This is a genomic window from Janthinobacterium sp. PC23-8 (genome assembly GCF_002250505.1).
In the GTDB taxonomy this organism is placed as follows: Bacteria; Pseudomonadota; Gammaproteobacteria; order Burkholderiales; family Burkholderiaceae_D; genus Janthinobacterium.
Map to the genome: position 1 here is coordinate 586,634 of NZ_NJGY01000002.1, position 57,192 is coordinate 643,825.

General features: G+C 62.6%; 50 protein-coding genes, 1 tRNA gene and 1 pseudogene (1 of these 52 running past the window's edge). 27 read left to right on the forward strand and 25 right to left on the reverse strand.

The window, feature by feature from the left end; all coding sequences use genetic code 11:
* Together CD932_RS28915 and CD932_RS28920 are read left to right on the forward strand one after the other, a co-directional pair.
* Nucleotides 1-6,352, forward strand: a 6,352-nt coding sequence (locus CD932_RS28915) for an S-layer family protein (RefSeq protein ID WP_176461033.1), incomplete at its 5' end; no start/stop codon positions are given.
* A gap of 14 nt (nt 6,353-6,366) precedes the next feature.
* Nucleotides 6,367-6,651 (forward strand): hypothetical protein, encoded by a 285-nt coding sequence (locus tag CD932_RS28920; RefSeq protein WP_176461034.1) that lies wholly within the window; start codon nt 6,367-6,369, stop codon nt 6,649-6,651.
* 91 nt (nt 6,652-6,742) lie between these two features.
* Here the strand turns inward: CD932_RS28920 and CD932_RS17805 are convergent, their stop codons facing one another.
* Nucleotides 6,743-8,752 carry a glycoside hydrolase family 3 N-terminal domain-containing protein gene (locus tag CD932_RS17805; RefSeq protein WP_094444117.1) on the reverse strand — a complete coding sequence of 670 codons (2,010 nt, stop codon included), beginning with the start codon at nt 8,750-8,752 and terminating at the stop codon, nt 6,743-6,745.
* A 226-nt stretch (nt 8,753-8,978) separates the two neighbouring features.
* Here CD932_RS17805 and CD932_RS17810 point away from each other — a divergent pair, with 226 nt between their 5' ends.
* The 4 genes from CD932_RS17810 to CD932_RS17825 all read left to right on the forward strand — a co-directional run bounded on the left by CD932_RS17810 (nt 8,979) and on the right by CD932_RS17825 (nt 11,980).
* The gene (locus CD932_RS17810) at nt 8,979-10,016 is read left to right on the forward strand and encodes an AraC family transcriptional regulator (protein WP_094444118.1); all 1,038 of its coding nucleotides are present in this window, start codon (nt 8,979-8,981) and stop codon (nt 10,014-10,016) included.
* A 204-nt stretch (nt 10,017-10,220) separates the two neighbouring features.
* Nucleotides 10,221-10,508: a putative quinol monooxygenase gene (locus CD932_RS17815; protein WP_094444119.1), complete on the forward strand. Its 288-nt coding sequence runs from the start codon at nt 10,221-10,223 to the stop codon at nt 10,506-10,508.
* Nucleotides 10,509-10,596: 88 nt separating this feature from the next.
* Nucleotides 10,597-11,163 (forward strand): hypothetical protein, encoded by a 567-nt coding sequence (locus tag CD932_RS17820; protein ID WP_176461035.1) that lies wholly within the window; start codon nt 10,597-10,599, stop codon nt 11,161-11,163.
* Between the two features lie 181 nt (nt 11,164-11,344).
* Nucleotides 11,345-11,980 (forward strand): M17 family peptidase N-terminal domain-containing protein, encoded by a 636-nt coding sequence (locus CD932_RS17825; RefSeq protein ID WP_176461036.1) that lies wholly within the window; start codon nt 11,345-11,347, stop codon nt 11,978-11,980.
* A 238-nt stretch (nt 11,981-12,218) separates the two neighbouring features.
* On the opposite strand, the gene CD932_RS28315 is transcribed toward CD932_RS17825, so the two are convergent.
* A complete protein-coding gene (locus CD932_RS28315) occupies nt 12,219-12,497 on the reverse strand; it encodes a hypothetical protein (protein ID WP_141213286.1) in 279 nt (92 codons plus the stop codon).
* A gap of 569 nt (nt 12,498-13,066) precedes the next feature.
* Between CD932_RS28315 and CD932_RS17835 the strand changes: the two genes are divergently transcribed.
* Nucleotides 13,067-13,306 (forward strand): hypothetical protein, encoded by a 240-nt coding sequence (locus CD932_RS17835; RefSeq protein WP_094444122.1) that lies wholly within the window; start codon nt 13,067-13,069, stop codon nt 13,304-13,306.
* A gap of 241 nt (nt 13,307-13,547) precedes the next feature.
* Here the strand turns inward: CD932_RS17835 and CD932_RS17840 are convergent, their stop codons facing one another.
* The 3 genes from CD932_RS17840 to alkB all read right to left on the reverse strand — a co-directional run bounded on the left by CD932_RS17840 (nt 13,548) and on the right by alkB (nt 17,055).
* The gene (locus CD932_RS17840; protein ID WP_094444123.1) at nt 13,548-16,007 is read right to left on the reverse strand and encodes a penicillin-binding protein 1A; all 2,460 of its coding nucleotides are present in this window, start codon (nt 16,005-16,007) and stop codon (nt 13,548-13,550) included.
* A gap of 121 nt (nt 16,008-16,128) precedes the next feature.
* The gene (locus CD932_RS28925; protein ID WP_176461037.1) at nt 16,129-16,302 is read right to left on the reverse strand and encodes a hypothetical protein; all 174 of its coding nucleotides are present in this window, start codon (nt 16,300-16,302) and stop codon (nt 16,129-16,131) included.
* Nucleotides 16,303-16,392: 90 nt separating this feature from the next.
* On the reverse strand, nt 16,393-17,055 hold the full coding sequence (gene alkB / locus CD932_RS17845) for a DNA oxidative demethylase AlkB (protein ID WP_094444124.1): 663 nt from the start codon (nt 17,053-17,055) through the stop codon (nt 16,393-16,395).
* Between the two features lie 90 nt (nt 17,056-17,145).
* Here alkB and CD932_RS17850 point away from each other — a divergent pair, with 90 nt between their 5' ends.
* From CD932_RS17850 to CD932_RS17865, 4 genes are all read left to right on the forward strand, one after another.
* Complete coding sequence (locus tag CD932_RS17850; RefSeq protein ID WP_094444125.1) at nt 17,146-17,619, forward strand: heme-degrading domain-containing protein; 474 nt, start codon at nt 17,146-17,148, stop codon at nt 17,617-17,619.
* A 63-nt stretch (nt 17,620-17,682) separates the two neighbouring features.
* Nucleotides 17,683-17,940 (forward strand): hypothetical protein, encoded by a 258-nt coding sequence (locus tag CD932_RS17855; protein WP_094444126.1) that lies wholly within the window; start codon nt 17,683-17,685, stop codon nt 17,938-17,940.
* A gap of 189 nt (nt 17,941-18,129) precedes the next feature.
* A complete protein-coding gene (locus CD932_RS28320; RefSeq protein ID WP_141213287.1) occupies nt 18,130-19,140 on the forward strand; it encodes a helix-turn-helix transcriptional regulator in 1,011 nt (336 codons plus the stop codon).
* Nucleotides 19,141-19,527: 387 nt separating this feature from the next.
* A complete protein-coding gene (locus CD932_RS17865) occupies nt 19,528-20,394 on the forward strand; it encodes a hypothetical protein (protein WP_094444128.1) in 867 nt (288 codons plus the stop codon).
* 76 nt (nt 20,395-20,470) lie between these two features.
* On the opposite strand, the gene CD932_RS17870 is transcribed toward CD932_RS17865, so the two are convergent.
* The 3 genes from CD932_RS17870 to CD932_RS17880 form a co-directional block, all read right to left on the reverse strand.
* Nucleotides 20,471-20,944: a hypothetical protein gene (locus tag CD932_RS17870; RefSeq protein WP_094444129.1), complete on the reverse strand. Its 474-nt coding sequence runs from the start codon at nt 20,942-20,944 to the stop codon at nt 20,471-20,473.
* A 244-nt stretch (nt 20,945-21,188) separates the two neighbouring features.
* Nucleotides 21,189-21,944 carry an SDR family NAD(P)-dependent oxidoreductase gene (locus CD932_RS17875; protein ID WP_094444130.1) on the reverse strand — a complete coding sequence of 252 codons (756 nt, stop codon included), beginning with the start codon at nt 21,942-21,944 and terminating at the stop codon, nt 21,189-21,191.
* Nucleotides 21,937-22,644, reverse strand: a complete 708-nt coding sequence (locus CD932_RS17880; RefSeq protein ID WP_094444131.1) for a GntR family transcriptional regulator — start codon at nt 22,642-22,644, stop codon at nt 21,937-21,939. Before CD932_RS17880 ends, CD932_RS17875 begins: the two co-directional genes overlap by 8 nt.
* 118 nt (nt 22,645-22,762) lie before the next feature.
* Between CD932_RS17880 and CD932_RS17885 the strand changes: the two genes are divergently transcribed.
* A complete protein-coding gene (locus tag CD932_RS17885) occupies nt 22,763-24,127 on the forward strand; it encodes an amino acid permease (RefSeq protein ID WP_094444132.1) in 1,365 nt (454 codons plus the stop codon).
* 4 nt (nt 24,128-24,131) lie between these two features.
* Here the strand turns inward: CD932_RS17885 and CD932_RS17890 are convergent, their stop codons facing one another.
* Complete coding sequence (locus CD932_RS17890; RefSeq protein ID WP_141213288.1) at nt 24,132-25,718, reverse strand: hypothetical protein; 1,587 nt, start codon at nt 25,716-25,718, stop codon at nt 24,132-24,134.
* A gap of 388 nt (nt 25,719-26,106) precedes the next feature.
* On the opposite strand from CD932_RS17890, the gene CD932_RS17895 reads away from it, so the two are divergent.
* On the forward strand, nt 26,107-26,802 hold the full coding sequence (locus CD932_RS17895) for a phage tail protein (protein WP_094444134.1): 696 nt from the start codon (nt 26,107-26,109) through the stop codon (nt 26,800-26,802).
* Nucleotides 26,803-26,906: 104 nt separating this feature from the next.
* A complete protein-coding gene (locus CD932_RS17900; protein ID WP_094444135.1) occupies nt 26,907-27,602 on the forward strand; it encodes a phage tail protein in 696 nt (231 codons plus the stop codon).
* 94 nt (nt 27,603-27,696) lie between these two features.
* Here CD932_RS17900 and CD932_RS17905 read toward each other — a convergent pair whose 3' ends face one another.
* Together CD932_RS17905 and CD932_RS17910 are read right to left on the reverse strand one after the other, a co-directional pair.
* Nucleotides 27,697-28,686 carry a hypothetical protein gene (locus CD932_RS17905; protein WP_094444136.1) on the reverse strand — a complete coding sequence of 330 codons (990 nt, stop codon included), beginning with the start codon at nt 28,684-28,686 and terminating at the stop codon, nt 27,697-27,699.
* Nucleotides 28,683-28,994: a hypothetical protein gene (locus tag CD932_RS17910; protein ID WP_141213289.1), complete on the reverse strand. Its 312-nt coding sequence runs from the start codon at nt 28,992-28,994 to the stop codon at nt 28,683-28,685. Before CD932_RS17910 ends, CD932_RS17905 begins: the two co-directional genes overlap by 4 nt.
* Nucleotides 28,995-29,088: 94 nt before the next feature.
* Between CD932_RS17910 and CD932_RS17915 the strand changes: the two genes are divergently transcribed.
* The 4 genes from CD932_RS17915 to CD932_RS17930 all read left to right on the forward strand — a co-directional run bounded on the left by CD932_RS17915 (nt 29,089) and on the right by CD932_RS17930 (nt 32,728).
* Nucleotides 29,089-29,580, forward strand: coding sequence for a GNAT family N-acetyltransferase (locus tag CD932_RS17915; RefSeq protein ID WP_141213290.1), 492 nt, complete (start codon nt 29,089-29,091; stop codon nt 29,578-29,580).
* Entirely contained in the window at nt 29,577-30,290 is a 714-nt protein-coding gene (locus tag CD932_RS17920; RefSeq protein WP_094444139.1) for an aspartyl/asparaginyl beta-hydroxylase domain-containing protein, read from the forward strand. The genes CD932_RS17915 and CD932_RS17920 overlap by 4 nt, the downstream gene beginning before the upstream one ends.
* Complete coding sequence (locus CD932_RS17925; protein WP_094444140.1) at nt 30,287-31,342, forward strand: hypothetical protein; 1,056 nt, start codon at nt 30,287-30,289, stop codon at nt 31,340-31,342. Before CD932_RS17920 ends, CD932_RS17925 begins: the two co-directional genes overlap by 4 nt.
* A 63-nt stretch (nt 31,343-31,405) precedes the next feature.
* A complete protein-coding gene (locus tag CD932_RS17930) occupies nt 31,406-32,728 on the forward strand; it encodes a GGDEF domain-containing protein (protein ID WP_254926655.1) in 1,323 nt (440 codons plus the stop codon).
* A 77-nt stretch (nt 32,729-32,805) separates the two neighbouring features.
* On the opposite strand, the gene CD932_RS17935 is transcribed toward CD932_RS17930, so the two are convergent.
* From CD932_RS17935 to CD932_RS17950, 4 genes are all read right to left on the reverse strand, one after another.
* On the reverse strand, nt 32,806-35,037 hold the full coding sequence (locus CD932_RS17935) for an NADP-dependent isocitrate dehydrogenase (protein ID WP_094444467.1): 2,232 nt from the start codon (nt 35,035-35,037) through the stop codon (nt 32,806-32,808).
* A gap of 285 nt (nt 35,038-35,322) precedes the next feature.
* Nucleotides 35,323-35,781, reverse strand: a complete 459-nt coding sequence (locus tag CD932_RS17940; protein ID WP_176461038.1) for an amidase family protein — start codon at nt 35,779-35,781, stop codon at nt 35,323-35,325.
* A gap of 45 nt (nt 35,782-35,826) precedes the next feature.
* Entirely contained in the window at nt 35,827-36,435 is a 609-nt protein-coding gene (locus tag CD932_RS17945) for a glutathione S-transferase family protein (RefSeq protein ID WP_094444143.1), read from the reverse strand.
* 44 nt (nt 36,436-36,479) lie between these two features.
* Nucleotides 36,480-37,385, reverse strand: a complete 906-nt coding sequence (locus CD932_RS17950; RefSeq protein ID WP_094444144.1) for a LysR family transcriptional regulator — start codon at nt 37,383-37,385, stop codon at nt 36,480-36,482.
* Between the two features lie 122 nt (nt 37,386-37,507).
* Between CD932_RS17950 and hmgA the strand changes: the two genes are divergently transcribed.
* The 4 genes from hmgA to CD932_RS17970 all read left to right on the forward strand — a co-directional run bounded on the left by hmgA (nt 37,508) and on the right by CD932_RS17970 (nt 42,375).
* Nucleotides 37,508-38,803 carry a homogentisate 1,2-dioxygenase gene (gene hmgA, locus CD932_RS17955; protein WP_094444145.1) on the forward strand — a complete coding sequence of 432 codons (1,296 nt, stop codon included), beginning with the start codon at nt 37,508-37,510 and terminating at the stop codon, nt 38,801-38,803.
* 90 nt (nt 38,804-38,893) lie between these two features.
* Entirely contained in the window at nt 38,894-39,973 is a 1,080-nt protein-coding gene (locus tag CD932_RS17960; RefSeq protein ID WP_176461039.1) for a DUF1176 domain-containing protein, read from the forward strand.
* Nucleotides 39,974-40,295: 322 nt separating this feature from the next.
* Nucleotides 40,296-40,763 (forward strand): cache domain-containing protein, encoded by a 468-nt coding sequence (locus CD932_RS17965; RefSeq protein WP_094444147.1) that lies wholly within the window; start codon nt 40,296-40,298, stop codon nt 40,761-40,763.
* 79 nt (nt 40,764-40,842) lie between these two features.
* The gene (locus CD932_RS17970; protein ID WP_094444148.1) at nt 40,843-42,375 is read left to right on the forward strand and encodes a methyl-accepting chemotaxis protein; all 1,533 of its coding nucleotides are present in this window, start codon (nt 40,843-40,845) and stop codon (nt 42,373-42,375) included.
* A gap of 539 nt (nt 42,376-42,914) precedes the next feature.
* Here the strand turns inward: CD932_RS17970 and CD932_RS17975 are convergent.
* Nucleotides 42,915-43,580, reverse strand: a pseudogene (locus CD932_RS17975) (methyl-accepting chemotaxis protein); the annotation flags it as partial.
* A 147-nt stretch (nt 43,581-43,727) separates the two neighbouring features.
* Here CD932_RS17975 and CD932_RS17980 point away from each other — a divergent pair.
* Nucleotides 43,728-43,997: a hypothetical protein gene (locus CD932_RS17980; protein ID WP_094444149.1), complete on the forward strand. Its 270-nt coding sequence runs from the start codon at nt 43,728-43,730 to the stop codon at nt 43,995-43,997.
* A gap of 574 nt (nt 43,998-44,571) precedes the next feature.
* Here the strand turns inward: CD932_RS17980 and CD932_RS17985 are convergent.
* From CD932_RS17985 to CD932_RS18000, 4 genes are all read right to left on the reverse strand, one after another.
* A tRNA-Val gene (locus CD932_RS17985) sits at nt 44,572-44,646 on the reverse strand.
* Between the two features lie 84 nt (nt 44,647-44,730).
* Nucleotides 44,731-45,444: a DNA polymerase III subunit epsilon gene (gene dnaQ, locus CD932_RS17990; RefSeq protein ID WP_094444150.1), complete on the reverse strand. Its 714-nt coding sequence runs from the start codon at nt 45,442-45,444 to the stop codon at nt 44,731-44,733.
* A gap of 100 nt (nt 45,445-45,544) precedes the next feature.
* Nucleotides 45,545-45,982 (reverse strand): ribonuclease HI, encoded by a 438-nt coding sequence (gene rnhA, locus CD932_RS17995; RefSeq protein ID WP_094444151.1) that lies wholly within the window; start codon nt 45,980-45,982, stop codon nt 45,545-45,547.
* The gene (locus CD932_RS18000; protein WP_094444152.1) at nt 45,975-46,751 is read right to left on the reverse strand and encodes a class I SAM-dependent methyltransferase; all 777 of its coding nucleotides are present in this window, start codon (nt 46,749-46,751) and stop codon (nt 45,975-45,977) included. Before CD932_RS18000 ends, rnhA begins: the two co-directional genes overlap by 8 nt.
* A 19-nt stretch (nt 46,752-46,770) precedes the next feature.
* On the opposite strand from CD932_RS18000, the gene gloB reads away from it, so the two are divergent.
* A complete protein-coding gene (gene gloB, locus CD932_RS18005) occupies nt 46,771-47,580 on the forward strand; it encodes a hydroxyacylglutathione hydrolase (RefSeq protein WP_094444153.1) in 810 nt (269 codons plus the stop codon).
* Between the two features lie 75 nt (nt 47,581-47,655).
* Here gloB and aceB read toward each other — a convergent pair whose 3' ends face one another.
* Nucleotides 47,656-49,254 carry a malate synthase A gene (gene aceB, locus CD932_RS18010; protein WP_094444154.1) on the reverse strand — a complete coding sequence of 533 codons (1,599 nt, stop codon included), beginning with the start codon at nt 49,252-49,254 and terminating at the stop codon, nt 47,656-47,658.
* Nucleotides 49,255-49,424: 170 nt separating this feature from the next.
* Here aceB and CD932_RS18015 point away from each other — a divergent pair, with 170 nt between their 5' ends.
* Nucleotides 49,425-50,336, forward strand: coding sequence for a LysR family transcriptional regulator (locus tag CD932_RS18015; protein ID WP_094444155.1), 912 nt, complete (start codon nt 49,425-49,427; stop codon nt 50,334-50,336).
* A 73-nt stretch (nt 50,337-50,409) separates the two neighbouring features.
* Here CD932_RS18015 and CD932_RS18020 read toward each other — a convergent pair whose 3' ends face one another.
* The 4 genes from CD932_RS18020 to CD932_RS18035 all read right to left on the reverse strand — a co-directional run bounded on the left by CD932_RS18020 (nt 50,410) and on the right by CD932_RS18035 (nt 53,814).
* Entirely contained in the window at nt 50,410-50,613 is a 204-nt protein-coding gene (locus CD932_RS18020; RefSeq protein WP_010398811.1) for a cold-shock protein, read from the reverse strand.
* A 310-nt stretch (nt 50,614-50,923) separates the two neighbouring features.
* Nucleotides 50,924-51,286, reverse strand: coding sequence for an Hpt domain-containing protein (locus CD932_RS18025; protein ID WP_094444156.1), 363 nt, complete (start codon nt 51,284-51,286; stop codon nt 50,924-50,926).
* Between the two features lie 21 nt (nt 51,287-51,307).
* Nucleotides 51,308-51,958 (reverse strand): uracil phosphoribosyltransferase, encoded by a 651-nt coding sequence (gene upp / locus CD932_RS18030; RefSeq protein WP_094444157.1) that lies wholly within the window; start codon nt 51,956-51,958, stop codon nt 51,308-51,310.
* Nucleotides 51,959-52,101: 143 nt separating this feature from the next.
* Entirely contained in the window at nt 52,102-53,814 is a 1,713-nt protein-coding gene (locus CD932_RS18035; protein ID WP_094444158.1) for an isovaleryl-CoA dehydrogenase, read from the reverse strand.
* Nucleotides 53,815-54,443: 629 nt separating this feature from the next.
* Here CD932_RS18035 and CD932_RS18040 point away from each other — a divergent pair.
* Together CD932_RS18040 and CD932_RS18045 are read left to right on the forward strand one after the other, a co-directional pair.
* Nucleotides 54,444-56,183: a bifunctional diguanylate cyclase/phosphodiesterase gene (locus CD932_RS18040; RefSeq protein WP_094444468.1), complete on the forward strand. Its 1,740-nt coding sequence runs from the start codon at nt 54,444-54,446 to the stop codon at nt 56,181-56,183.
* Nucleotides 56,180-57,192, forward strand: partial view of an HDOD domain-containing protein gene (locus CD932_RS18045; protein ID WP_094444159.1) — the 5' portion only. The gene runs 484 nt beyond the window's last position; the window shows 1,013 of its 1,497 coding nt (coding positions 1-1,013); the start codon lies at nt 56,180-56,182; its stop codon lies off the right edge, out of view. The genes CD932_RS18040 and CD932_RS18045 overlap by 4 nt, the downstream gene beginning before the upstream one ends.

The window sequence follows — 57,192 nt, forward strand, 5'->3', positions numbered from 1 at the left end:
CGCCAACTTCACGGCCGGCGCAAGCACCTCGCTGGCCAACTATAGCCTGCCAACCGTCGCCACCGGCAGCGCCGCCATTACGCCAAAGGCACTTGGCGCCAGCCTGAGCGGCGTGGGCAAGGTCTACGACGGCAGCACGACCGCCGTGCTGAACGGCGCCAACTATCTGCTGACGGGCCTGGTCACCGGCGAGTCGGCCAGCGTCAGCCAGACGGCCGGCCTGTACAACTCGGCCGATGTGCTGGGCGCGAACAGCGTCAGCGCCAGCCTGTCCGGCGCCAACTTCACGGCCGGCGCAAGCACCTCGCTGGCCAACTATAGCCTGCCAAGCGTCGCCACCGGCAGCGCCAGCATCACGGCCAAGGCCCTTAGCGCCACCCTGAGCGGCGTGGGCAAGGTCTACGACGGCAGCACGGCCGCCACGCTGACCGGCGCCAATTATCAGCTGACAGGCCTGGTCGCAGGCGAATCGGCCAGCGTCAGCCAGACGGCCGGCCTGTACAACTCCGCCGATGTGCTGGGCGCGAACAGCGTCAGCGCCAGCCTGTCCGGTGCCAACTTCACGGCCGGCGCAAGCACCTCGCTGGCCAACTATAGCCTGCCAACCGTCGCCACCGGCAGCGCCGCCATTACGGCCAAGCCACTCGCCGCCAGCCTGAGCGGCGTGGGCAAGGTCTATGACGGCAACAACAGCGCCTTGCTGGGCGCTGGCAACTTCAACCTGTCGGGTTTTGTCGGCACGCAGTCGGCCAGCGTCACGCACACTGGCGGGGTCTACAACGGCGTCAATGTGGCCACGGCCAACAGCGTCACGACCAGCCTGTCGGCCGGCGACTTTACTGCCGGCGCGGCCACCACGCTGTCCAACTACAGCCTGCCAACCGTTGCCACCGGCAGCGCCAGCATCACGGCCAAGTCCCTGGGCGCCACCATTAGCGGCGTGAGCAAGGTCTACGACGGCGGCACGGCCGCCGCGCTGACCGGCGCCAACTATCAGCTGACGGGCCTGGTCGGCGGCGAATCGGCCAGCGTCAGCCAGACGGCCGGCCTGTACAACTCGGCCGATGTGCTGGGCGCGAACAGCGTCAGCGCCAGCCTGTCCGGCGCCAGCTTCACGGCCGGCGCCAGCACCTCGCTGGCCAACTATAGCCTGCCGACTGTCGCCACCGGCAGCGCCGCCATTACGCCAAAGCCACTTGCCGCCAGCCTGACGGGAACCATCAGCAAGACCTATGATGGCGGCAACAGCGCCTTGCTGGGCGCAGGCAACTTCAGCCTGACCGGTTTTGTCGGCACGCAGTCGGCCAGCGTCACGCACACTGGCGGGGTCTACAACGCCGTCAATGTGGCCACGGCCAACAGCGTCACGGCCAGCCTGTCGGCCGGCGACTTTACTGCCGGTGCGGCCACCACGCTGTCCAACTACAGCCTGCCAACCGTCGCCACCGGCAGCGCCAGCATCACGGCCAAGGCCTTGGGCGCCACCCTGACGGGCGCACTGGGCCGCAGCTACGACGGTACGGCGCTGGCCAGTCTGACGGGCAGCAACTTCGTACTAAGCGGTCTGGCAGCGGGCGAGTCCATCAATGTCGCCCCCCTCAATGGCAGCTATGACAGCCGCAATGCGGGCACGCGCACGGTCAGCGCGACCCTGGCTGGCAGCGACTTCACTGCCGGTTCAGGCACCGTGCTGGGCAACTACGTGCTGCCGACCAGCGCTGCAGGAACGGCCGTCATCACGCCAAAAGCCATCACACTGAGCGCCCCTGTGGTCAGCAAGGTCTACGACGGCACGCTGGCCTATTCGGCCAGCGCGGGCGATTTGTCCACCCTGTCGGCGGCGCTGGTGCAAGGCGACACCGTCAGCGGCGCCACCTTCAGCTATGCCGACAAGAACGCCGGCAATGGCAGCAAGGCGGTCAACCTGACGCAAGCGCAAATCAGCGACGGCAATGGCGGCGCCAACTACAGCGTCAGCCTGGCCGGCAACAGCAACAGCACGATTACCCCACGCGTGCTCAACGCCAGCGCCACCGGCGCCAATCGCGTGTACGACACCTCGACCAACGCCAGCGTCAGCCTGATTGACGACCGTATCGCCGGCGACGTGCTGACCTTGTCGAACAGCTCGGCCAGCTTTGCCGACAAGAATGCGGGCAGCAACAAGCTCGTCACCGTCAGCGGCATCGCCGCCGGCGGCGCGGATGCGGGCAATTACACGCTCGCCTCCGGCACCGCGACCACCACTGCCAGCATTACCCCGGCCACCTTGCAGGTGACGGGCGTGTCGGCGCAGGACCGTGCCTACGATACCTCGCTTGCCGCCGGCCTGAGCGGCACCGCAGTGGTCACAGCCCTGGGCAGCGATATCGTCAAGGTCACCGGCACCGGCATCGGCCAGTTCCTTGATAAAAACGCCGGCAGCGGCAAGGCGATCACCGTCACCGGCTACGCCTCCAGCGACAGCAACTATGTGCTGGCGCAGCCGACCGGCTTGAGCGCCACCGTCACGCCGGCCGTGCTGGCCTTGTCGGGCCTGAACCCGGGCGTCTCGAAAACCTATGACGGCAGCACCAGGGTGACGATCACGGGCGCGCCGACCGTCAGCGGCTTCGGCAATGAAGTGGTGACGGTGGGCGGCGTCGGCAGCGGCCAGTTCGCCGACAAAAATGCCGGCACCGGCAAGACCATCACGGTGTCCGGCTTGACCGCCAGCGACAGCAACTACGCCATCGGCCAGCAGGCCGGCCTGACGGGCACCATTGCGCCGGCCCAGCTGACCCTGGCCCCGGTCACTGCCGCCACGCGCAGCTACGACGGCACCAGCAATGCGCAGATCAATGCCGCCAGCTATGCCTTCACGGGCCTGGTCAGCGGCGATTCGGTGAATGTGGTCAAGACAACAGGCAGCTTCGACAGCCGCAATGCGGGCAACCGCACGGTCAGCATCGGCCTGGCGGCCGGCGACTATACGGCTGGCAACGGTACCGTGCTCGCCAACTACCTGCTGCCGACCCTGGCAACAGGCAGCGGCGTGATCACCGCCAAAACCATCACGCTCAATGCCCCTTCCATCAGCAAGGTCTACGACGGCACCCTGGCCTATTCGGCCAGCGCGGGCGATTTGTCCGCCCTGTCGGCGGCGCTGGTGCAAGGCGACACCGTCAGCGGCGCCGCCTTCAGCTATGCCGACAAGAACGCCGGCAATGGCAACAAGGCAGTCAACCTGACGCAAGCGCAAATCAGCGACGGCAATGGCGGCGCCAACTACAGCGTCACCCTGGCCGGCAACAGCAACAGCACGATTACCCCACGCGTGCTGAACGCCAGCGCCACCGGCGCCAATCGCGTGTACGACACCTCGACCAACGCCAGCGTCAGCCTGATTGACGACCGTATCGCCGGCGACGTGCTGACCTTGTCGAACAGCTCGGCCAGCTTTGCCGACAAGAATGCAGGCAGCAACAAGGCCGTCACCGTCAGCGGCATCGCCGCCGGCGGCGCGGATGCGGGCAATTACACGCTCGCCTCCGGCACCGCGACCACCACTGCCAGCATTACCCCGGCCACCTTGCAGGTGACGGGCGTGTCGGCGCAGGACCGTGCCTACGATACCTCGCTTGCCGCCGGCCTGAGCGGCACCGCAGTGGTCACAGCCCTGGGCAGCGATATCGTCAAGGTCACCGGCACCGGCATCGGCCAGTTCCTTGATAAAAACGCCGGCAGCGGCAAGGCGATCACCGTCACCGGCTACGCCTCCAGCGACAGCAACTATGTGCTGGCGCAGCCGACCGGCTTGAGCGCCACCGTCACGCCGGCCGTGCTGGCCTTGTCGGGCCTGAACCCGGGCGTCTCGAAAACCTATGACGGCAGCACCAGGGTGGCGATCACGGGCGCGCCGACCGTCAGCGGCTTCGGCAATGAAGTGGTGACGGTGGGCGGCGTCGGCAGCGGCCAGTTCGCCGACAAAAATGCCGGCACCGGCAAGACCATCACGGTGTCCGGCTTGACCGCCAGCGACAGCAACTACGCCATCGGCCAGCAGGCCGGCCTGACGGGCACCATTGCGCCGGCCCAGCTGACCCTGGCCCCGGTCACTGCCGCCACGCGCAGCTACGACGGCACCAGCAATGCGCAGATCAATGCCGCCAGCTATGCCTTCACGGGCCTGGTCAGCGGCGATTCGGTCACCGTGAACAAGACGGCGGGCACCTTCGACAGCCGCAATGCGGGCAACCGCAGCGTAAGCATCGGCCTGGCGGCCGGCGACTATACGGCTGGCAACGGTACCGTGCTCGCCAACTACCTGCTGCCGACACTGGCAACAGGCAGCGGCGTGATCACCGCCAAAACCATCGTGCTCAATGCCCCTTCCATCAGCAAGGTCTACGATGGCACGCTGGCCTATTCGGCCAGCGCGGGCGATTTGTCCGCCCTGTCGGCGGCGCTGGTGCAAGGCGACACCGTCAGCGGCGCCGCCTTCAGCTATGCCGACAAGAACGCCGGCAATGGCAACAAGGCAGTCAACCTGACGCAAGCGCAAATCAGCGACGGCAATGGCGGCGCCAACTACAGCGTCACCCTGGCCGGCAACAGCAACAGCACGATTACCCCACGCGTGCTGAACGCCAGCGCCACCGGCGCCAATCGCGTGTACGACACCTCGACCAACGCCAGCGTCAGCCTGATTGACGACCGCATCGCCGGCGACGTGCTGACCTTGTCGAACACTGCGGCCAGCTTTGCCGACAAGAATGCAGGCAGCAACAAGGTCGTCACCGTCAGCGGCATCGCCGCCGGCGGCGCAGATGCGGGCAATTACACGCTCGCCTCCGGTACCGCGACCACCACCGCCAGCATTACCCCGGCCACCTTGCAGGTGACGGGCGTGTCGGTACTGCAGCGCAGTTATGACCGCAGCCTGAACGCGGTATTGGGCGGCGCACCGACCGTCACGGCGCTGGGCACTGACGTGGTCAGCGTGGTGGGCACGGCCAGCGGCAGCTATGCCGACAAGAACGTGGGCAGCGGGAAGGCGGTGACGGTCAACGGGTATCGCTCCAGCGACAGCAACTACGTGCTGCTGCAGCCGACCGGCCTGACGGGTACCGTTACGCCAGCCGTGCTGCAGGTCAGCGGCTTGACCCTGGCGGCGGCCAAGACCTATGACGGCACGCGCAACGTGACGCTGTCGGGCACGGCGAGCGTCACGGGTCTGGACGGCGAAGTGGTGACGGTGGGCGGCAATGGCAGCGGCCAGTTCGCCGACAAAAATGTCGGCACGGGCAAGGTCATCACCCTGGTCGGCTACACCGCGAGCGACAGCAATTACGCCATCGGCCAGGAGCCGGGGCTGGTGGGCAGCATCACGCCTGCCGCGATCACGGTGACCGGCGTGCGCGCCAACGGCAAGAGCTTCGACGGCAACACCAGCGCCACCCTCAGCGGCGTGGGCGCCATCAATGTGATCGGCGCAGACGTGGTGACCCTGGGCGGCACCGCCAGCGCCAGCTTTGCCGACGCCACGGCCGGCACGGCCAAGCCGGTGACCGTCAGCGGCTATGCGCTCGCTGGCGCCGACGCCGGCAACTATGCCCTGCGCCAGCCGCAGGGCCTATCCGCCGATATCGCCGACACCGCCGTGCAAGTGCCGCCACCGGCGGTAGTGACGCCGCCACCGCTGCCGAGTCTGCCGCTGGCCGCACAGCGGGCGGCACCGGGCCTGAGCATGCCACCGCTCGGCAACTTGCCAGGCACCGGCACGGGCCTGAGCAGCGCGGCGCCGGCCGCCACGCCGGCCCCATCCAGCGCTGCGCCGGCCCCGTCCAGCGCAACATCGGCCACCACGCCGGCCCCAGCCAGCGCCACGCCGGCCCCGTCCAGCGCAGCATCGGCCGCCACGCCGGCCCCAGCCAGCGACACGCCAGCCCCGTCCAGCGCAGCATCGGCCGCCACGCCGGCCCCAGCCAGCGACACGCCGGCCGCCACGCCAGCCCCGGCCAGCGCCACGCCGGCGGCGCAAGCCAATACGGCCGGCATCACGGTCGCGCTGGTACGTCCGCCGTCGTTGCAGCAAGGCGGCGCGATTACGGTGTCGGTGCCCAAGCAGATCGTCGACGCCGGCAATGGCTTCGGCTTCCCGCTGCCGGCGCAGGTAGTCGAAGCGGCCGCCGTCAACCGCGTGCCGGTGCAGGCGCAGCTGGCCGACGGCAGCGCGCTGCCGTCGTGGATCAGCTACAACACCGACAGCAAGTCGTTTGTGGTCACGCAGGTGCCCGGCGGCGCATTGCCGGTGCAGATCGTGCTGGTGATCGGCGCCCAGCGCACCACCATGGTGGTCGCCGAACGCTGATAGGGAGTAGCGGCATGAAGGGCGCGTCCTGCAAGGGACGCGCTTTTTTTTCCGCCGGGATGAACTGCCCACGCTCGGCCCTGGCCCACGGAGGCGGCCGCATGTACGGCGCCGGCTGGGCCGCCGATTCGGCCGGCGAAGCCAGGCGCATGGTCATCGCGCGCGCAGGAATATCGACCACGCCGTGCTGGCCGATCTTTTCCGTGAAGCGCGCCCTGGCTTGCTCGGTAATTGGCGGCATTGCGGTTGCTGGCCTCGCCCCAATCGGGGTTTCCTTCCTGGCGGTGTTGGCGAGCTAAAACGGCCAATATCGGCGAGCACCGCGGCACTGTCAATCGAGCGGGGAAAGACGCACTGGCCGCCCTCCCCCTGCTTTACGACAGTTCGCTATCAGTACGACAGGCCGTAGCCGAATTTGTACAGCGGCCGCGCCGTGTCATACGGCACGTCGGACTTCTGCGCCTGCACTTCGCCCATAGCCGATGGCAGCTCGAACGGCAGCTTGCCTTCCGGCTTGGCCTTGCCGGTCAACACGTCGAACAGCGCACCGTCGCTGACGCCGAAGTTGCCGATAATGGCGCTGGCCTTGTCCTGCACGTTGCCGAGAATGGCCGGGCGGTCCAGGTAGACCGTAACCACGGTTTTCGGCGCCAATCTGGCGGCATTCTTGATCGCCTCGTAGCCGGCGTCGCCATCGATGAAATTGAGGCGGCCTTCGTGCTGCATGCTGCCGAAGATGTAGTTCGGGTGCAGGATTTCATACGGCGCAGCCACGCGCAGCAGGGCCACGTCGGCTTCCTGCGGGGTCGCCACCACAGTGTAGCCGTACTGGCGGGCGACGGCCGCGTCGATGCCGTACAAGTACACCTTCTTGACGGTGGCGGCCAGCGGCAGCACCTTGTCCTTGTTTTCCAGCAGCACCAGCGAACGGCGCTGGGCGTCCAGGCCGGCCGCGACAAAGTCGGCCTTGCCCACCGTGGCGGCGGCTTTTACCGTGTCGACAAACGGATGCTCGAACAGGCCCTGCCTGAATTTCTGCAACAGGATGCGACGCGCCGAAGCGTTGATGCGTGCCTCCGTCAGCTGGCCGCGCTGCACGGCTTGCGTCAGGTAAGGCGCTTCCGTCACGCCGCCGAACTGGTCCATGCCGGCATTGACGGCCTTGACATAGCGCTCGGCCTTGGTGGCGTTTTCCATGCCCCAAGGTGTGCCGAAACCGAAAAACGACGGCGCCACGCCGGCTGCGGTGCCGTTACGGCAGTTGGCGTCGCAGTCGGACGTGATGCCCCAGTCGGACAGGATCACGCCTTCGAAGCCGTATTTGCCGCGCAGCAGGTCGGTCAGCAGGGCCTTGCTGAAGCCGGCCCCCACCTGCTCCAGGGTGATGCCGTCGATGGTGACATTGCCGTCCGGCATGGCATAGGTCGGCATCACGGAGGCGGCCCTGGCGTTGAAGGCGCCCTCGAACGGTTTCACGTGATACGCAAAATTATTGCCCGGGTAGCTCATGTAGCGGCCATAGTAATTGTGGCCGTCAAAGCCCTCTTTGGTGGCGCCATAGCCGACCCAGTGCTTGACGACGGCCACCACGCTGCCGTCGTGCAGGCCGGTGTTGCCGTCCTGGAAGCCTTCGATATAATTCTGCACCATGCGCTTGGCCAGTTCGGCGTCTTCCCCAAACGTGCCGTTGATGCGCGACCAGCGCGGCTCGGTGGCCAGGTCCGCCTGTGGCGACAGCGCCTGCGTGATGCCGACGGCCAGGTATTCCTGGCGCGCGATATCGCCGAAGCGGCGCACCAGCGCGTTGTCGCCAATGGCCGCCAGGCCCAGGGTTTCAGGCCACTGCGAAAAGCCGTTGGTCGAGGTGCTGGCGCCCACCGAGTACTGGAAGTGGTGGCGCGGGTCGGTGCTGATCGACACCGGGATGCCGTGGCGCGTGGTTTCGCTCAGCGCCTGCACCTTGTTGTACTGCGCCGCCATATTGGCCGAGTCGCCGGCCATGCGGGTAATAAACGTATTGATGTACTGCTTGACGATCAGCTCTTGCAGGGCGGTGAGGTCGTAGCCGCTGCCCTGGCCGATGCCGGTCGGATCCGCCACGGTGGGCGCCGTGCCGTGCATCATCAGGCCGGCTTTTTCGTCGAGAGTCATGCGCGCGATCAGGTCGTCGGCGCGCGCCTCGGCCGTCAGGCGCCAGTCCTCGTAGGGGTCGATCTTGCCATTGCGGTTCATGTCCTTGAAGGTATAGCTGTCGACCTTGAGCTGGTTGTAGGTCGTGGTGCCGAATACGGGCTGGGTGTAGCCTGGGCCGTCGCTGTCGCTGCTGCCGCAGGCGGCAAGGGCGAGCGTGGCAACGCATCCGGCGACCACGCGGGTCATCGGTTTCAAAGTGCAATGCATGATTGTCTCCTGTATTTTTGTAGGTATCAAGGTCCGCCGTGCAGGCCGGCCTTGATGCAATATAACGTGAGAGTCCGTGAGTTTTTTGACTGCACGGAACAGCGTTTATACCGCCGAGAACAATTTTTGGCATTGATGTACGGTAAGCAACAAACAACAGCACTTTCCAACAAAAGTGCTAGTATTTGTGAAAAATTACTACAAGTGCGCAGACACTGGAGACACCATGCATAAACCCGACACGCGGACGGTTTCAAACCGCATTGCGCAGCAATGTGCGCGCGCCATGCAGGCCGACGGCCACGATCCCTTTGACTTTTTCCGGCAAACGGGCATCACGCCAGCGCAGCTGGACGAGCCTGGCGGGCGCATCAACGCCGAGCGGCACCGCCGCATGCTCGGCTACGCGCATCAGTTGCCGCCCCAGCGCGGCATCCTCGACATGGACGTGACGCACTGGTTCGCGCATTTTTCCGGCCTGGCCCACGTCTGCTTCAACCGCCCTACCCTGCGCGGCGCGCTGTACGAGTTCCTGCGGCTGCGCGGCCTGATCGGCCAGTTCGATTTCATGCTGATGAACGAAAACGGCTTGTGGATAGAGATCGAGTACCTGTCCGAATTCTGCCCGGCCGGCGGCGCCATCCAGGCGCTGGCCAATTTTCGCTTGCTGTCCCTGGTCACGCGCGCCTATGACCAGGGCGCGACTACCGTGTTCCAGGCCGGCTTTCGCGGCGCCGCGCCGCACTTCGCGCGCGCCATCTCGGAATGCCTGGGTGCCCCCGCCACCTTCGGCCAGGCGCGCAACACCTTGCGCTTCCAGGCGTCCATGCTCGATGTACCGTTCGGCCAGTTCAACGCCACCGTGGCGCCGCACGCACTGCGCCACGCCCAGGCGCAGCTGCAAACGCTACAGGGCGCGCAGCTGTTTTCTGCGCGCGTGGAGCAGGCCATCATCGATTTGCTGGGCCAGCAGGACGGCGCCGCCGCCGACGGCACGCGGCTGCTGCCGGCCCTGTGCGACGGCCTGGCGATGAATCACTGGACCTTGCGGCGCCAGTTGCAACAGGAACAGACCTCGTTTCGCGCCCTGGAGCTGCGCGCCAAAAGCCGCGAGTCGCGCCGCCTGCTGCGCGAAACGACCTTGAGCGTGGCCGAAATCGGCGACCGCCTGGGCTTTTCCTCGCAAAGCGCATTCACCCGCTTTTTCAAGAACCAGTTCGAACTGCCGCCGGCGCGCTACCGCCAGGATACGGCCGGGACCTAGACAAAAAGATACGAGAAAAGCAACAAGAAAACCGGAAAACCAGGAAACGGCCCAAATCAAGGAGACAGGCTCCATAGGCCAAACCGGCCCGCTGTTCTCAAGCTGTACTACTTGCCCTTCCCCAAAATCAAAAAGCAGCAATCAGCGGGCAAGAAGGCGCCAGATGCGCTAAGCTCCTGAGCCCACCCTCATACAAGGAATCCCATGACCCTGATCGTCGTCGCCACCATCGATGCCCAAGCCGACCATATCGCCGCCGTGCGCGCCGCGCTCGAAGCGGTGGTGCCGCCCAGCCGCGCGGAGAGCACCTGCCTGCGCTACGAGCTGCACCTGGACAATAAAATCCCCACCCGCTTCATCATGCTGGAAGAATGGGCAGACGAAGCCGCCTTGAGGGCGCATGAAGCGACGCCGCATTTCAGGCAACTGGTGGCCGCCGTCGGCGACAAGGTGGTCAAGATCGACGTGGCGGAACTGAGCAAGCTGGCCTGATTGGCGTCAACGCTGCCGCAGGCGCCAATCGCGCGCGCCTGCCGAAAGGTTGCCGTATAGAATGTGGCAACTTTTCTCTCCATTCGCCATGACCACTCTCTCTATCCTGCGCACCGCCGCCACACTGGCCGCCCTGACCTTCAGCCTTGGCGCTTCGGCGCAAGCCTTGACGCCCAATCTGGTGGGCGACTACAATCTGGCCTCGTCGAGCACGGTGCCGGCCAGCACCTGGGGCTATTCCAAGGGCCGCATCGCCATCCGGCAGCTCGATGACAAGCACTTGCTGATCGTCCTGTCGTGCGAATGGAAACGCGAGCCGAAAGCCGTCTGCGGCGATTATTTCCATGCCCAGTGGCGCGACGACGGCCTGTACCTGCAGGACATGAATACCTTCGCCATGCGCCTGTACTTCGATCCGGCATCGCACAAGCTGACCATCATTTCGCGCGGTGCGGACGCCAGGGCCAGCGTGCGCCACGACGTGTTCGCCGCCACCACCGCGCCGTTGACCGATACAGCCCTGGTGCGGCGCATGAAGCGCGAGCAGGGCAATGCCGACAGCAAGGAAAACCGCCGCGTCTTCGGTCCCTACAACAAGTGGGATTACAAGGAGAACCGCATCGAATTCCAGCATCAGGCACCCGTGCAGCCATGAAGCGGCGCCAGTTGCTGCGCCTGGCCGGCACCCTTTTGTGCTCGCCCTTGCTGGTGGCGCGGCTGAGCATGCGGGCCTGAGGCGCAATACCGGCTGCCAGGCCAGCCTGCCTTCCGGCAGGTGTGCAAGATGCGGCAGGCGGTTAAGATGGTGTCACCATCTTGTGCCAGGAAACGCCACCATGAGCAAGCAGCCGTCCGACAAACTCCCCATACGCCACCCGATCGGCATCGCCCACTGCGTCAGCTTCGACGTGGCGGCCTGGGGCCCGGCCATGGCCGACGTCGACCTGAGCGTGGCCTGCATGTTCGAACACGAAGTCGGCGACGCGCCGATTGCCGGCGGCCTGCTGGCACTGGACCAGGCGCTGGACGGCCAATTGACGCGGCTGCGCGCCAGCGGCGCCTTTCGCGCGCAGCCGATGGAAACCGTGCTGATCACCACACCCGCGCCCGGCATGGCGCCGCGCGCAATACTGCTCATTGGCCTGGGCGACCCTGGCGAGCTCAGCTCCGACGTGCTGCGCCGCGCCACCCGCGTCGCCATGCGCGAGGCGATACGCCATGGCGCGCGCACGATGGCGTTTGCGCCCAGCGTGCTCGACGCGGGGCATACGGACAATGCCGCGCTGAACATGCCAGAGGTCATGCTGGACGGCATGCTGGGCGCGCTGGCCGCCGACTTGCTGCTGGCCGAAACCGGCCTGGCCAGCGAGCCGCTGCTGCAACATTGCACGTTCGACGTGGGCGCGCCGCGCATCGAATCGGCCGCCCTGGCGTTCCAGGCAGCGTTTGCCAAGCTGCATGATGCCAGATAGCAAAATTACTCACAGGTGAGTCAACGAACGGTGGTTCAGCGCCGCCTCCGCCACTCTTGATCGGGCCAACACTCAAGCCCACGCATGTTTTCAAGAAAGGTCACACCATGGACGCTGACAATACCAAGCGCTCGCGCCGTCAGTTCGTCGGCGTCGCCGCCAGCGGCACCCTCGCCTCGGTCGTGGCACCGGCAATGGCCCAATCCAGCGCCACGTGCCCCGCCCACGGCGAAACCAGCTACGAAGGTTCTGGACGCCTGGCGGGTCGGCGCGCCAGTTCTTCGCAGCCGATCATCTTTGGCGGCGAAGGACTGTTTCTGCGGGTATGAACAAGAACCCGCAGGGCGATCCGCAATGGCACTTGCTGCTGGCTCAAGTACCTGGCTGCGGTAGACGTACCGAGCATCTCCTGGAAAATAATCGCGACATCTATTTTCTGCGCCATTAACGCATCCGTGCGCCGCTGCGTTTCAGATTTGCCCTCATGCTGCCACGAAACCGCATTGTCAGTTTTCATAAGCCGCTTCACCTGTTCACACCTTTCCACGTTGCTCCCTGTTCCGCTGTTGCAGCGTCCCTTTGAATAAATCTCTGCCCAGCACTTTCCCGCAGCCGAACGATTTCCTTTAACAACGGCGGTATTTCACGATGCTGTCGATGATTTCCGCTTCCTGTTCTTTGACCTTCTTGACGTGACATTTCATGGACATTACTGCGATTGAAAGGGCCATAGGAAAAATGACGGTTCATCGGGAAAATTTTTCCATCCTTGATATGCATTTTAAAAAATGGGCGGCATCAAGTGCTCTATATCTTGCTGATTTTTAAGCTCGAATCTTATCAGCAAGAATTTTCTTCTTATCTACAAGCCCAATAATATTGACTTACATCAATATCAGCGATGCGAACAGATTTCGCCTATTTTTTAACATTTATACAATCAAATTTCCATAACAAAACATTATTTACCATAAAAATACTAATAATAAAACATTCTCAATTACCATTGTCGCGTGCGTGCCATAAAATTTTTATGTAGTAATATTAAAAACACACCACTCTCAGCCGATGAAGAAATGCCGGTCCATGTATATTATTGAATTTACGCAACGTACAACGCGCGTGCTGCGTGTGATTGACACCGCATCGGGCAGGATGAAAATTGATATAAAGCACAGCGCGACACCTTTCGATACCCTGATCGTCGATGCCTGGGTGAATATCGAAAACGGGGTACTGTGGCTGGAGTATGAAACCGGGGGCAGGCAGACCGTCAGAGTGCGGCTGGCCAAAGCCTTGCGCTGGTCACGCCAGCCGAAGTGGTAGCGCGCCTGCTTGCGGCCAAGGCATATGGTTACCCTGCCAGTTTGTCATTTTTGGCAAGGAAATGACGATGTTTCCATCAGTATAAAATGGCCGACAAGATAGTCAACTTTGACGGTGGCGCGCGCGTACTCGCAACGGACACCCTCAGATCACGTAGTAAAACGGTTCCACGCCCTCGAGCGCAATCATTTCCAGCACCCCACCCGCCTGCCGCAGTTCCTGCAAGGCGCCATCGTCATGCTCAGCCTTGCGGAGGCGGTGGCGTGAACGGCGCTGGCGAGGCCGGTGGTGCGGGCGGCGCCGCCGGTTCCTGGGGCACGGCGCGACCGTTCGATTCCTGTGCGCCATTTTCTTCCGCCGGCATGGCCAGCGGCGCCGGCGGCGCGCCCGTCTGCTGCATATCGCCGCCCTGTTCCACGGCCTCGTTTTCCGGCTCCATCGCTTCGCTGCGGCGTGGCGGCGGCGGTGGCTTGCCGCCAGCGAAGATGGCGTCGCGCGCCAGCTTGCCGGTGTCGAGCGCCGTCTTGAAGAAGTCGCCCACCACCAGCACGGCGTTGTGGCCGCCCTGGCCCCAGTAATTGCTGCGCATGGTGACGCGCGCGTCGTTGAAGCCCACCCAGGCGCCGCCCACCAGTTGCGGGTGCATCATGATGAACCAGCCGTCGGCGTTATTTTGCGTGGTGCCGCTCTTGCCGGCCACGTCGGAACGGATGCCGAAACGGTTGCGGATGGCCGTGCCCGTGCCACGGTCGATCACGCCGCGCATCATGTCGGTGAGGGTATTGGCAGATTCGAGCGTCATCGCCCGCACCGGTTTGGCCTGGTCGAAACGGGCGATGACTTTGCCGTCGCGGTCGGTGATATGCGTGACCACATAGGGCGTGCGCGCCTGGCCCTGGGCGGCGATGCTGGCATAGGCGTTGACCATTTCCAGCAAGGTGACGGGGCTGGTGCCCAGCGCCAGCGACGGCACGGCGGCGAGTTTGCTGTCACGCACGCCCAGCGCGCGCGCCAGCTTGATAATGGGCGGCAAGCCGACATCCTGCATCACCTGCGCCGTAATCGTGTTCTTGGAATACACGAGGCCGTCGCGCATGGTCATGTCGCGCCCGGTGGTGCCGCTCATGTCGGTCGGGCGCCATTTGGTGCCGTCGGCCGCCTTGATGTCCATCACTTCATCGCGATAAACATGTTCGGGGCTCAGGCCCTTTTCCAGCGCTGCGCCATACACGATGGGCTTGAAGGTGGAGCCGGGCTGGCGCGCCGCTTGCGCCACGTGGTCGAACTGCTCGCGCGCAAAGTCGCGGCTGCCGACCCAGGCCCGCAAGGCGCCAGTGGCCGGGTCCATCGCCACAAAACCGGCCTGCAAGCGCGTCTTGGACTTGCGCAAGGCGGAGATAAAAGCGCGGTCGCCCTTCAGCTGAGCCAGCGCCTGGTCGGCCGTGCCGCCAGCCGCCACCAGCTTGCGGTAGTCTGCGGATTCTTTGACGAAAGCGTCGACCAGCGCCGGGTGCGACTTCCAGAAATAATCGAACGGCACGCTGCCCGACTGCATCGAGGCATACATGCCGGTCGAGGTCGACGACGGCACGCCGGCGCGGCTCCATTCCACGTCGGCAATCGCCTGCAAGGCATTGGCTTGACGTTCGACGGCGCGCTCGGCCGCCTGCTGCAAATCGCTGTCGAGCGTGGTGTGCACGATCAGGCCGTCCAGTTCCAGGTTATAGTCGTTTTCGTCGGCCCAGTCGATCAGCCATTTGCGCACATAGGCGGTAAAGTGGCTGTCGGTCTGCGCGCGTTCGCTCTGGCGCTCGAAGTGCAGGCGCAGCGGACGCTTGACCAGCTGATTGTAGCGTTTGTCGTCGATCACCTCGTGCTTGCGCATCTGGCCCAGCACCACGTTGCGGCGCTGCAGCGAGCGTTCCGGGTTGCCGACCGGATTGTAGTAATTTGTCCCCTTGAGCATGCCGACCAGGGTCGCGCTTTCCAGGATATCGAGGCGCGCGGCCGGTTTGTCGAAATAGGTGCGGGCCGCCATTTCGATGCCGAAAGTGTTGTACAGGAAAGGCACCGTATTCAGGTAGGCTTCGAGGATCTCCGTCTTGCTGTAGGTGGCCTCGATCTTCAGGGCCGTGACCAGCTCCTTGAGCTTGCGGTTCAGGTTGCGCGAGCGCCCTATTTCCGCCGGAAACATATTGCGCGCCAACTGCTGGGTAATCGTCGAGCCGCCCTGCGGGTCGCCGGCGAGGCTGTGGACGATGGCGCCGGCCAGGCGCTTGAAGTCGACGCCGTGGTGTTCATAAAAACGGTGGTCTTCCGTGGCGATCAGGGCGCTGACGACATTGGGCGAAATCTGCTGCAAGGTCACGCGCTCCTGCAGGCCCTGGTCGAAGCGCGCCAGTTCCTTGCCGCCGGCCGCCACCATGGTGCTGGGCGCGGCCGCGCGCGCCTGGCGCAGGTCGTGGATGCTGGGCGTCAACGGTATCAGCAGCAGCAAATAAGCCACCAGCAGCGCCAGCAAGGCGATAAAGGACCACAGCGCCATCACGGCGGCACGCCGCCCCGGTGGCAAGGTCATCAGGTAGGCATGGCCGCGCCGGTACATGGCCGCCAGGCGCGCTCCGCCATGCCGGCCCAGCCGCGCCGCACTATCCTTGCCGCGCGCCATCCATTGTTTCGCCGTTGCCCGTAACTGCTCCATGCTTGCCCCACTCCTTGCCTGTTGCCGGATGATCCGTTTCGGCAAGTATACAGGGCGCAGGCTTAGCCTGGCGGAAATTGCGGCCGCCGGCAAGCATCGACGGCGGCCTTGCCGGCGCGCCTCAGTCGCGCTCTTGCGGCGAGCGCCGCGGTTTCAGGCGCTCTTCCTCGAGTTCGCCCATGCCCATTTTTTCTTCGTCGAGCAAATCATGTTCGCGCCGTTCGCGCTCTAGGTCCGCTTCCACTGCATCATTTGCCTGGTCCAGGTCCGGTTCGCCATTGTTGTGCGCCATCATTGACCTCCTTCGTTTGAATGAAAACCAGTGTAGACGGAAATTGAATCATTCCAGGCTTTTTCTGCTCGCCAAAGCGAGGCGACCTCAGCTTTAAAGCGCCTTGCGGAAGGTCAGGTTGAAGCGCTGCGCACCGAACAGATCATGCTGGCCGTCCTTCAGCGGCGCCACACCGTGGTAACGCAGGCGGTCCGCGCCGCCCCATACCACCACGTCGCCATGCAGCAGCACGATACGCGCGGCGCGGTCGGCGCGCAGCGCACCGCCGAACAGGAAAGTGGCGGGCAAACCCAGCGAGACGGAGACGATGGGCGCCGTAAAGTCGCACTCATCCTTGTCCTGGTGCAGCGCCATGCGCGCGCCGGGCACATAACGGTTGAGCAGGCAGGCGTCCGGCACAAAGCCCGCGTAGCCGGCGGCCTCGGCCGCATCCCGGGCCAATTGCAAAAACACGGGCGGCATGGCGGGCCACGGCGTGCTGTCCACGGGATCTTGCCGCACATAGCGGTAGCCGCGCGTATCGGTCACCCAGCCCAGCTGGCCGCAATTGCTCATCGCCACCGACATGCGCAAGCCGCCCGGGGTAGCCATATGGCGCAGCGGCGCCGCCCGCACGATGGCGTCCATGGCACAGAGCAATTGCTCCACCCTGGGCAAGGCAAAGCCGCGCAGCAGCACGGAGGCGGTGCTGCCCGGCACCAGCGGCGCAGGGCCGATGGCGTCGTAGTCATCGTCGGCAAACAGGGACAGGTTCATGCTGTATTCTAGCCCGGCGTGAAAAAAGGCGTGGCGTCGGTTACAGTAGCGCTTCCAACCACTTAACAGCTTCTTGCCTGGATCATTACGATGGATCAATACGCCGATTTGCTCAACACCCTGGCGCAGCAGGAAGCAAGCCTGCAGTTCGACCGCTTCGACAACGACACCGCGCTGGCCGTCGGCCTGTGGATCGTCGAGGAAGTGCGCAAGCGCGGCCGTGCCGTCACCGTCGATATCACGCGCAACGGCCAGGTGCTGTTCCATTACGCCATGAGCGGCGCTACCCTCGACCAGGCCGATTGGATACGGCGCAAGAACAACACGGTGCAGCGCTTTGCGCGCAGTTCCTACGCGATGGGCATTTCCTATAAAAACAAGGGTGCGGCGTTCGAAGACGTGACGTATCTGGACAGCCTGGAATACGCGGGCCACGGCGGCGCGTTTCCCCTGCTGATACGGGGCGTGGGCATGGTGGGCACGGTCACGGTGTCGGGCCTGGCACAGGCCGATGACCATGCGCTGGTGGTGGCGGCACTGCAGGCGCAGCTGGACGCGCATTGAGCGTAGCTCTGGTCAAGTCTGCCTCGCCAACGCTGTGCCTGCCGTACGCGATGCGTATGCAACATGAGCAACGCACACCTGGCCCAGCAAAGATACCGCGTCCTCGGCAACAAAGTCATTGATCGGACGCTGAGGGAGCATCAATCTCCCGCATTACTCCACAAGTCCATACCAACCTTGATCGGGCGCCACATTCCCGTGGCCGCCGATTCAGACACGTCCAGCCCTTATTGCGATCAGCAGTCTGGTCAAAAAATGATCGACTGTGCGCTGAACTTGGCAAACGTGCTTGAAACCAGCGCGTTAGTCTTTCCAGCATGAAAAATTTCTTGCACAATCGAAATTCTTTACGATATTATTCCTTAAATTGTCAATCTGAAAATATATGCGACGTGTTACGGACGATTTTCTGCGAAGTGAATTTTCAAGCAGACTGCAGAAATACCGCCAAAACATCATACATTTCATTATTGACCATATAAATATCAATGACTTTTTTTGAGGCTGGTCTTGAACGAATTACATAAAACAATATTGGAAATATATCGAACAGCGCAATCAACCTCCGCGTCAGATTTTTCAGAAAAAATATTTTCACAAGTGAAATGTTTTCTCAATTTTGACTCAGGCGGCTTCTGCGATTTTGTTCAAATTCCACATGCTGGGCTGAAGTTGGTGGCTGCTGTTGCGCATAATGTTTCGACAGCAGACAAGCTACGGCTGCGAGAAGAATATATAGGCGGAGAGAATATCGTTGATACCAATTCTCTTGCCACTGAAGATCCAAGTCTGCTACAAGCATTTCATCGAAAAGGAACAGCCGTCACTTTTTCCGTTGCCAGTGGCAATCATGTCAAACCAAATGTCGCCGCCTATGGCGTAAAGACGGAGAGCTTGCAAACGCTGACCATGATACAAGGCGTATCTGACGAGAAATCGTTCCAGATCCTGTCATTGTGGAGAGCAAAGGCAGATCATGATTACACAAAGAGCGATGAATCTGTCGCCAACATTATTCTGCCGCATGTTTTTCAGGCTTTTTCCATTCATCGACAATTACATGCCAACACCGGGCACGCCGCCCCTGCTGCAGGCACCGCAATTTGTTCACTTTCACGGCAGATCAGCTTTATTGATGATGCCGCTGTCAAATTCCTGCATGATGAGTTCCCTGACTGGCTGCCGCCCTTTATTCCTGAAAAGCTGATGGACGGACTACGAAGCACCTCGGAAAAGGTTTATGTTGGCAAGAAATTTACTGTCATCGTGTTGTTGAAAAATGACTCAATATTGTTACGCTTCCGGCCCTCGGCACCTCAAACGAAGTTATCCGCAACGGAATTGGTCGTCGCGGAAATGCTTGCTAAAAATGCGAGCTATAAAGAAATAGCGAGACAGTTAGGCAGCCAACCTGCCACCGTCAGAAATCAGGCCCACAGCGTCTACACGAAGTTCGGCATTTCAGGCAAGGCTGAACTGTCAAAAATGATGCAGAATTTAAAAGAAAGAGATTTTTCATGAATTCCATTTCATATTATTGACCTGACTGGCTTCCAGTCTGAACTCCCGGATGCTCCCCGCATCGATTGTTGGCAAGCAGTTTCAATGCAATTTTTCACATGAAGCACCAATCCGCCAGTTTTTCAAGTTTTTTTACTACAACTCATCCTTGCATATAGAACACCTGTTCTATGGATTTCGCAGCTTGCCATCTGTATTATGGGAATGGAAAAATCATCGCTACCGCAGCAAGATTTAATTTTTAAAAATATCATTTCCTCAACAAAGAAAAAGCGATGAGAGCTACCACCCGATTCATCATCCGCCAGCCCATGCTGCCATGAGCGAAACTCATCAGTATTCGTACCCAACGAATACTGGCAAATTCAACCATTTTCTGGAAAATAAATGAAATTTACACACTTGACGGCGTGCATATTATTCTTTGCATCAAATCTGACGTTCGGGCAGTCGAGTCAGATGACCGATCCGGATGTTCTGGGAATCAAGATCGGAATGAAAAAAGCCGATGCTTTGACTATAATCAAGGACAAGTTCCAAAAATCCAACGTAACGGTTACAAAAAAAGAAATAGGCATTGGCGCTGCGTATCTGACATACGAAACTCAGCACAAGATCTTGCTGAACAAGTCCAAACCAAGCATATCCGAGGATAATTTATTTCTCAACTTTTTACCTGATGACACCATTATCAGTATCAGGCGTCTGATACGCTACTTCCCGAACAAGCAGACCACTTTCGACATAGGAAATGCACTACAGGAAAAACATGGCTTCCCCGTTTACTTTGTCCATGATGACAAAACCAGATTTGCAGACCATACCATGTGGTCCGACAGAATGCTGCCAGGGCTGAGTTTGGTTGGCATGGATTATGTTCAGGGTGGAAATATTTCGAGTGGTGATTTTGGTAGCGTCACGCCCTACCCTTACTGCTGGAGCGAAATGCTGCAATATGCAGGAGAGCAATACGATCCCAAGAGCCTGTATAGCCAGATGACCGAACGTAACAGCGTTGCACTGAGCACGGCAAAAAAATGGAAAGTATGCGGAAAAGCGCTGTGGGTCGCGAATGGCCACGAAACGCGCTTGACTTATAATGCGACGCAAACCGAAATTATCCTTGCCGATCTGTCAAAGGCACCTGATTTGATACTCGACATGAAAAATATGCTGAGCAACAATCCAAAAACAGTTTACGCAACAGTCCCCGTCGAACAACCGAAGCGATCGACGAATACACCGGATTTCTGATATCGAGCATGTATTGATGCCGGCATGCATATGATTTCGAAAAGAAAGTGGCCTGACACGGCATCAAACGGGCAGGTCATTGAGATCTTGGTGTCGTCGACAACGTCACGATCGCAATCCCCGCCGCGACGATCAGCGCGTCCTCGATCAGGCCGCTCCTGGTCTGGCCGATACGCGCCATCGCCTGCTTGCGCCCAGCCAGGGTCAGGTAGGCCAGCGGCACGGCGGTCGCCACCGCAACGGCCGCGCCGGTCTTTTCACGGCCTTCGGGCGCCAAGGCCGCGCCAGCAATGCCGGCGCTCAGCACGCGCGCCAGCAGGCCCAGGAACACGGTGCGGTCCGGCGCCGTCGCCATCTTGTCGCCATACAGTTCCGCAGCGCCCATCAGCAGCGCGCCGGCCTTGAACACGGGACGGTCGAGCAGCACCAGCTGGCCCGTCGTATGGCGCCCGGCCAGGCGCGCGGCGGCGATGGTAGCCATCGGCGTCATCGAACGGGCGCTGGCGACGGCGCCGATCAGCATGGAAGAAAGCAGGCTGCGTAGATTCATCTTGTGGACTCCTGTGCAAGTGGACGGTCGCGACGCGGGGCTGCAGGCGCAGCCTGGTCATGTAAGATTGTTATTGTATCCAGCCCTCATTTTAGTGTCGCCTGCTACGTCAAGATCGTATGACAGCTGCGGGCAGACCCACGCGAGCGTCGCCGCAGAGCTTAGTATTGGCGGCGTTGAGGGTCGGCCCCCAGCCATTCGCATTTCGTGGGAAACGCTCCGACTCCTGGCTTCTGTCATGCCACTAGATGCGCTGCCCGCCATCGATGGGAATTTCGGCGCCGGTAATATACGAGGCGCGCTCGCTGCACAGAAATTCCACCAGGTCGGCCACTTCGGCCGTGGTGCCCAGGCGGCGTAGCGGGATCTGCGTGTCGACGATATGCGAGGTGCCGGGCGACAGGATGGCCGTGTCGATTTCGCCGGGCGCAATCGCATTGACGCGCACATTCATCGGCGCCATGTCGTTGGCCATTTCGCGCGTCAGCGAGGCCAGCGCCGCCTTGGAACTGGCGTAGGCCGAGCCGGCAAATGGATGCACGCGATAGCCGGCAATCGAACACAGGTTGACCACCGCGCCGCGCGCGTTCGACAGTTCTTCGGCAAAGCCGCGCGTCAGCGCCAGCGGCGCAAAGAAGTTGGTGTTGTACATCGCTTGCCAGGTCTGCATGTCGGTCGTCAAGGAATTGACGCGCGCGCCGCCCGGCCCTTTCGGCGACACGCCAGCATTGTTGACCAGCGCGTGCAGCTTGCCGTCTGGCAGCATGGGGCGCAGCATGTCGACCATCTGGCCGATCTGGCTCAGGTCCGACAAGTCCATGCAAAAGTGCGTGTTGTGTTCGGCGCTGCGCGGGCAGCCCAGCGGTATCGGGCTGCGCGAGACGGTGATCACGCGCCAGCCCAGGCTGCGGAAGCGCTCGGCGACGGCGTGGCCGATGCCGCGGCTGGCACCCGTGACGATGGCGGTTTTCTGTTCGGTCTCATGTTCCACGTTATTCATCGCTGTCCTTGTCATCTACGTTGGTTGCTCTCGTTTGCGCCATCTGCCGCACATACGCCAGCAGTTGCGCGCCGCCGTCCAGAATGTCGCTTTGCATGGCCTTCCGTGCAGCAGCGCCATCGCGCGCATGCAGGGCGTCGACGATGGCGCGGTGGTGGCCGACCCGCATGGTGGGCGTAAAGGCCGCGTAGCCGGCGGCGATCAGCGGCGCGATCTGCATCCACAGATGGTCGACAAAGCGTTTCAAGGTCGGCATGCCGGACGCCTGCGCCAGCCCCAGGTGGAAGGCCTGGTTGCACTGCAGGGCGCCGGCCAGGTCCTGGCGCGCGATCGCCGCCTCGTTGGCCTGCAGCAGCTGTTCCAGCCGCGCCAGGCCGGCGGCGTCGATCTGCTGCGCCGCCATCGCCGCGCCCAGGCCTTCGAGTTCCACCCGCAGCGCGCGTATCTCCAGGTAGCGCGCCTCGCTCAGCACGGGCACGCGAAAGTCGCGCGGCGAGCGCAGCACCAGCGCTTCTTCCTGCACCAGCTGCAGCATGGCGTCGCGCACCGGCGTCACGCTGGTGCCCAGCTGCAGCGCCAGTTCGCGGATGCGCAGGCGGTCGTTGGGCCGGAAGCGCCCCGCCGCCAGTGCCTCGCGCAAGCGCGCATGCACCGATTTGCCCAGGTTGGCGTGCGCAAGTTGATCGAGCTGATAGGCCATGCGATTCCTCGTTTATTTATGATGCATCATACATCAATATGTTTTTCCCTGCTGTTCCTGCCTTTCATGGATTAGAATCACTGGCCTTGGCCACCCCATGAAAACAGGATAAAAGAAGATGACGGCAGTGAACGGCACTGAAACGACGGAACTCAAGCGCGGACTGAAAAGCCGGCATATCCAGTTGATCGCCTTGGGTGGCGCGATCGGCACCGGCCTGTTCCTGGGCATCGCGCAAACCATCAAGATGGCCGGACCATCGGTGCTGCTCGGCTACGGCATCGCCGGCGTGATCGCCTTTCTGATCATGCGCCAGCTCGGCGAGATGGTGGTCGACGAACCGGTGGCCGGTTCCTTCAGCTATTTTGCCGACAAGTACTGCGGCCACCTGCCCGGCTTTTTGTCGGGCTGGAATTACTGGGTGCTGTATGTATTGGTCAGCATGGCCGAACTGACGGCCGTCGGCATCTATGTGCAGTACTGGTGGCCGGACGTGCCGACCTGGGTCTCGGCACTGGCATTCTTCTGCGCCATCAACGCCATCAGCCTGTTGAACGTCAAGGCGTTTGGGGAAATGGAATTCTGGTTCGCGCTGATCAAGGTGGTGGCGATTGTCGGCATGATCGTCTTCGGCGCGTATCTGCTGGCGTCCGGCGACGCCGGCCCGCAGGCTTCGGTGGCCAACCTGTGGCAGCACGGCGGCTTTTTCCCGAATGGCTGGCAGGGCCTGGTGATGGCGATGGCCGTCATCATGTTCTCGTTCGGCGGGCTGGAACTGGTGGGCATCACGGCGGCCGAAGCGGACGACCCGCAAACCACCATCCCGCGCGCCACCAACCAGGCGATTTACCGCATCCTGATCTTTTATATCGGCGCGCTGGGCATTTTATTGTCGCTGTACCCGTGGCAGAAGGTAGTCACCGGCGGCAGCCCTTTTGTACTGATCTTCCACGCGCTCGACAGCAACCTGGTGGCCACGGCGCTGAACGTGGTGGTGCTGACGGCCGCCCTGTCCGTCTACAACAGCGGCGTGTACTGCAACACGCGCATGCTGTTTGGCCTGGCCAAGCAGGGCAATGCGCCGCGCGCGCTGCTGCACCTGAACCGCCGCGGCGTGCCGCTGGTCGCCCTGGGCGTGTCGGCGCTGGCGACCGGCCTGTGCGTGGTGGTCAATTACGTCATGCCGGGCGATGCGTTTGAAATGCTGATGGGACTGGTGGTCTCGGCGCTGATCATCAACTGGGGCATGATCAGCTGGATTCATTTGCGCTTTCGCGCGCAGAAGAAAATCGACGGCAAGACTACCTTGTTCCAGAGCCTGGGCTATCCATTCACCAACTACCTGTGCCTGGCGTTTTTGGCCGGCATCCTGGCGATCATGTTTTTCACGCCGGGCCTGCGCATTTCCGTGTACTTGATCCCGGTCTGGCTGGGCGTACTGGGCATCGGATACGCGATCAGGCAAAGCCGCGCCAGAGCCTAGAACTTTATCTGCCCGCTGTCGCCGTCAGGAACACCTGATCGTTCAGCGCCGACAGCATCTGCGTGCGCTGCTGCGCCTTCTGCTCCTGGTTCAGCTGCGCCTGGCCAGCCTGGTACGGCCCCAGAGCAGCCACCAGGTCGCGCGTCAGCGAGTTGACGCTCGGGCTGGCAAGGTCGGACTTGAGCTTGCCCATTTCATAGCGCTGCACGCGCGTGTTCTGGCTTGACGACTGCTCCAGGCTGGCCTTGGCCAGCTTGCCGTCCTGGTAGGCGATGCTGGCCAGGCTGCTGGCCGTGTCATCGATCTGATGGTAGGTATAGTTCTGTGATTCCGGCTGCCCCGTCAGGCGCAGCGTGGTGCCGGCCACCAGCGGCATATGGAAGCTGGCGCTCAGGCTGGCGCTCTGCTGCTGCGCAATCGATCGCTCGTCATAACTGCGCCCGCCCAGGCTGGTAGCCTGCCCCACTTCATAGCTGAACGCATCCTGCTCGGACAAGCGCATCGGATTGTCCATCTTCGGCGTTTGCACTACCTTCGCGGAAAAATCGGCCAGGCCCGTCAGCATGGCGCGGTCCTCGGCCGCCAGCGCCCATTTGCCGGGAGTCGTGCCACCGGTGGACAACCGGGCCGCCTCGCCCACCGGGCTGTGCAGGGTGCTGAAGGTCTCCTTGAACAAGCTCATCAAAGCGCCATCGGCATGGCCGCGCGTGGCCGCCTGGTCGAACTGGCGCATGTAGCTTTTCATGGCGCGCGCCTGCTGCTCCGGTCCGCCCAGGCTGGCGGCCTTGCTGGCGTCGACCTTGACGTCCAGGCTGCCGGCCGCGCCACTGAAAGCAACCTTGCGCTGCATGGCGTCGGCCTGGAATGACAGCGTCTGCACGCTGGGCGGCGTGGTGTTCAGGCCCACCTGCGCGCGCAGCTCGACCGAGGCCAGCTGCTTTGCATCGAACTGCATCAGGCCGCCCAGCCTGAGCTGCGGCGGATCCTGCGCCATGCCGTCAATGGCTTGCTGGAAGGCTTTCGACAACTGGCCCAGCGCGTGAGTCTCCTCGTCGCTCAAGGCGCCGCTGGCCGTCAGTTGCACGCCCAGCGCGTCGCCATCGCTGTCGAGCGACAGTTTTACTTCAACCCCGCTTCTGGTGGTGATGCCCAGGCTGAAGCGGTCGTCGCCCATGCCGTGCAGGGCGCCCGAGACGCCACCGGCGAGGGCCGCGTAGGTACCGGCCTGGACGCCGCCTGCGCTGCGCTGCGCAGTCTGCGACAGTTGCGTCACGCCACCCCTCACCTGGTCGAGCAGGGCCGCGCCCAGTCCTTTGAAGCGCCCGGCGCTGGCGCCGGCGGCAAAATTGTTCGCCATCAACGCGCTGACGGCGTCGCGCGAAGCGCGCTCCCATTGCAAGGGCGGAGCATGGCCCGGATCACTGGCAGCCTTGGCCGCCGAGGGGCCGATATTGTCGCTGAGGGCGACGATGGCCGATGGTGACGACACTGGCGCATCAGCAAGGTCGCTCGCGTCCATCGGCGCTGCTGCTGTGCGCGACAGGCTCGGGGTCCACGCTGAAGCGGAAGAAACGGCGCGCATGTTGCTCATGTTCTGGTCAATATTGGTATATGTAACGTCTATAACGGCAAATGCGGGAAAAACATGAGTTCGCCTGAATAATTCCGGAATGAAGCGAATCGACAATATACACACTTTCTAACACTGATAATATCCGGCTTGAATTGCAGCGCAATTATCCTCGCAAGTCAACAAAAAAATTAATACTATATCTTCCAAATTAAATAACTAATCATGCTATGCATCCTGGACCACCTGAACGCGTCGTATATTTTCAACAATAATGATGCAACCATGATTCCAGGTGATGTTTTTTTAAATTTGAATTAATATACATGCTCCATGCAAGCCCGAATCTGCCAAGCGCGGCCGGGCGGTGCCATGTCGTTTTTCATTCAAAATAAAAGGGGCAATCAATATGGATTCATTTATCGGCACCATCATGAGCGTGGGCTTTTCCTTTGTTCCGCGCGGCTGGATGAGCTGCAACGGCCAGTTAATAAGCATCAATCAGAACCAGGCCTTGTACTCCGTGCTCGGCACGCAATACGGCGGCGACGGCCAGAATACCTTTGGCCTGCCCGACCTGCGCGGGCGCGTGGCCGTCGGCGCCTCCGTCGGCGCAGCGGGACGCATCAACGCCACGATGGGCGTCGCCGGCGGCAACGCGGCCACCACCATCAGCACGCAAGGCAATGGCACGGCCAGCGTCACCCTGGGCGTGGCCAACCTGCCGCCCCACAACCATGTGGCCACGTTTTCGGCTTCCGGCGGCACCCCGTCCACGGTGGAGATCAAGGTCAGCAACGACGCGGCGACCTCGGAAGCGCCGCTGGCCGGCGGCTATCTGGCGACGGGCGCGAGCGGCGGCAACAGCCAGCCCATGCTGTATGCGGCCACCGTCGACCAGGGCACCACCAAACTCAATGCGGCCACCGCCACCATCACCGGTGGCGGCGGCAGTGGCAGCGTGACCATCGGCAACACCGGTAGCGGCCAGACGCTGGCGGCGCCAGTCACGGTCAACACCATTTTCTCCGCGCCCGCCGTGCCGCCATTCCAGGGGGTGCAGTACATCATCTGCGTCGAGGGCATCTACCCGACCAGGAATTGATTGACCAGTCCGCGATGCGTAACGCAGCAAGAACAGTCATGCCACCAGATTCCATGGTGGCGCAAACGCCCCGTTGCAGTACCTCACAATGAAAGGCGACAAACATGGACCCATTGCTCGGCAGCATTATCGCCGTCGGCTTTAATTTCGTTCCCCGCGGCTGGATGAGCTGCGCGGGCCAATTACTCAGCATTAACGGGTACAGCGCCCTGTACGCCCTGCTCGGCACGCAATACGGCGGCGACGGCCAGAATACCTTTGCCCTGCCCGACCTGCGCGGGCGCGTGCCCGTCGGCACCGCCCTGGGCATAGGGGGACGCATCAATGCCGCCATGGGCACGACCGGCGGCGTGGCGGGGGCAAGCATCACCAGCACCGGCACCGGCAGCGCCGCCGTCACTCTGGCCGTGGCCAACCTGCCCTCGCACAACCATGCGGCGACCTTTTCGGCTACGGGCGGCAGCGCCTCCACGGTAGAGTTCAAGGTCAGCAACGACGCGGCGACCTCGGAAATGCCGCTGGCCGGCGGCTACCTGGCGACAGGCGCGAGCGGCGGCAACAGTCAGCCCATGCTGTATGCAAGCACGGTCGATCAGGGCACCACCACACTCAACGCGGCCACCGCCACCCTCAGCGGCGGTGGCGGCAGTGGCAGCGTGAGCGTTGCCAATACGGGCACCGGCGCCACGCTGAACGCACCGGTCACTGTCACCAGCACCGCTTCCGTGCCCACGGTGCCGCCGTTCCAGGGGGTGCAGTACATCATTTGCGTGGAGGGGGTCTTTCCGAGCCGTAACTGATTTTTGGCGATGGGGCGCGCCGACGCCGCCCTGGCTGGCGATGCAATACCTGAGCGCCACCGAGGGCGATTACCCGATGCGCAAGGCAAGCCGCTCAGCCGCGCACGACGCAGGCCAGTCCCGGCGCGCGTCCCAGCCGGTACGAAAAGTCCAGCGTTTCACCGCCCTTGAGCTGCGGCTTGCCGGGCAGGTGCAAGGGCAGGTTCAGGCTGCAATCGTAGTCGTGCAGCACGATCTGGCCACGCACGCGGATGCGCGTGAGCAGTTTCGCGGCCGTGCCCGCCTGCGCCGGCACGGCAACGCTGGCGGCCGGCAGGAACGTCTCTTGCCGATCCCGCCATGCCAGGATGGCGGCCGCATCGATCTCGAAAATGCGGCCCCAGTCGGCGCAAGGCTGGTCCGGCTGCTTGCGCGCCGCGCCCAGGTGCACGGCGATCGCCTCGGGCACCAGCGCCGCCGCCGGCGCCTGCACGTACAGATTGCGCATGATGGCCACCTGCGGCTCCTTGCCCAGCGCCGTGTTCATGGTCTCGCTGACGATCACGTCGGGCGTGGCGTCCGGCGCGATGCGGTAGCTGGCGGCGTCACAGCAGAGATACTGCGCCACGTGCGCCTGGTAACCGAGGTCATGGATCAGGGCGCGCGCATCATCGAGCGCCGCCTGGTGCACTTCGAGCAGGGTAAATTGCACCTGTTGCGGCGAAAACAGCGCCATCAGCGGCAGCGCCAGCAAGGCGAACGGGCCGCAGCCGGCGTACAGCACCGACACCGGCCGGCCCTGCGCCAGTTCAAGCGCGGCGCTGATGGCCGACGCCAGGCCCTGGACAAAGGCGGCCGTGCGCAGCGGTTCGCGCGCACACAGCGCCGCCTGCACCGGCGAGATCGCCCAGCCGCTGTCGAGCGTGCTCTCACCGTCGGTCATGCGGCCGGAAGGCTCCATCGACAGGCGCGAATGGCGCTCGACAAACACGCGCAACTGGCCGGTTTCGGCGATCAGGGAGGTGAGCGGGCGAGCCGGATCGGCGATGGCGCGGGCGATGGCCGCCAGTTCGTCCCGCTCCTTGCGCAAGACGGCGCCGTTCATGACAACGATACCTGATAGCACTGCTTGCCCAACTCGATTTGCCTGGGCGGCTGCGGTGTGCTGATCGGCCACAGATACAGTTCCAGCCGCCCCAGTTGCGGGTGGTCGAGAAAATAATTGCCTTCGGCCAGCAGCAGTTCGGCGGGACCGGCAAACACCATGCTCAGCGGCGTGCGGAATTGCTCCGGCAGCCCGCGCCGCGGCAATTCCTTCACTTCGCTCAGCGCCAAAGGCACCAGGCCGGCGGCGGTATGCGCCATGAAAACGGTCTCGGCAAAGGGGCCGAGCAGGTCGAGGGTAATATTCATCGGGAAATCCATGAAATGTGATTGCAAGACGAGGTGAATGTTGGCAGCATAGCAAATAGACCACCATTTGAACCACCCTTTTTTTGGAGCACCGGTGTATTTCCTCCCCTCCCCTTTCCACTTGCGCGAAGTCGATCGCGCCAGCGACGACGACCGGGCGTTCGTGCGCGCGCTATATCACGCCAGCCGCGACGACTTGCGGCAGCTGCAAGCCGATCCCGCCATCATCGAGCAGTTGATCACGATGCAGCAAAACGTGCAGGAACATGGTTGTCAGCAGGCTTATCCGCAAGCGCGCCAGTGGCTGATCGAACGGCACGGCGCACCGATCGGCCGCCTGATCGTCGATCCGGGCGAGCAGGCGCTGCGCGTGGTCGACATCACGCTGCTGCCGCAAGCGCAGGGCCAGGGCGCCGGCGCCGTCGTGCTCGCAGGCTTGCAAGCGCATGCGGCGGCGCAGGGCTGCGCCGTCAGCCTGGCCGTCAACCAGCACAATGCGCCAGCGCGCCGGCTGTATGCGCGCCTGGGCTTCGCCCTCGACAGCGAGGACGAGGTCCAGCAAGAACTGCGCTGGAGCGCGCCATGACCGCGCCCAGCACCTGGCTGCGGCTGCCGCTGCGCTTCGACGTAGCGCGCATGCAACAGGAAAGCGACCAGTTCACCTCCACCGACTGGATCAGCCACTTCAATACCGGCGCGTATGAAAACGGCTGGAGCTGCCTGCCGCTGCGCTCGCACGGCGGCGACCCGCTGCATATCATGCCGCTCGACGACGCCGTCTACGCCGACACGCCGCACCTGGCGCGCTGCCCTTGCCTGCGGCAAGCGATCGCCGGCATGGACTGCGAGGTAGGCGCGGCCCGCCTGATGGCGCTCGACGCCGGCGCCGTGATCCGCGAACACCGCGACGCCGGCACGGCGCTGGCCGACGGCGTCACGCGCATCCATATTCCCATCCATACCTCGCCGCAAGTGCTGTTTCGCATCGATGGCGAGCAGGTGCACTTTTACGCCGGCCATGCCTGGTATATGGACGCCAGTTGCCGCCACGCCGTGGAAAACCGTGGCGATGCAGCGCGCGTGCACCTGGTGCTCGACTGCGTCACCAACGACTGGCTCGAAAGCTTGTTTGCCAGCGCCGGCTTCGTGCCGAAAGCGCCGCCCAAGTATGGCGACCCCAGCATCAACGACGGCAATGTGCGGGAAATCATCGCCCGCCTGCGCGCCAGCGGCGAGCCGGCAGCGCTGGCCGTGGCCGAACGGCTCGCCGCGCTCGAGCGCGGCGCGGTGCCATGACCGCGCACCAGGGTTTCGCGCTGCAGGAGCGCCAGCTGACCAGGGGCGAACAGGTGGCCTGGCGCGAGGGCATGGACCTGCGCCACTGGTATCCGCTCACCGCCACCTGCCACGATGGCGACATCACGCTGGCCTGGCGCGACATGACGGACATCTCCTTTACCGACTCCTTCTTTGAAAATACCCTGGCGCGCCAGCCGCGCGAACAGCGCCGCGTCTGCCATGCGCCGGCGCGGGCGCTGGCGCAATTCGCCCAAGGCGAGGCGGCGCTGGCGCCGAGCGCCTTCGTCTTCCATGTCTCGCGCTGCGGCTCGACCCTGCTGACGCAGTTGCTGGCGTTGCTGCCGCAGTGCATCGTCATGTCCGAGCCGCCCATCATCGACTCGCTGCTGCGCCTGCACCATGAGGCGGGCGCCGCCGCTGCCGGCGACACCGTGGCGCTGCTGCGCCAGGCCATGCTGGCCATGGGCCAGCGCCGCACGGGGCGCGAAAGCCATTTTGTCATCAAGTTCGACTGCTGGCATCTGCACAGCCTGGACTTGCTGCGCCAGGCCTTCCCCGGCACGCCCTGCCTGTTCCTGTACCGCGCGCCGCTGGCGGTGCTGTCCTCGCACCACCGCCAGCGCGGCCCGCAGATGGTGCCAGGCCTGATCCATCCTGCCCTGCTGCCGCTGCCGGCCAGCAGGCTTGCGCCCGGCGACCTCGACGCCTACACGGCCCTGGTGCTGGAAGGTTTTTATCGGCAGGCGCGCGTCCATGCGGTGGCCGGGCGGCTGAGGTTGGTCAACTACAGCCAGTTGCCCGCCATCGTATTCACGGAACTGCTGGACTTGCTGGGGCTAGCCTGCACTGCCCGGCAACGCGACGCGATGCGCCAGCGTTCGCAATCTCACTCCAAATATACGGGCAACGCCTACCGCGGCGATCCGGGGCTGCGGCAACCGGAACACGAAGCGCGGCTGGCCCAACTGGCGGCCAGCCTGGCGCCGGCGTATGCGGCGCTGGAACAGGGCAGATTGGGTGGCGCCAGCACAAATGTCATGGAAATATAAATATTTCAATTATTTTCATAATGAACAGTTGATGTGCGGCGCTGGATTGTCCATTAGAATGCAATGATGCACACCATCATTCGCGCCCCCATGGCCAGTTTCGCCGACCTGCTGTTAGATGCCATCTGCATGGTCGATGCCGACGGGCGCTTTGTGTTTGTCAGCGCTGCCTGTGAAAGCATTTTCGGCTACACGCAACAGGAAATGATCGGTCGGGTCATGCTCGACATGGTGGCGCCGGCCGACCGCCAGCGCACCCTGGCGGCGGCGCGCGCCATCATGGACGGACACGCCCATACGCATTTCGAAAACCGCTATATCCGCAAAGACGGCAGCCTGGTGCACATCATGTGGTCGGCCCGCTGGTCCGAAGCCGACCAGCTGCGCGTGGCGGTGGCGCGCGACATTACCGTCTTGAAGCAAACCCGGCAAATGCAGGCGGCGCTGTACGCGATTTCCGAGGCGGCCCATGCGTCCGAAGACCTGGCGACCTTGTTTCACCACATCCACCAGATCCTCGGCGAACTGCTGGCGGCGGCCGGTTTGTGCATGACCTTGCTGGACCAGCACGGCCAGCCTGAAGAGTTTTCCTCGCGCGCCGAAGCGGGCCACGCGGCGCCGCCGTCCGACTTGGCGCGCCAGCTGGCCGGCGAAGTGCTCGCCAGCGGCCTGCCCTTGCAGATCGGTCCCGGCAAGCTTGCCGGCAGGTTCGCGATCGACAGCGAAGAGCACTGGCTGGCCGTGCCCCTGACGACGGCGCGGCGCACCATCGGCGCGCTGTTGCTGCGCAGCGGCAGCGACCTGGCCGGCTATACGGCGCAGGACCAGGAACTGCTGCAGTTCGTTGCCAAGCAGATCGCCACCGTCATCGAACGCAAGCAGCTGAACGCCCACATGCAGTTCATCGCCATGCACGACGAGCTGACCGGCCTGCCGAACCGCCGGCTGTTCCTCGACCGCCTGCAAACCGCGTTTGCGCGCGTCCAGCGCCGACGCGAACGCTTGTCGCTGCTGTTTCTGGACCTCGATGATTTCAAGCTGGTCAATGACGAGCACGGCCATGCGTGTGGCGACCTGCTGCTGCAGGCGGTAGCCAAGCGGGTGCGGCAATGCCTGCGCGAAACCGACACCCTGGCGCGCCTGGGCGGCGACGAGTTCGTGGTGCTGCTCGATAACGACGCGCATGGCGACGACGTGCTGCTGGTCGAGCAGAAGATCCATGCGGCGCTGGCGCTGTCCTTCGCGCTCGATAACGGCCACTGCCTGCGCATGACTGCGAGCATCGGCTGTGCCCACTATCCCGAGCATGGCGACAGCACGCAGCAGTTGCTGCGCCATGCCGACCAGGCCATGTATGCGGCCAAGGCGCGGGCGGGCAAGCAATAAAAACGCCGCCGGGATCACTCCCGGCGGCGTCCTGATGCGGCGCCTTTGCTGACGGCGCCGCACGATTTTCTACACAATCAGATGCTGTCCAGCACCGCATTCAAGGTGGCGCTCGGACGCATGACGGCTTCCGTTTTCACCGGATCAGGCATGTAGTAGCCGCCGATATCGGCTGCCGAACCTTGCGCGGCCAGCAGTTCTTCGACGATCTTCAACTCATTTTCGCTCAGGGCGGTAGCCAATGGCGTGAAATGGGCTTTCAGTTCGGCGTCGTCGTTCTGCGCAGCCAGCGCCTGGGCCCAGTACAGCGACAGGTAGAAATGGCTGCCGCGGTTGTCCAGTTCGCCAGTACGTGGCGATGGCGACTTGTTGTTGTCCAGCAGCTTGCCGGTCGCTTCGTCCAGCGTCCTGGCCAGGATCTTGGCCTTGGCGTTGCCGGTCTTGATGCCCATGTCTTCCAGCGACACGGCCAGCGCCAGGAACTCGCCCAGCGAATCCCAGCGCAGGTGGTTTTCTTCGACCAGCTGCTTGACGTGTTTCGGCGCCGAACCGCCGGCGCCCGTCTCGTACATGCCGCCACCGGCCATCAAAGGCACGATCGACAGCATCTTGGCCGAGGTGCCCAGTTCCAGGATCGGGAACAGGTCGGTCAGGTAGTCGCGCAGGATGTTGCCGGTCACCGAAATGGTGTCCAGGCCGCGTGCGACGCGCTCCAGCGTGAAACGCATGGCGCGCGTCTGCGACATGATCTGGATGTCCAGGCCGTTCGTGTCGTGGTCTTTCAGGTAGGTTTGCACCTTCTTGATGACTTCGTTTTCATGCGGACGGAAGGTGTCGAGCCAGAACACGGCAGGCATGCCCGAGTTGCGCGCGCGGGTGACGGCCAGCTTGACCCAGTCGCGGATCGGCGCGTCCTTGACCTGGCACATGCGCCAGATATCGCCCTCTTCCACGTCCTGCGACAGCAGCACTTCGCCGGTGGCGATATCGGTGATATTGGCCACGCCCGCTTCGCTCACTTCGAAGGTCTTGTCGTGCGAACCGTATTCTTCTGCTTGCTGCGCCATCAGGCCCACGTTCGGCACAGTGCCCATGGTCTTCGGATCGAAGTTGCCATGCCATTTGCAAAAGCCGATCATTTCCTGGTAGATGCGCGCGAAAGTTGATTCCGGCATCACGGCCTTGACGTCTTTCGGACGGCCATCGGCGCCCCACATCTTGCCGCCGATACGGATCATGGCCGGCATCGAGGCGTCGACGATGATGTCGTTCGGCGAATGGAAGTTGGTAATGCCCTTGGCCGAATCGACCATCGCCAGTTCCGGACGGTTGGCGTGGCAGGCGTGCAGATCCTTGAGAATTTCTTCTTTCTTGGACGTCGGCAGGGTGTCGATCTTGTCGTACAGATTGACCATGCCGTTGTTGACGTTCACGCCCAGTTCGTCGAACAGCGCGGCGTGCTTCTCGAACGCATCCTTGTAGAAAATGCGCACGCAGTGGCCGAACACGATCGGGTGCGAGACCTTCATCATGGTCGCTTTCACGTGCAGCGAGAACATCACGCCGGTCTTGAAGGCGTCGTCGATTTCCTTCTCGTAGAATTCCAGCAGCGCTTTCTTGCTCATGAACATGCTGTCGATGATTTCGCCGGCCAGCAGCGAGACCTTCGGTTTCAACACGATGGTCTTGCCGGATTTGGTGACCAGTTCCATCTTGACGTCGCGCGCGGCGGAAATCGTCATCGATTTTTCACCGTGGTAGAAGTCGCCATGGTGCATATGCGACACGTGAGTGCGCGACGCCTGGCTCCACTCGCCCATCGAATGCGGGTGCTTGCGGGCAAATTCTTTCACGGCCTTCGGCGCGCGGCGGTCGGAATTACCTTCGCGCAGCACTGGATTGACCGAGCTGCCGATGCATTTGCCGTAGCGGACCTTCAGGGCTTTTTCTTCGTCGGTCTTTGCATCTTCCGGATAGTCCGGCAGCTTGTAGCCGCGGCCTTGCAGTTCACGGATGCACGAAACGAGCTGACCGACCGAGGCGCTGACGTTCGGCAGCTTGATGATATTGGTGTCGGGGTTTTGCGTCAGGGCGCCCAGCTCGGCCAGGGTGTTCGGCACTTTCTGGTCATCGGACAGGTACTCGGGGAACTCAGCCAACACGCGCGAAGCGACGGAAATATCGCTGGCGACAACGTCGACGCCTGCCGGCGCGGTGAACTTCTTGATGATCGGCAGCAGGGAGTACGTCGCCAGCATGGGCGCTTCATCGGTCAGCGTGTAGATGATCCTGGATTTTTGTGTTGCCATGTTCATTCCCTTGTATGCGGTGATGCTTGGTGGTTAACTTTCTTCGTTCCAAACACAGGGTGGTTGACCTTGCTTTGGACGGCTAGTGTACCGGCGGTGACGCCGTGCTTGGCCCACCACGTATTTTAGACTGTCCTGCCGCCGTTTGTGTACCCGATGGCGCGGAATCTTATATAAGACAGCAAATTAGGCGGCCAGGCCAGTGCACAAGCGCCAATTTCATGCAATAAAACGAAATTTCACCTGTTGAAATGCAATAGTGACAATATCAACATGCAAACAAGCTCAGTTCAGGACGGCCTCGATGCGTGCTGCGGCGGCAAACAGCTGCGCTTCCGCGCCCGGTGCGCACATCACGGATATGCTCGGCGGCAGGCCGCTGGCCGGGTCCGTGAATTTCCAGGCTGGAATGGCAAGCGCCGGCAAATCGAGGTAATTACCCAGGGTGTGGGCGGTAAACCAGCCATTGACGCCAGGCTTCAACGACAGCCGGTTCATCTGTCCATGAAGGGGCGCCAGCAGCCCCAGTGTCGGCAAGACCAGCACGCCATCGCTGCCCAGCAGCGCCTGGTAGCGCATCCGGGCCTCGGCAAACCGCGCCGCGATCGCGTTCACCTTGACCGCGCTGCGCGCTTTCACCAGCGGCGCAATCAGCATCCAGCGCAGCAGGCCTTCGTCGATGCTCGCCTTGCCCGTGAACTGGCGCAGCAGCTCGGCCCACGGCGAAAAGCGGCCTGCCATCATAAAAATCATCGAGGATCAGCTTGGGTATCTGCTTGTGATGGCTGATTAACCTTCGGTGGCGGCCATGGCCTTCTGCCAGGCCGGGCGCGCTTCGATGGCGCGCACAAACGCTTGCAGCTTCGGCCAGCGCGCGCCTTCCGGCTGTTTGACAGCAATGCTGACGGGAAAGCTGAGCATGATGTCGGCGCCGCTGAGACCCTCGCCGATAAAATGGCCGCAAGGCTGCATGATGCTTTCCAGATAGTCAAAATGGCTGACCACTTCGCCATCGATGCGCCCGTGCAGCGGCGCGCCGCCGTCGCCCAAGCGTGACACATAAATACGCAGCAGCAGCGGGATCATGGCCGAGCCTTCGGCAAAATGCATCAGCTGCAGATGGCGCAGCGCCTCGGGCGAGCCGGCCGGCGGCAGGAACTGCCCGTGCTGTTCGCACAGGTACTGCACGATGGCGCCCGACTCTTCGATCAGCACGCCATCGACTTCCAGCAGCGGCGACTTGCCCAGCGGGTGGATGGCTTTCAGTTCCGGTGGCGCGAAATGGGTGACGGCGTCACGCTGGTAGCGCACCAGTTCATAGTCCAGTCCCAGTTCCTCGAGCAGCCAGACGATGCGCTGCGAGCGGCTTTGATTCAGATGATGTATGCGGATGGCCATGGTCGCTCCTGACAAGTAAAACGCCATAGTAATGCACAGGTCGTTTATTCGGCGAACGTTTCTGCCAGCAAGGTGCGCAGCCACTGGTTGCCCGCATCCTGGGTATAGCGCCGGTGCCAGAAGATATTCGTCTGCAGCGTCGGCAGCGCCAAAGGCGGGCGCAGGTATTCCAGATTGAACGGCGCGGCGGCGCGCTGCGCCAGCTTTTCGGGCACCGTCACCACCAGGTCGGTGCCGCCGACGATATACGGCACGGCCGTGAAATGCGGCACCTGGCAGCTGGCGGCGGCGCGCACACCGGCTTTTTCCAGCAGCGCATTGACTTTATCGTAAGGACTGTCGGACGAGGCCACAAGCAGATGCTCACACGCCAGGAAGCGTGTCAGGGTCGGCTGGCCGTTGCCCAGCGCATGGCCCTTGCGAAACATCGTCACATAGGCCTGCTCGAACAGGCGCCGCTGGTACAGCGCGCCCGAGACATCGTCAAACGCGCCGATCGCCAGGTCCACCCGGCCTGCCTCCATTTCCGTCTTGATATCGATGGCGCCGGCGCGCACGGTACTGAGCTGCACCTGTGGCGCCTGCTGGCGCAGCAGTTCCACCAGCACCGGCATGAAATACACTTCACCGACGTCGCTCATGGCCAGGCGAAAATGGCGCGCGCTGCTGGCGGCGTCAAACGCCTGCGGTGGCTTGAACGCTTCGGCCAGCGTGGCCAGGGCGCCGGCCACCGGCTCGGCCAGCAGCAGCGCATAGGGCGTCGGCTGCATGCCCTGCGCCGTACGCACGAACAGTTCGTCATTGAAGGTGCGCCGCAGCCGGCCCAGCGCATTGCTGACGGCCGACTGGCTCAGGTGCAAGCGCCTGGCCGCCATGGAAATCTGGCGCTCGCGGTACACCTCGTGGAATACCACCAGCAGGTTCAGGTCGATATTGCGGATGTCGATCATGGTGCGGGCCTCAAGGGCAAAGAATTATTCACGCTGTAAATACTCTGTATTTAGCTATTTATCTCGTCAAATATTATCCCACGTTCTACAGTGAAGCCTGCTATCGCACTGGAGATAAAACAATGAATCCACCCTACCAATCCGGCTTTGCCAATGAATTTGCCACCGAGGCCCTGCCCGGCGCCCTGCCCGCCCACCGCAATTCGCCGCAGCGCGCCGCCTACGGCCTGTATGCAGAGCAGGTGTCGGGCACGGCGTTTACCGCGCCGCGCAGCCATAACCGCCGCTCCTGGCTGTACCGCATCCGCCCGGCCGCCATGCACCGGCCGTTCCAGCGCCTGACCAATGGCCGTATCGCGGCCGACTTCGAGCACGTCGAGGCGCCACCGAACCAGCTGCGCTGGGACCCGCTGCCTATGCCAGTTGATGCCACCGACTTTATCGACGGCTGGGTGACGATGGCCGGCCACGGTTCGGCGGCGGCCCAATCGGGCTGCGCCATCCACCTGTACGCGGCCAACCGCGACATGCAGGGACGCTATTTCTACTCGGCCGACGGCGAATTGCTGATCGTGCCGCAGCAGGGCCGCTTGCAGCTGCGCACGGAACTGGGCGTGATCGATATTGAGCCACAGGAAATTGCCGTGATCCCGCGCGGCATCCGCTTCCAGGCCCTGCTGCCCGACGGCGAGGCGCGCGGCTATATCTGCGAAAACTTCGGCGCCCTGCTGCGCCTGCCCGACCTGGGCCCGATCGGCTCGAACGGTCTGGCCAATCCGCGCGACTTTTTGACGCCCTGCGCCGCCTATGAAGACGTGGAAGGCGCGTTCGAACTGGTCGCCAAGTTCTGCGGCAACTTGTGGACGGCGCAGATCGGCCATTCGCCGCTCGACGTCGTCGCCTGGCATGGCAATTACGCACCCTGCAAATACGATCTGCGCCACTTCAACACCATCGGCTCGATCAGCCACGACCACCCGGACCCGTCGATTTTTCTGGTGCTGCAGGCGCCCAGCGACACGCCCGGCGTCGACACGCTGGACTTCGTGATCTTCCCGCCGCGCTGGCTGGTGGCCGAAGACACCTTCCGCCCACCCTGGTTCCACCGCAACGTGGCCAGTGAATTCATGGGCCTGATCCACGGCCAGTACGACGCCAAGTCCGCCGGTTTTCGCCCCGGCGGCGCCAGCCTGCACAACTGCATGAGTGGCCACGGTCCCGACGCGGGCACCTTCGACAAGGCCAGCAGCATCGACACCACGGTGCCGCAAAAGGTCGACAACACCATGGCCTTCATGTTCGAAACGCGCAGCGTGCTGTGCCCCACCGCCCACGCGCTGGCGTCGCCGCAATTGCAGGGCAATTATTTCGAGTGCTGGATGGGCATAGGCAAGCATTTCGATCCGGCCAGGCCTTGATGCATGGCTCCCGGCTGGTGCCAGCCAATCTCGTTCGGGTCCTGCTCCATCCCGGCCTATAATGCGGATCGATCCATAGGGAGATTTGCAATGAAAACTGGCCTGGCCATCATGTTGTTGAGCGGCGCGTCCACCCTTCCCGGTCTCGGCCTTGCCGCCGACAAGGCGGGCGTGAGTTTTTCGCACAAGGACTGGGAACTGGCTTGCGACAACACCGGCACCTGCCGCGCCGCCGGCTACCAGGTCGACGGCGCCGAGCCGGCCGTGTCCCTGCTGCTGGTGCGCGACGCCGGCGCAAGACAGCCAGTGAGCGCAAGGGTACAGCTCGGCTCCTACGCCGAGAGCGATGTCGCGCTGGCCGCCAACGTCAGTCACCTGGTGATCAAGTCCGGCGCACGCAAGCTCGGGACCATCGACCTGGTCCCTGGCGCCCAGTCCAGCCCCCTGAACGGCGCAACGCTGGCCGTCATCCTGCCGGCCCTGCTGCAGGCGTCGAGCGTGGTATTTTCCAGCGGCAAGCACGACTGGACCTTGTCCACCGCCGGCGCCAGCGCCGTGCTGCTGAAAATGGACGAAGCCCAGGGCCGCATCGGCACGGTGGGCGCCCTGGTGCGCAAAGGCGGCAAGAGCGAAAATGAGGTCGGAAAGTCCACGCTGGCGCCGGTCATCGCCGCCGCTGCCGTACCGCGCGAAAGCCGGCAAGACATTGTGCTGGCGCCAGGACAGCGTGGCGACTTGTTGCAAGCACTGCGGCAAGTTGCCAGCCGCGACGACTGTCCCGGGATGTACCCGTCCGCAGGCCAGCAGGCAGAAGACGACCTGCGCGTGCATCGTTTGTCACCCGACAAACTGCTCGCGTCCATGGTCTGCGAGACCTATGCCTACAACCAGTCCGCCATGTTCTGGGTGATCAATCCGCAGGCGCCGTTCGCGCCGGTCAGCGCCGGCGGCGATGCCAGCAGCTACAGCGGCGGCGAGATTTCAGCGTCCCACAAAGGGCGCGGCCTGGGCGACTGCTGGAGTTCGTCGGTGCACACCTGGGATGGCAAGCAATTCGTCTGGACAAAGGAATCGACCACCGGCATGTGCCGCCTGGTCGCACCGGGCGGCGCGTGGGAGTTGCCGACCTATGTAACAAGCGTGCGCAAGAGCGACGGCACGCTGCGCTGAAACAGGCGCAAGGCGTTCTTGCGTCAGCGGGCGTCAGGATCTTTCGTGCATGCGCGGGCGCACCGGCAAGTGGCGCCGGCAAAGCGTGGCGCCAGCACTACACTCTCATGTTGATAGTCCTGGCCCGGCGTCTTCCCCTGGAAGCGCAGGCGTGAAAACTTGCACGCGACGTTGTAAAAGCGCCCGGCACAAAAAAAATTGTTGCATGAGTGCATGATCATGCTGACATCGCGCTACTATGAAACATCGGCATTCCGATAGGCGCTACCTTATCGCGCCGGCCTGCGCCGGCTTTCCAATACGCACCATGAAGGAGACTGCAATGTCCAAGTTCGCCCCTGCTTTTTGCCTGTCGCTCATCCTTGCCGCCAGCGCGCTGCCGCAAGCCGGCACCGCCGCCGAAGGAGGCGCCACGCGCGCCGATGCCGAAACCATGGTCAAGAAAGGCGTGGCCTACATCAAGAGCGCTGGCGATGCCAAGGCATATGCCGACTTCACCGCCAAGACGCCGCAATTCATCCTGCATGACCTGTACCTGGTGGTCTACAAGCTCGACGGCACCGTCGTCGCGCATGGCGCCAATCCCAAGATGGTGGGCAAGAATTTGATCGAACTGAAGGATATCGATGGCAAGGCCTTCGTCAAGGAGCGCGTTGATCTGGCCAAGAGCAAAGGCAGCTTCTGGCAGGAATACAAATTCACGAATCCCGAGAACAAGAAGATCGAACCGAAGGCGATGTACTGCGAAAAGCTGAACGATACCGTCGTCTGCGGCGGTATCTACCTGTAGCCGGCCTGCGCGCCGCCCGTGCCGGGACCACGCACAGCTCTTTTAACAATATGGGTCTCCTGTGAAAATTGCACACAAGATGTTGATCGTCCCGGTGGTGGCGCTGGCTTGCCTGCTCGCCATGGGAGCGATGTCCTATTTCGCCATGCAGCAGGACGAGCGGCGCATGCACGAATTGAAACATGTCACGCTGACGGCGGAAAGGTTGGCCAACCGGCAAGCCATCGACCTGGGCCAGGTGCATGCCGGGGTGTATGCCAAGATCGCCATCGCCGCCAGTCTGTCCGAAGCACAATTCAAGGAGTTCGGCACGCAAACCGATAGCCAGCTCAACAGCATCAGGCAAGGTTTGACCGAGCTGCAAAGCTTTGCCGGCGCCGCTGCCGAAGCGGCGCAAGCGCTACCTGCCATCGAACGTTACCGGGCCAGCATCGCGCAGGCCCTGGATCTGGCGTCGATGGACCCCAACACGGGCGTGGCGGCCATGCAGGGCGCGACCACGCACTATCAGCTGGTGCGCAAGCAGCTCAATCAGGTATTGCTCAACCTGGACCAGCGCACGGGCGATGCACTGCAAGAGACCAGGCACGCGGGCCAGCGCGCCGCCTGGCTCTCGCTGGGCACGATGGCCATCGGCTTTGCCGTGCTGGCGGCGATCGCCACCTGGATGGCGCGCGCCGTGGTGCGGCCCATCGACGACGCCTGCCGCGCGGCCGAGTCGCTGGCCGCCGGCGACCTGACGATGCGCATCCATGCCGACAGCGACGACGAAGTGGGCAAGCTGTCGCGCGCGCTGGTGACGGTGGTGCAAAACTGGAATACCCTGCTGAGCGACATCAAGCAGGCCGGCACCACCATCACGGTGGAGGCGAGCGAAATCGCACTGGGCAATGCCGACCTGTCGGCGCGCACGGAATCGCAGGCCCAATCGCTGCAGGAAACGGCGTCATCGATGCATCAGTTAACCGATACCGTGCGTGAAAATGCCAGCCATGCGCACCAGGCCAACCAGATGGTGCTGTCAACCTCGGACGTGGCACTGGAAGGCGGCCGCGTGGTCGGCCAGGTGGTCGAGACCATGGGCTCGATCAAGGCCAGCTCAGGGCGCATCGTCGACATCATCGCCGTCATCGACGGCATCGCTTTCCAGACCAATATCCTGGCCTTGAACGCGGCCGTGGAAGCGGCGCGCGCCGGCGAGCAGGGACGCGGCTTCGCCGTTGTCGCCACCGAAGTGCGCGGCCTGGCCCAGCGCTCGGCCACGGCGGCGCGGGAAATCAAGCAACTGATCGAGGATTCCGTGGCCAGGATAGAAACGGGCAGCCAGTTGGCCGACAGCGCCGGGCGCACCATGGGCGATATCGTCGCCTCGGTCAGGCAGGTGACGGAGATCATGAACGACATCACGGCGGCCAGCCAGCGCCAGAGCAAGGGCATCGAGGAAGTCAACAGTGCCATCACTGAAATGGATGAACTGACGCAGCGCAATGCCGCCCTCGTCGAGCAATCGGCGGCGGCCGCGCAAAGCATGCAGGACCAGGCGCACGAACTGCTCAGGGTGGTGGGCGCCTTCCGCCTCAATGATGGGGCGCCGCAGTTGCCGCAGCGTTAGCGCAAGCCGGGCATGGTGGCCCAGCCAGGCCAGTTCGTCCCGGTTGGCCCTGGCCGCCACGGCATACGCCCCGGCCTTGATTTGCAGTTGCGTTTGCTACAGGGGCAGATAGAATGCCGATGGGGCGGCTGCCCGCTTGCACAGGTCTGTTGCCCTGCCTCGCCACATTCCCGGCGGCGCCCATGCTTATAGCCTGTCCCGGTAAATGAATACAGCTCCTGCTGGCACCCATCAGAAGCGGGGACGGGCCGTCATAGATGACTTGCTTCGTCGTTGCATGGCTTGCCATGCGGCCTCCTCACACCTTGTCCGCGCTCCTGATGAGCTGCAAGCAGAAGACGCTCACTACTGCAATAGACTTCTGGCACGGCCACTGCATGCCGTAGCCCCAGGGACTGCTGGCGGGGATTAGTGCAACGCAGGCATTTCGCTGGTTCCCCGATTAAAATTCCCCCAGCCGCTCTGGCCGGAAGTAAAGACGGCGGCCTTGGCCGGCGCTGAAAATGCTCGCGCTGCGGTTTGGGCTGAAGCGCGGCTGCCTACATGGCGAGCGCCGGCGCCGTTGTACGCAGCGGCGCGGCCAGGGCCGGCTGTCCGGCCAGCTTGAACACGCTGACCGCTTGCGCCAGCAGGTCCGCCTGTTCGCGCATGCTTTGCGCGGCGGCGCCGGCTTCTTCCACCAGCGCGGCGTTCTGCTGGGTCACATCGTCGATCGAGACGATGGCCTGGTTGACCTGCTCGATACCGGCACTCTGCTCGCTGCTGGCAGCGCTGATCGCTGTCATGATATCGGCCACCTGCCTGATCGAGGTGACGATGCTGTCCATGGTTGTGCCGGCCTGATCGACCAGCAAGGTACCGGCGCTGACGGTTTCCACCGAGCGGCCGATCAGTTCCTTGACCTCCCTGGCGGCGCTGGCCGAACGCTGCGCCAGGGTGCGCACTTCGGAGGCGACCACCGCGAAACCGCGTCCCTGCTCGCCGGCGCGCGCCGCTTCCACTGCGGCATTGAGCGCGAGAATGTTGGTCTGAAACGCGATGCCGTCGATCACACTGATGATATCGACAATCTTGCCTGAACTTTCCTTGATCTCGCCCATGGTCGTCACCACCTGGCTCACCACCTGGCCGCCCCTGGTGGCGAACTGCGATGCGGCCACTACCAGGGTGGTGGCCTTGCGCGCGTTCTCGGCGTTTTGCCTGACGGCGCCTGCAGCGACGACGTGCAGTTCCATCACCATCGGCCCCGCCCATCGACCTTGCCCATTCTGCTCGGCGTGGTCAGCACAGACGTGGCCACTTCCCCTCCGGCTTCACGGCCGGATTTTTCACACCCACCAAAAGGAAATAAAATGTCTGATTATTACGTATGGCTCGAATACTTCGCCGCTGCTCCGGTGAGTAAAAACGTCAAGTCCGATGAGCTGAGGTATGCCTCCGGGCACAAGCATGGTGTCCAACCTTCGCAGATCCAGGTCGACGGGCTGCAGCCTTCTCTGACGACCTATGTCTCAGCGGCGTACGCGAGCTACAACAAGGCGCATCCAGCGGCCGTGGTTGCGGTTCCGACCAACACCGCGATAACGGCGGCGCGCACCATCAAGACTCGATCGGCTCACTAGCCCGAAAGCCATACCATGCGTGCTGCCACCACTCCCCCCGGTGGACGCGACACCTGCGTTTCACGCTCGCTTCGGCGCCGCCGTCAGCCTTCCTCGTTATGATGGCGAGTCGGCATCCACGACGATGTTTCGAGGCCTGCTCAGTGTTCACTCACCTTGCGGCCCGCATGGCTCGCCGCCTCCCAAAGAGGCCTTTTCACGAAGTGCTTCAGTCCATTCGTTACCGCCTGAACCGCCCCTTGTGCTTGTGGCCGGAGCACGAGCTAGCCAGATCGGAATTTCACCGACTGATTAATCGTGCCTTAGCAAGGCACACACACACACAACAACTCCATCAAAAACGCCATCCGAACCATTGTCATCGGCAAAAATTATGCTCGGTTAGCGATTATGCAAAGTTTGTCGTGAACAGGCCATAGTTGCGGCGCTTTTGGATTTACGAGCACAATAGAATAAACGGTGGCGTCCTATAGACGCCAAACACGCTTGAGCCGAACTTTTCATACTTTTTTCATACCCAACAAAAAAAGGCCTACACTAGATCAGTGTAAGCCTTTGATATTAAACGAATTCTTGGTGGGAAGTGCAAGTTTCGAACTTGCGACCCCTGCAGTGTGAATGCAGTGCTCTACCCCTGAGCTAACCTCCCGAAGCGAGGCGAATTATCGCATACGTATTGCGCCATCCGCAAGGGCCGGGGCAAGAAAAAATGCACCGGCCATTCTTTTTCTGTTCAGGCCGCAGACTGGGTGCTGACGGCGGTCCAGATGCACTGGCCTTTGACAGCCTTGTCGAGGCCGGCGATGGTCGCTGCGTGGGCGGCGATTTCGTCGGCGCTGGCGGCCTGGAAGATGACTTCGGCCAGCGGCACGATTTCCAGTATGGCGCCGTCGACGGGAGCTGCCACTTCTTCTTCCATGCTGAGACTGTTCTGGCCGCGCGTCATGGCCAGGTAGACGTCGGCCAGCAGTTCCGAGTCGAGCAGCGCGCCGTGCAGTTTGCGGTGGGCATTCGACACGCCGTAGCGGTCGCACAGGGCGTCGAGCGAGTTGCGCTTGCCGGGGTGCATTTCCTTGGCTTGCACCAGGGTGTCGATCACGCCGTGTACCTGTTCGTGCACGGGCGGCAGGTTCAGGCGCTTGAATTCGGCGTTCAGAAAGCCGATGTCGAACGGGGCATTGTGGATGATCAGTTCGGCGCCGGCAATATAGGCGCGGAACTCGTCGGCGATATCGGCGAACTTGGGTTTGTCGCTGAGAAACTCGGTGGTCAGGCCGTGGACGGCCAGCGCACCCTCTTCCGAATCGCGTTCGGGATTGATGTAGTGGTGAAAATTATTACCGGTCAGCATGCGGTTGTTCAGCTCGACCGCACCGATTTCCAGGATGCGGTCGCCCGTGCGCGGGTTCAGGCCGGTGGTTTCAGTATCGAGAACAATTTGACGCATGAGGCACTCACATAAAAGCAAAAAAGCGAAGGACGCAGTATAGCAAACCTGCGTCCTTCGATTGCGCGCTGTCGCTGGCTGCGACAAACCGTGCGCGAACTTATGCGCGCACGGTTTCCACGCCCAGGTTGGCCAACTGGTCGGCCCGTTCGTTGCCCGGATGGCCGTTGTGGCCGCGCACCCAGCGCCATTCCACCTGATGCACGGACTGGGCCAGGTCGAGCGCCTGCCACAGGTCGACATTTTTCACCGGCGCCTTGGCGGCCGTTTTCCAGCCGCGCGCCTTCCAGCCGTGGATCCACTCGCTGATGCCCTTTTGCACATACTGGCTGTCGGTGTACATCACCACCTGGCACGGGCGCTTGAGCGCCGTCAGGGCTTCGATCACGGCCTGCAATTCCATGCGGTTGTTGGTCGTGTTCAGTTCTCCGCCGTAAATTTCCTTCCTGGCGCCATCGGCTACCATCAGTGCGCCCCAGCCGCCGGTGCCGGGGTTGCCCTTGCATGCGCCATCGGCGTAAATCTCAACCTTATCCATGTTCCTGTTCCCGACTCTTGTTGGTCACCGGTGCGCCTGCGGGCGCCGTCGCCGGTTTCTTGGTCCACGCCGGACCGATCAGGCGCATCCCTTTGACGCGCTTGATGGCCTGCACTATATACACTGCGCCCAGATAAGGCCACCAGCGCGCGCCGGCCTTGTCCATGTAGGCGTGGCGGCGCAGCCATTTATCGGTCTTGCAGGCCGGCGCGTAGCAGCCGAAATGGCTGCGGCTCACGCCCATGTTCAATAATTTCAGCCAGTCCTTTACTCGCGGCATGGAAATCAGCTCGCCGGCCCTGGGCAGGTAATGGCGGCCCGTCAGGCGGGCCAGTACCTGCCGCGCGCCCCACAGGCTGGCCGGGTTGAAGCCGCAGATGATGAGCTGGCCTTCGGGGATCAGCACGCGCTCGACTTCGCGCAGCACCTGGTGCGGCTCGGCCGCAAATTCGAGCACATGCGGCAGCACTACGAGGTCCAGGCTGTGTGAATCGAAGGGCAGCTCGTCGAAAGCGGAGACCAGCTTGAGCGCACTACCCTGCGGCTGATTGCCCGGCAGGCGCGCATCGATCTGCCATTTGTTGGGCATGCGGCTGGCGGCCAGCGCGTCGAACTGGGGCAAGCCCAGTTGCACGGCGTTAAAGCCGAAGATATCGACCGTCAGGCTGTCCAGGCATTGCTGTTCCCATTGACGCACGTACAGGCCAGCCGGCGTCTGCAACCAGCCATCAAGCGCTATAATGGATTTTTCGGATGCCGCACTGTCCATTCAGTTTTCTCTCTTACACATGATCAACTCCCCTGAACACGCCTTATCGGTACTTGCCGTGCCCGCTTTTAACGACAATTACCTGTGGCTGATTCATGACGGCAAGCAAGCCGCCGTGGTCGACCCCGGCGACGCCAAACCCATACTCGAAGCGCTCAAGGCCAACAATCTGAACTTGTGCGCCATTCTACTGACGCATCACCACGCCGACCACACCGGTGGCGTGCCTGAATTGTTACAGCATTTCGCCGTTCCCGTCTTCGGTCCGCGCAACGAGGCTATCACAACCATCACGGAACCGCTGGCCGGCAATGAGGTCGCCGTGGTCGCCGAACTGGGCCTGCAGCTGACCGTGGTCGACGTGCCCGGCCATACCAAGGGCCATATCGCCTATGTGCGCCAGCGCGGCGACGCGAACGGCGCACCTTGGCTGTTTTGCGGCGACACCCTGTTTGCCGGCGGTTGCGGCCGCTTATTCGAAGGTACGCCAGGCCAGATGGCCGATTCGCTTGCCAAGCTGGCGGCCCTGCCCGACGACACGCTGGTCTATTGCGCCCACGAGTATACCCTGTCCAACTTGCGCTTTGCCAGCGCAGTCGAGCCCGGCAACCTGGCGCTGCGGGAACGGGTGGCCGTCGACACGGAAAAGCGCCGGCAGGACCTGCCGACGGTGCCGTCGACGATCAAGCTGGAAAAAGCCACCAATCCCTTCCTGCGCTACCGCGAACCGGCCATCCTGAGCAGCCTGAAAGTGGCTGGCAAACTGGGCCATGATGCGTCGCCGGTGGAGGCTTTTGCGGCGCTGCGCATGTGGAAAAACCATTTTTAAGTTGCCGCCACGCTTGGCGCAACCACGTAAAAAATCCCGGCATGCCGGGATTTTTTGTTTGATTCAAGACAATAATCAGATTTCTTCGTACAGTGGCAAGGTCAGGAACTCGGCAAACGATTCCGAGGTCGACATTTCCTCGAAAATCTGGCCGGCGCGCACATAGGTCGGGCCGTCGCCGCCCGGCGCATCGCGCTGCACCTTGGCCAGCTCTTCCGGAATCATGGCGCGCACCATCTCGGCCGTGACCTTGCGGCCGTCTTCCAGCACGCCCTTGCTCGAACGAATCCACTGCCACACCTGCGAGCGGCTGATCTCGGCCGTAGCCGCGTCTTCCATCAGGTTGTGGATCGGCACGCAACCGTTGCCAGCCAGCCAGCTGCCCAGGTAGTGAATGCCGACGTTGATGTTGTAGCGCAAGCCCGCTTCCGTGATCGGCGCTTCCGGCTGGAAATTCAACAAGTCGGCCGCCTTGACGTCGATGTCGGGGCGCTGCTTGTCGATCTGGTTCGGTTTGTCGCCGAGCACCTTGGTGAATTCGCCCATGGCCAGTTCCACCAGGCCAGGATGGGCGACCCAGCCGCCGTCGTAGCCGTCGGTGGCGTCGCGCGCCTTGTCGTTGCGCACACCGCCCATGGCAATATCGTTCTTTTCCGGGTCGTTCTTGATCGGAATCAAGGCCGCCATGCCGCCAATGGCTGGCGCACCGCGCTTGTGGCAGGTTTTCAGCAGCAGCAAGGCATAGGCGCGCATGAAGGGCGCCGTCATGGTGACCTTGGCGCGGTCGGCCAGGCAGAAATCCTTGTCAAGCTTGAATTTCTTGATACACGAGAAGATGTAATCCCAGCGCCCCGCGTTCAGGCCCGAGCTGTGTTCTTTCAGCTCGTACAGGATTTCATCCATTTCAAAGGCGGCCAGGATGGTTTCGATCAGCACGGTCGCCTTGATGGTGCCTTGTGGCAAGCCCAGCTCGTTTTGCGTCATGACGAAGATATCGTTCCACAGGCGCGCTTCCAGGTGCGATTCCATCTTGGGCAGATAGAAATACGGGCCGGCGCCGCGCGCCAGCTGTTCCTTGGCGTTATGAAACATGAACAGGGCGAAATCAAAAATACCGCCCGAAATGCGCTTGCCGTCGACCAGCACGTGTTTTTCATCGAGGTGCCAGCCGCGCGGACGCACGACCAGGGTGGCTATCTTGTCGTTGAGCTTGTACGACTTGCCGTTTTGTTCCAGCGAAATGGTCTTGCGCACGGCATCGAACATATTGATCTGGCCCGTCAGCTGGTTGTCCCAGTTCGGCGTGTTCGAGTCTTCGAAGTCGGTCATGTAGCTGTCGGCGCCCGAGTTGAAGGCGTTGATGACCATCTTGCGCTCGACCGGGCCGGTAATTTCCACGCGGCGGCATTCCAGCGCTTTCGGAATCGGCGCGATCGTCCAGTCGCCATCGCGGATATGCGCCGTTTCCGGCAGAAAATCAGGGCGCTCGCCCGCATCGAGACGCCTGGCGCGCTCGACGCGCACGGCCAGCAATTCCTGGCGGCGCGGCTCGAAAGCGCGCGTCAGCTTGAGCACCAGCGCCAGCGCCTCCGGTGTCAGGATCTGTTCGTATCCAGGCTGGATCTCGCCCGTGATTTGCATGCCTTCCGGCAAAACGATGGGGGACTGCGTCATGATGTTCTCCGTTATTAATAAAAGTAATCTGGCAGGCTAAGTATAAGCGCCAGCGATGTCTGGCAGATGCGTATCGGGTGCTGTTGTTCTATAGTATATTCACTATAAGGCATAAAACGAGATTAAAAATCACTTCATCCATGCGTTTTTGTCACAAGTGAAAGAGCATCATGGGACAATTCAAACAAATTTCAACCTTCGTGGAAGTAGTCGCCAGAGGCAGTTTGTCGGCCGCCGCGCGCGCCGAGGGCATCGCGCCGGCCATGATCGGCCGCCGCCTCGATGCGCTCGAGCAGCGCCTGGGCGTGAAACTCCTGCAGCGCACCACGCGCAAGCTGGCCTTGACGAATGAAGGCGCGGCGTTCCTGGAAGACTGCCAGCGCATCCTGGCCGAACTCGAGGAAGCGGAACTGGCGGTGGCCGAACGCAGCGTGAAAGCCAGCGGCCACCTCTTGATTTCCGCGCCGGCCGGCTTCGGCCGCCAGCACGTGGCGCCGCTGATCCCCTCTTTCGTGGCCGAGCACCGCGAGGTGACGGTGGCGCTGAACCTGAACGACCGCCTGGTAGACCTGATCGGCGAAGGCATCGACGTGGCGATCCGCATTGCCAGCCTGTCCGATTCTTCCCTGGTCAGCACCAAGCTGGCCGACAATCACCGCGTGGTGGTGGGCGCGCCCGGCTACCTGAAACGGGCCGGCATGCCGCGGGTGCCAAACGACCTGATCAAGCACAATTGCCTGGCAATCAGCGGCGAAGGCAGCCAGCGCGGCTGGACCTTCCGTGAAAACGGCAAGAACGTGACCTTGAAAGTGTCGGGCAATATGGTCTGCAACGACGGCGAGGTGCTGCACGACTGGGCGCTGGCCGGCAAAGGGCTGGCCTGGCGGTCAATGTGGGAAGTGGGGGCGGAGATTGAATCGGGGCAACTGGTGACGATGCTCGATCAGTTCGCGGCGCCTGGCAACGATATTTATGCGGTGTTTGCACAGCGCCGGCATTTGCCGCTACGCATACGCGCTTTCGTCGATTTTCTGCGGCACAGCTATTCGCAAGCCGATTATTGGCGGGAGCGGGCGATATAGGTGATTACAAAAATTCAGGCGAAAAAAAATCCCCGGAAACCGAGGATTTCTTTATTTCGTTTGATCCAGCGTATTAGATTGGCTGAATGTTCGAAGCTTGCTTGCCTTTAGGGCCAGCGGTCACTTCAAAAGAAACGCGTTGGTTCTCTTGCAGGGACTTGAAGCCGTTCGACTGGATAGCCGAGAAGTGAGCGAACAGATCTTCGCCGCCTTCGTCAGGGGTAATAAAGCCGAAGCCCTTCGAATCATTGAACCATTTTACGATGCCAGTTGCCATTACAATTTCCTATTTCAGTTAAGTTGGGCTTGCGCCCGTTATATCGTTTGAAGCAAGAAAGAAATGACAGACAAACTGCACTACTACCTCGAATCCAACGATGCCCAATTATACCAACAAAACTGGGAAAAACCATTTTTTCGCAAAATAAACTTGCGAGGCCTACTTTTATAGTCAAAACAGCCAAAGATCCCGGTCTTGCGGCGCCGCTGAAGCAGCGGCATGGACACACTATATCCTAATCCGAGTCGCGTACGCTTTGCGTTGTATCAAATATATCATTTGAACCACGCTTTCCGATCATTGTCGCTCAGGCCGAAAAATGCGTGGCCGCCGCGTCGCGCGCGGCCCAGCTCAGCAAGGCGCCGACATGCGTGCTCAACAATGGCCACTCTGCCAGCACATTGCCCGGCTCGTTCAACAAGTGGCGCGCCAGTTGTTCCAGGCGACGGCATTCCTGGCCCAGGGTGGCAAAGCCGAAGGTGGCGGCCGAGCCGGCCACCGCGTGCAGGGCGTGGTGCAAGGCGGTCAGCTGCGCCAGGCGCGGGCCTTCGGTGTCGCAACGCGCATGGGCATCGGCGATCGCCTGCATCAGCGCCGGCACGCCGGCCGCGTATTTGTCATTCAGGGCACGCAAGCGGGTGCGGAAATCGGGATCGATCAAGGTTGCCATGGGGTGCTAGCCGTGAGTCAATTATTTGGTGCCGAAGATGCGATCGCCCGCGTCGCCCAGGCCCGGCACGATATAGGCGTGCTCGTTCAGGTGCGAGTCGAGCGCGGCGGCAAACATTTTCACGTTCGGATGAGCGTTCTGGAACACCGTCACGCCTTCCGGTGCGGCCACCAGCGCCAGGAAGATAATCTGCTCATCGGAAACGCCGCGCTTTTTCAGCACGTCGACGGCGTACACGGCCGAGTTGCCGGTGGCGACCATCGGATCGCACAGGATGAAGGTACGCTCGCTCGGGTCCGGCAGGCGCACCAGGTATTCCACCGGCATATGGGTGGCCGGGTCACGGTACACACCGATATGGCCGACGCGCGCCGACGGCACCAGGTTCAGCAAGCCGTCGCTCATGCCGATGCCGGCGCGCAAGATGGGCACGATGGCCAGTTTCTTGCCCGCGATAACGGGCGCATCGACGGTCATCAACGGGGTGGTGATTTCGCGCGTGGTCAGCGGCAGGTCGCGCGTGATTTCATAGCCCATCAGCAGGGTGATTTCCTTGAGCAATTCGCGGAAGGTGCGCGTCGAGGTATCGTGCTCGCGCATATGGCTCAGCTTGTGCTGGATCAGCGGGTGATCGGTGATGAACAGATTGGGAAAGCGTGGGTCTTGTTTCATGTCGTTGTACTCTTTCGTCAGGCGAGGCGCAACTGGCCATGCCCGCGCATGGATATCGATTGGCGGTATAGGACCGCATTATCCCAGCCTCAAGCAGTGCTGTGGCTGGAATTTTCGAAATAATTGCAGCGCGCTGCCGTGCGCTATTGACGCAGGGCGCGCGCCAGGATGGCGGCGCAATCGGTGCCGACCGGCAAGCGGCCATAGGCGCCGCCCGGCGCCTGCGCCAGCCGGGAAGCGACAAACGCGCTCGACACGAAGCACGGCGCATGGCGCAGCAGCAGAGCCGCCTGCACCGCCAGCACGATGCGCTCGGACCAGGCACGCGCGCCAAACTCGTCAGGCTCGCCCTGCTCCAGCGCCAGCAGCAGCCGCGCGCGATACGCCACGAAGGTCGCGTCGCCGTCACCGGCCAGCGCCAGCTCGGCCGCCAGCGCTGCGCGCGCGGCGGGCGACCTGGCCAGCGCGCGCAGCACGTCCAGGCACATCACATTGCCGGAACCCTCCCAGATCGAGTTGACGGGCAGTTCGCGATACAGCCGCGCCAGCGGCGCCTCTTCCACATAGCCGTTGCCACCGAGCACTTCCATCGCTTCGGCACCAAAGCCGGGACCGCGCTTGCAGATCCAGTACTTGCCGGCCGGGGTCAGCACACGCGCCAGCGCGGCTTGTCCTTCGTCATCTTTTTCATCGAAGCAGCGCGCCAGGCGCATGGCGAACACGGTGGCCGCTTCCGATTCCAGCGCCAGGTCAGCCAATACGTTCTGCATCAACGGCTGTTCAGCCAGCACCTTGCCGAACGCCATGCGCTGGCGCGCGTGATGCAGCGCCTGGGCGAGTGCGGCGCGCATGATGCCGGTGCTGCCCAGTACGCAATCGAGCCGCGTATGGCTGGCCATTTCGATAATCGTCGCAATCCCCCTGCCCGCCTCGCCGACCAGCCAGCCATACGCGCCGGCAAACTCCACTTCGGCCGACGCATTCGAGCGGTTGCCCAGCTTGTCCTTAAGGCGCTGCACGCGGATGGCATTGCGGCTGCCGTCGGGCAGGTAGCGCGGCAGGAAGAAGCACGACAGGCCCGCGCCGCCGGCATCCTGCGCCAGGATCAGATGGGCGTCGCTTTGCGGCACCGAGAAAAACCATTTATGGCCGACGATGCGGTAGGCATTGTCCGCCTCGGCGCCGAACAGCGCCTGCGCCTCAGGCAGCGGCAGCGCCTCGGCGCGGGTGGTATTGCTGCGCACATCGGTGCCGCCCTGTTTTTCCGTCATGCCCATGCCGATCAGCGCGCCGCGTTTGTGCTCGACCGGCAAGGAACGCGGATCGTACTCACCGGACAGGATTTTCGGCAGCCAGCGCGCCAGGATCTGCGGCAAGCCCGCCGCCTGGCGCAGCACCGGCACCGACGCGAACGTCATCGTCAGCGGGCATTGCACGCCGTTTTCCAGCTGCCCTGCCAAGATATAGGCGGCGGCGCGCGCCACGTGGGTCCCGGTCCAGGTCCCGGCCCCGGTCCCGGCGCCCGGCCCTGGCGCCACCCACGGCGCCGCATGCAGGCCCGCCTTGACCAGCACCGCCATCAAGCCATGCCAGGCCGGGTGAAATTCCACTTCGTCGATGCGCCGCCCGCTGCGGTCGAACTGCCGCAGTTGCGGCCCATGCGCATTGGCCAGGTGCGCCAGCGCGATGAGCTCGGCGCTGCCCAGGCGCTCGCCAAGCAATTCAAGCTCGGCCGATGCGGCACCGCCACCCTCGCGCAGCAAGGCCTCCTGCAGCACGGGATCGCAGGCAAACAGGTTGACGTTCTCGAATGGCGTGGCCTGGTTGAAAACTTCATGCGTATCGCAAGCATTCATGGCGACTCCGTGCAGGTTTGGCGGGGGCTGCCAAAAAGCTGGCATGCGAACCAGACTAGCGCAAAGTGAAACAAGCGGCAAGCGCGCCTTTTGTGCCCGGCCGGGGCCCGGCAGAAAGTGAGTAGTTTTTTGCCTGCACCTGGGTGAAAAAACACCGCGTACCGGGCAAGCGTCACCATGATCGACGGGGACAACGGCATGCGCAGGAACGACGCCAGACCTGATGTTCGCGGCGCGCATTCCTGGCAACTCCCCGCCACGGTTTGCTATCATGCTGAACTTGTCTGGTACGCCATTGTCAAAAGCCGGCGGCCCCGCCACTGATCCACAAAGGCGAGTCGGGTGCAGGCCTTGTGGCGAAACCCGACATGGCACGTCAGGAGGCACAGCAATATTTCCACCTTATGAACAAATGTTGCTCAATTTCATGTTTTCACCTGGTTTTCAATGATACATTTCCTCTAAATCGGAGTCATCAGGCAGGCAGCGGCGATTTTGTTGCAGGCCTGCCATGATGATTCCACTGACCAGGCGCGCTACCGATCGGGCGGCGCGCCATGCGCAATGATGTTGCTTGCCGCCATGCGCATAGCTGGGCGGCAGCACTGATAAAGGTAAAAGCCAGCACGATGTTTTCCAGTACCCCATCCGCCGCCCACCGCGAGGCCCGCCACGAGTTGGACAACCTCATGGAAGAGGCCGGCGATATCGTGTTCCGGCTCGATGCGGACGGCCTGATCCTGTTTGCCAGCAAGCGCGCCACCGCCCTGTTCGCCGCGCCGGCCGGCCTGGTCGGCCATTTGCTGCTGCAGCTGGCAGCCGAGGCCTCGCGCGCCGCGCTGCAGGCGGCGCTGCAGGACGCGCTCGAAGAACCGGGCCGCCTGGAAGTGCGGCTGCACACAGCGGAACAGGAAATCTGGTTCGAGTTGCGCTTGTCCTCGTACATGAGCAACGAAGGCCTGGCCGAATTGCTGGTGGTCGGGCGCGATACCTCGGCCCAGCACAATACGGAAGAGCGGCTGCGCCATATGGCCACCCACGACGCCCTGACGGGGCTGCCAAACCGGCTGCTGCTGTCGGACCGCATCCGCATGGTGATCGCCCAGGCGGCGCGCTCGGGCCAGGGCTTTTCGGTGGCCACCATCGGTCTTGATGGTTTCAAGAAAGTCAACGACGGCCTGGGCCATCCGGTGGGCGACGCCGTCTTGCGCCTGGCCGCCGCCCGCCTGCGCAAGACCTTGCGCGACAGCGACACCCTGGCCCGCGTCGGCGGCGACGAGTTCGTCGCCGTACTGCCCGGCAGCGCCACCGACGCGCAGATCAAGCTCGTCACGGGCCGCCTGCTGGCCACCCTGCAGGCGCCGTTCGAAGTCGACGGCCACAAGATCTATGTGGGCGCCTCGGTCGGCGTGGCGATCTATCCGCTGCATGCGGAAGACGAGGTGCGCCTGGTGGCGCTGGCCGACGCGGCCATGTCGCGCGCCAAGGAAACCGGCAAGGCGCGCTGCCTGATCTACAGCCCGCGCCTGAACGGCCCGTCCGAGCACGATATCTCGCTCGAAGCGGCGATGTTCCAGGCCGTGCGCGAAGGCGAATTCCTGCTGTACTACCAGCCCATCGTCAACGCGCGCACGCGCCAGATCCAGGGCTTTGAAACCCTGATGCGCTGGAAACACCCGACCCTGGGCCTGGTGCCTCCGGTGCGCTTTATCCCGATCGCCGAAGCCAATGGCCTGATCAACCTGCTGGGCGCTTGGGCGCTGAAATCGGCTTGCGTGCAGCTGCGGCAATTCCAGGAGGCGGCGCAGCGCCCTCTGTACATGTCGGTCAATATCAGTCCGCGCCAGTTTCGCAACGACAAATTTCTCGACGTGCTCGACGATGCACTGGCCTTTTCCGGCCTGTCGGGCGAGCATTTGGTGCTGGAAATTACCGAAGGCACGCTGATGATCGACCCGGTGCATGCCGAAGCCATCCTCGTGAAAATGACGGAACGCCGCGCGCGCATCGCCATCGACGACTTCGGCACCGGCTACTCCTCGCTGGCTTACCTGAAACGTTTTCCCATCTCGGTACTGAAGATCGACCGTACTTTTATCAAGGACTTGCCCGAATCGAGCAAGGACGCCGCCATCTGCAACACCATACTCGACCTGGCCAAACACCTGAACCTGTCAGTGGTGGCCGAAGGCGTGGAAACTGAAGAACAAATGCATTTCATCGAATCACGCGGCTGCCACTATGTGCAGGGCTATCTGACGGGCAAGCCGATGCCCGCCCATGCGGCACTGGCGGCCTTGAGCGAGAAAACCTATGCGGCGCTGGTTACCGGACTATCATCGACTGATCTGCGCGGAGGCGTGCAATGAGCCCAGGCCACTACACGGCGCCGACGCAACTCGGCAGCAACACCCTGGAACTGCTATGGTCACGCACGCGCCAGCAGGGCGACATGCCCGGTTTTGCCAAGGCCATCGGCGCCATCCTGGGCGCCATGCGCGGCGAGGACGATCATGCGTTCGACATGACGCAAACCGTGCTGACGGATCCCGTCCTCACGCACAAGGTATTGCGCCTGGCCAACAGCGGCATGTACTCGGCGTTTGGCCAGCGCGTCAACACGGTGTCGAAAGCCGTGCTGGTGCTGGGCCTGGACGCCATCGGCCACCTGGCGCTGGGACTGAAACTGATCGAAGAATTGTCGCAGGCGACGCCGGACTCGGTCAGCGCCCACGTCGAAATGGAAAAGGCCGTGCTGGCCGGCATGGTGGCGCAGCAAGTGGCCACCAGCGCCGGCAGCCTGCAGGCCGAACAGGCCGTGGTGTGCTCGATGCTGCACACCCTGGGCCGCATGATGGTCACCTTCTACCTGACCGATTACTGGGCGCGGCTGCAGGCGCATGGCGGCCCCGGCAACGAAGCGGCGGCGGCGCCGGAAATCCTCGGCTTGAGCCTGACTGAAGTAGGTTATGCGACGGCAGCCCACTGGGGCTTGCCGCAGCACCTGATCGATGGCATGCGCCCGCTGGCGCCGATGCAGCCCGACGAAGTCGTCAGCGGCGCCGACTGGATGGCCGGCCTGTCGACCATGGCGGCGCGCTGCGCCGATTCGCTGTGGCACGACGACGCCAACGCTGCGGCCGAAGTGCAGGTGCTGATCGGCAATTATGCAGGCATGCTGGGCATGCAGCCTGAAACGGTGCTCGAAGCGGTGGAAAAAGCCAGGGCCATGGCCGCAGCCGACCTCACCATCGCGCCGTTGTCGAAACCGATGGAACGGCGCGCGCGCCAGTTGGCCTCGACGCGCCTGCGCGCCGAAGGCAACCGCATCCTGACCGGCGGCCTGCTGGACCTGCGTGGCGCCATCGGCACGGCCAA

Bases quoted from the DNA above. Each gene is read 5' to 3' on its own strand.
- CD932_RS28920 (WP_176461034.1), top strand. From the start codon at position 6,367: ATGAAGGGCGCGTCCTGCAAGGGACGCGCTTTTTTTTCCGCCGGGATG.
- CD932_RS17805 (WP_094444117.1), bottom strand. From the start codon at position 8,752: ATGCATTGCACTTTGAAACCGATGACCCGCGTGGTCGCCGGATGCGTT.
- CD932_RS17810 (WP_094444118.1), top strand. From the start codon at position 8,979: ATGCATAAACCCGACACGCGGACGGTTTCAAACCGCATTGCGCAGCAA.
- CD932_RS17815 (WP_094444119.1), top strand. From the start codon at position 10,221: ATGACCCTGATCGTCGTCGCCACCATCGATGCCCAAGCCGACCATATC.
- CD932_RS17820 (WP_176461035.1), top strand. From the start codon at position 10,597: ATGACCACTCTCTCTATCCTGCGCACCGCCGCCACACTGGCCGCCCTG.
- CD932_RS17825 (WP_176461036.1), top strand. From the start codon at position 11,345: ATGAGCAAGCAGCCGTCCGACAAACTCCCCATACGCCACCCGATCGGC.
- CD932_RS28315 (WP_141213286.1), bottom strand. From the start codon at position 12,497: ATGAAAACTGACAATGCGGTTTCGTGGCAGCATGAGGGCAAATCTGAA.
- CD932_RS17835 (WP_094444122.1), top strand. From the start codon at position 13,067: ATGTATATTATTGAATTTACGCAACGTACAACGCGCGTGCTGCGTGTG.
- CD932_RS17840 (WP_094444123.1), bottom strand. From the start codon at position 16,007: ATGGAGCAGTTACGGGCAACGGCGAAACAATGGATGGCGCGCGGCAAG.
- CD932_RS28925 (WP_176461037.1), bottom strand. From the start codon at position 16,302: ATGATGGCGCACAACAATGGCGAACCGGACCTGGACCAGGCAAATGAT.
- alkB (WP_094444124.1), bottom strand. From the start codon at position 17,055: ATGAACCTGTCCCTGTTTGCCGACGATGACTACGACGCCATCGGCCCT.
- CD932_RS17850 (WP_094444125.1), top strand. From the start codon at position 17,146: ATGGATCAATACGCCGATTTGCTCAACACCCTGGCGCAGCAGGAAGCA.
- CD932_RS17855 (WP_094444126.1), top strand. From the start codon at position 17,683: ATGAGCAACGCACACCTGGCCCAGCAAAGATACCGCGTCCTCGGCAAC.
- CD932_RS17865 (WP_094444128.1), top strand. From the start codon at position 19,528: ATGAAATTTACACACTTGACGGCGTGCATATTATTCTTTGCATCAAAT.
- CD932_RS17870 (WP_094444129.1), bottom strand. From the start codon at position 20,944: ATGAATCTACGCAGCCTGCTTTCTTCCATGCTGATCGGCGCCGTCGCC.
- CD932_RS17875 (WP_094444130.1), bottom strand. From the start codon at position 21,944: ATGAATAACGTGGAACATGAGACCGAACAGAAAACCGCCATCGTCACG.
- CD932_RS17880 (WP_094444131.1), bottom strand. From the start codon at position 22,644: ATGGCCTATCAGCTCGATCAACTTGCGCACGCCAACCTGGGCAAATCG.
- CD932_RS17885 (WP_094444132.1), top strand. From the start codon at position 22,763: ATGACGGCAGTGAACGGCACTGAAACGACGGAACTCAAGCGCGGACTG.
- CD932_RS17890 (WP_141213288.1), bottom strand. From the start codon at position 25,718: ATGAGCAACATGCGCGCCGTTTCTTCCGCTTCAGCGTGGACCCCGAGC.
- CD932_RS17895 (WP_094444134.1), top strand. From the start codon at position 26,107: ATGGATTCATTTATCGGCACCATCATGAGCGTGGGCTTTTCCTTTGTT.
- CD932_RS17900 (WP_094444135.1), top strand. From the start codon at position 26,907: ATGGACCCATTGCTCGGCAGCATTATCGCCGTCGGCTTTAATTTCGTT.
- CD932_RS17905 (WP_094444136.1), bottom strand. From the start codon at position 28,686: ATGAACGGCGCCGTCTTGCGCAAGGAGCGGGACGAACTGGCGGCCATC.
- CD932_RS17910 (WP_141213289.1), bottom strand. From the start codon at position 28,994: ATGAATATTACCCTCGACCTGCTCGGCCCCTTTGCCGAGACCGTTTTC.
- CD932_RS17920 (WP_094444139.1), top strand. From the start codon at position 29,577: ATGACCGCGCCCAGCACCTGGCTGCGGCTGCCGCTGCGCTTCGACGTA.
- CD932_RS17925 (WP_094444140.1), top strand. From the start codon at position 30,287: ATGACCGCGCACCAGGGTTTCGCGCTGCAGGAGCGCCAGCTGACCAGG.
- CD932_RS17930 (WP_254926655.1), top strand. From the start codon at position 31,406: ATGATGCACACCATCATTCGCGCCCCCATGGCCAGTTTCGCCGACCTG.
- CD932_RS17935 (WP_094444467.1), bottom strand. From the start codon at position 35,037: ATGGCAACACAAAAATCCAGGATCATCTACACGCTGACCGATGAAGCG.
- CD932_RS17940 (WP_176461038.1), bottom strand. From the start codon at position 35,781: ATGATGGCAGGCCGCTTTTCGCCGTGGGCCGAGCTGCTGCGCCAGTTC.
- CD932_RS17945 (WP_094444143.1), bottom strand. From the start codon at position 36,435: ATGGCCATCCGCATACATCATCTGAATCAAAGCCGCTCGCAGCGCATC.
- CD932_RS17950 (WP_094444144.1), bottom strand. From the start codon at position 37,385: ATGATCGACATCCGCAATATCGACCTGAACCTGCTGGTGGTATTCCAC.
- hmgA (WP_094444145.1), top strand. From the start codon at position 37,508: ATGAATCCACCCTACCAATCCGGCTTTGCCAATGAATTTGCCACCGAG.
- CD932_RS17960 (WP_176461039.1), top strand. From the start codon at position 38,894: ATGAAAACTGGCCTGGCCATCATGTTGTTGAGCGGCGCGTCCACCCTT.
- CD932_RS17965 (WP_094444147.1), top strand. From the start codon at position 40,296: ATGTCCAAGTTCGCCCCTGCTTTTTGCCTGTCGCTCATCCTTGCCGCC.
- CD932_RS17970 (WP_094444148.1), top strand. From the start codon at position 40,843: ATGTTGATCGTCCCGGTGGTGGCGCTGGCTTGCCTGCTCGCCATGGGA.
- CD932_RS17980 (WP_094444149.1), top strand. From the start codon at position 43,728: ATGTCTGATTATTACGTATGGCTCGAATACTTCGCCGCTGCTCCGGTG.
- dnaQ (WP_094444150.1), bottom strand. From the start codon at position 45,444: ATGCGTCAAATTGTTCTCGATACTGAAACCACCGGCCTGAACCCGCGC.
- rnhA (WP_094444151.1), bottom strand. From the start codon at position 45,982: ATGGATAAGGTTGAGATTTACGCCGATGGCGCATGCAAGGGCAACCCC.
- CD932_RS18000 (WP_094444152.1), bottom strand. From the start codon at position 46,751: ATGGACAGTGCGGCATCCGAAAAATCCATTATAGCGCTTGATGGCTGG.
- gloB (WP_094444153.1), top strand. From the start codon at position 46,771: ATGATCAACTCCCCTGAACACGCCTTATCGGTACTTGCCGTGCCCGCT.
- aceB (WP_094444154.1), bottom strand. From the start codon at position 49,254: ATGACGCAGTCCCCCATCGTTTTGCCGGAAGGCATGCAAATCACGGGC.
- CD932_RS18015 (WP_094444155.1), top strand. From the start codon at position 49,425: ATGGGACAATTCAAACAAATTTCAACCTTCGTGGAAGTAGTCGCCAGA.
- CD932_RS18020 (WP_010398811.1), bottom strand. From the start codon at position 50,613: ATGGCAACTGGCATCGTAAAATGGTTCAATGATTCGAAGGGCTTCGGC.
- CD932_RS18025 (WP_094444156.1), bottom strand. From the start codon at position 51,286: ATGGCAACCTTGATCGATCCCGATTTCCGCACCCGCTTGCGTGCCCTG.
- upp (WP_094444157.1), bottom strand. From the start codon at position 51,958: ATGAAACAAGACCCACGCTTTCCCAATCTGTTCATCACCGATCACCCG.
- CD932_RS18035 (WP_094444158.1), bottom strand. From the start codon at position 53,814: ATGAATGCTTGCGATACGCATGAAGTTTTCAACCAGGCCACGCCATTC.
- CD932_RS18040 (WP_094444468.1), top strand. From the start codon at position 54,444: ATGTTTTCCAGTACCCCATCCGCCGCCCACCGCGAGGCCCGCCACGAG.